This is a genomic window from Streptomyces sichuanensis, assembly GCF_020328095.1.
Classification (GTDB): Bacteria; Actinomycetota; Actinomycetes; order Streptomycetales; family Streptomycetaceae; genus Streptomyces; species Streptomyces cinnamoneus.
Genome location: NZ_JAIXMK010000001.1, coordinates 1 through 57,671, shown reverse-complemented (window position 1 = coordinate 57,671; position 57,671 = coordinate 1). Strand labels below are relative to the sequence as shown.

The window sequence follows — 57,671 nt, the reverse complement described above, 5'->3', positions numbered from 1 at the left end:
GTCCCGCCCGCCCTGGCGGAGGCGCCGCTGCCGGAGGCACTACGCCGGGTCACCGCCCGGACACTTCCGGGGGCCGTCTTCCGGCTCGACGGCGAGCCCTGCCCGTTGCCCGTGGAATGCGAGGTCGCCCTGCTGCGCCTGACCCAGGAGGCCCTCGCCAACGTCGCCCGGCACGCACGGGCCGAGCACACCGCCGTGACCCTGGCCTACCTCGACGGTCAGGTCACGCTGGACGTGTACGACGACGGCGTCGGCTTCATCCCGGGCGAGGGCCCCGCCGACGGGCGCCGCACGTTCGGCCTGCACGGCATGCGCGAACGCATCGCCGAACTCGGCGGCACCCTCACGGTCGAGTCCGCACCCGGCGAGGGCACGGCCGTCGCCGTGGCGGTCCCGCTGGGGGCCGAGGGTCCGGGAGGGGCCGGGGGCGCAGGCCGAGGCGCAGTCCCGGCGCAGGCCGACGACCGGGGACAGGCCGCGGGCCCGGCGCGAGCCGGTGTGCGCGGTGGCGGCCGGGTCGCCCCGGCGTCCGGCCCCGGCGTCCGGCGAGCGAGCCCGGCGGTCCCTGCGGCCGGGGGCCCGGGGACGGCCGCATGAGCACGAGGCCCGGCGGGAGCCCGCCCGCGGACGGCGTCATCCGTGTCCTGCTGGTCGACGACCATCCCGTCGTCCGGCGCGGGCTGCGCGCCATGGTCGACGAGCTGCCCGACGTGGAGGCGGCCGGCGAGGCCGCCGACGGCGGCGAGGCGCTGCGGCTGCTCGACGCCGGGGTCCGGCCGGACGTCGTCCTCATGGACCTGCAGATGGGCGACGGCATGCACGGCGTCGAAGCGACCCGGCGCATCACCGCCCGGCCCGGGGCACCGGCCGTGCTCATCCTCACCACCTACAGCACCGACGCCGACATCCTGGCCGCCGTCGAGGCCGGCGCCACCGGCTACCTCCTCAAGGACGCCCCGCCCGAGGAGGTCGCAGCCGCCGTCCACGCCGCCGCGCGCGGCGAGACGGTCCTGGCCCCGCCGGTGGCCGCCCGCCTCCTGGGCCGGGTGCGCTCCGGCGGGCGGCCCGCCCTGTCGCCCCGCGAGACCGAGATCCTGGGACTGGTGGCCGAGGGCCTGGCCAACCGGCAGATCTCCCGGCGCCTCTTCATCAGCGAGGCCACGGTCAAGACCCACCTCGTGCACATCTACGGCAAACTCGGCGTGGACAGCCGCACGGCGGCCGTCGCGGCGGGCCTCGCGGCGGGGCTGATCCGGGCGGTGTGACGGGCCGGCCGACGCGGGTGCAAGAATCGGCCTGACTATTTTCTAGTCCCCTAGAAAATGCCACAGCACCGATCGCTACCCCAGGGAGCACCGCACATGGCACCGGCCGTCCCCACGACGATGGACCGACCGCACTTCATCGGCATCGGCGGCGCCGGCATGTCGGGCATCGCGAAGATCCTCGCCCAGCGCGGCGCGGCCGTCGCGGGCAGCGACGCCAAGGAGTCCGCGACCGCGGGCGCCCTGCGCGAGCTCGGCGCCACCGTCCACATCGGGCACGCGGCCGGCCACCTCGCCGAGGACGCCAGCTGCGTCGTCGTCTCCAGCGCCATCCGCGCCGACAACCCCGAGCTGGCCGCCGCCGCCGAGCGCGGCATCCCCGTCGTCCACCGCTCGGACGCGCTGGCCCGCCTGATGGACGGCCTGCGCCCGATCGCGGTCGCCGGCACGCACGGCAAGACGACCACGACGTCCATGCTCGCGGTCTCCCTCGACGCCCTCGGCCTCGACCCGTCGTACGCCATCGGCGGCGACCTCGACGGCCCGGGCTCCAACGCCCGGCACGGCGGCGGCGAGATCTTCGTGGCCGAGGCGGACGAGAGCGACCGCAGCTTCCACAAGTACGCGCCCGAGGTCGCGATCATCCTCAACGTGGAGCTGGACCACCACGCCAACTACGCGTCGATGGACGAGATCTACGAGTCCTTCGAGACCTTCGTCGGCCGCATCCGCCCGGGCGGCACGCTCGTCGTCTCCGCCGACCAGGCCGGCGCCCGCGAGCTCACCGCGCGCGTCTCGGGACGCCACGACATCGAGATCGTCACCTACGGCGAGGCCGAGGACGCCGACGTGCGCGTCCTCAAGGTCACCCCGCGCGGCCTGGCCAGCGAGGTCACCGTCCTGCTGAACGGCAAGATGCTCACCTTCGCCGTCTCGGTGCCCGGCCGCCACTACGCGCTCAACGCCGTCGCCGCGCTCGCCGCGGGCGTCGCCCTCGGCATCCCGGCGCACAACCTCGCCTCCGCCCTCGGCAAGTACACCGGCGTCAAGCGCCGCCTGCAGCTCAAGGGCGAGGCGAACGGCGTGCAGGTCATCGACTCCTACGCGCACCACCCCACCGAGATGACCGCCGACCTGGAGGCCATCCGCGGCGCCGCCGCCGGCTCCCGCGTCCTCGTCGTCTTCCAGCCGCACCTCTTCAGCCGCACCCAGGAGCTGGGCACCGAGATGGGCCAGTCCCTGGCCCTGGCCGACGCCTCCGTGGTCCTGGACATCTACCCGGCCCGTGAGGACCCGATCCCCGGCATCACCAGTGCCCTGATCATCGACGCGGCCGGCAAGGCCGGCGCGGACGTGCGCGCCGAGCACGACATGGCGGCCGTCCCGGAGGTCGTCGCGGGAATGGCCCGCCCCGGCGATCTCGTTCTGACCATGGGGGCGGGCGACGTGACGGACCTCGGTCCGAAGATCCTGGCCCGCCTGGAGAACTGACACCGGCAGGAACGGAAGGAACGCGCGACATGGCGTACGAGGTCGAGAAGACGGACGAGCAGTGGCGCGCGGAGCTGACGCCGGCGGAGTACCAGGTACTCCGCCGGGCGGGCACCGAGCCCGCCTTCCGCGGCGAGTACACCGACACGAGGACCGCCGGCGTCTACGCGTGCCGGGCCTGCGGGGCGGAGCTGTTCCGGTCCACCGAGAAGTTCGCGAGCCACTGCGGCTGGCCGAGCTTCTACGACCCCAAGGACAGCTCGGCCGTCGAGCTCGTCGACGACCACTCGCACGGCATGGTCCGCACCGAGGTGCGCTGCGCGCGCTGCGGCTCGCACCTCGGCCACGTCTTCGAGGGCGAGGGTTACCCCACCCCCACGGACCAGCGGTACTGCATCAACTCGATCTCGCTGCGGCTGGAGCCGGAGGCGGACGCGGCCGGCTCCTGAGGCCACGACCGAGGCCACGGCGCTACTTCGCGGCGCCGAGGCCCTTCTTCAGGTCGTCCAGGTTCATCACCGGGTGCAGCTCCACCTCGGCCTCCATCTCCAGGAAGAGCTGCTCGCAGATCACGGGGATCTGCGAGGGGTCCTCCAGGTCGAAGACCATGAGGCAGGAGCGCCCGCCGTCGAGTGCGGTGAAGTAGGCGGCCTCCGGGTGGAGCTGCTCCACCAGCCCCTCGACGACCTTCCCCAACGAGCCCTTCCTGTAGGCGTCGTTGCCTGCGCGGGTGTCCATCCGGGCCCGCAGAAGTGTGCGCATGGCTCTCACGTCCCCGGCGCGGGCGCGCCGCACCCCGGCGCTTCGGAACCGCGCTCGCGAAGGAGCGGCCGCGCGGTCACGCCCCTTCCAGCGTCCCCCCGGCGGCGGGGGCCCGCAACCGGCCGGCGCACCGCAGGACGGCGGCCGACTCCGGTGGGAGCGTGAGGACCCCGTCCGGCCCGGGGAGGTCGACCGGCCGCCATGCGGCCAGCACTTCCGCGCAGGCCGGCGGGCCCACCGCGAGGGACGCGGGCCGGTCGCCGGTGTTGACGGCGACGAGGAGCGGGCCGCGCCGGAAGGACACCGCGCCCCCGGACGTGACCGTCAGGTCCTCGTGGACCCACTCCGGGCCGGCGAGGGCCGGCTCGGCGTGTCGCAGGGCGATCAGGCGGCGGTGCCAGGCGAGCAGGGCGGCGTGCGGCTCGCGCGCGGGTTCGCTCCAGTCGAGGCGGGAGCGGTCGTGGGTGGCCGGGTCCTGGGGGTCGGGGATCTCCTCGGCCGGCCAGCCGTGGGCGGCGAACTCCCGGCGGCGTCCGGTGCGTACGGCCTCCGCCAGCCGGGGGTCCGGGTGGTCGGTGAAGTACTGCCAGGGGGTGCGGGCGCCCCACTCCTCGCCCATGAAGAGCATCGGGGTGAAGGGCGCGCACAGCACGAGCGTCGCGGCGCAGGCCAGCAGGCCCGGGGAGAGCCGTGCCGACAGGCGGTCGCCGAGCGCGCGGTTGCCGACCTGGTCGTGGGTCTGGGCGTAGCCCAGGAGCCGGTGCGCGGGGGTGGTGCGGGGGTCGAGCGGGTGCCCGTGGGCGCGGCCGCGGAACGAGGAGTGGCCACCGTCGTGGAAGAAGCCGCCGCGCAGCGTCTTGGCGAGGGCGTGCGCGGGGTCGGCGGCGAAGTCGGCGTAGTAGCCGCCGGACTCGCCCGTCAGCAGGGTGTGCAGGGCGTGGTGGAAGTCGTCGTTCCACTGGGCGTGCAGGCCGAGGCCGCCCGCCTCGCGCGGGGTCGTGGTGACCGGGTCGTTCAGGTCGGACTCGGCGATGAGGAAGAGCGGCCGTCCCAGCCGGGCGGCGAGGGCGTCGACGGCGGCCGACAGCTCTGCGAGGAAGTGCTTGGGCCCGGTGTCGACCAGGGCGTGCACGGCGTCCAGGCGCAGCCCGTCGAGGCCGTAGTCGCGCAGCCAGGCCAGCGCACTGCCCGTCAGGTACGCCCGCACCTCGGCCGATCCGGGGGCGTCGAGGTTGACGGCCGCGCCCCAGGGCGTGTGGTGGGTGTCGGTGAAGTACGGCCCGTAGGCGGGCAGGTGGTTGCCCGACGGGCCCAGGTGATTGTGCACGACGTCGAGGACGACGCCCAGGCCCAGGCCGTGGGCCGTGTCCACGAAGCGCATCAGCCCGGCCGGTCCGCCGTAGGGCTCGTGCACGGCCCACGGCGCCACCCCGTCGTATCCCCAGCCGTGCCGTCCCGGGAACGGGCAGACGGGCATCAGCTCCACGTGCGTGATGCCCAGGGCGGCGAGGTGGGGCAGTCGTCCGGCCGCCGCGTCGAAGGTGCCCTCGGGCGTGAACGTGCCGACGTGCAGCTCGTAGAGCACCGCGCCCGGCAGCGGGCGGCCCGGCCAGTCGTGCCGCGGGGCGAGGCGGGAGAAGTCGACGACGGCGCCGGTCCCGTCCGGGCCGTCCGGCAGACGACGGGCGCGCGGGTCGGGCAGGACGGGCCCGCCGTCGAGGGAGAAGCCGTAGCGGGTGCCGTCCGCGGCGGGGGCCTCGCGACGCCACCAGCCGGCCCGGACGGGATCGCGTTCCATCGCGTGCGTACGGCCGTCCGCCCACAGGGCGACCCGTGCGGCCTCCGGTGCCCAAACCTCGAACAGCACGAGCGGCTCCTCCCGACTCCCGGAACTCCCGACTCCCGACGAAGGTCCCGGAGAACGTGCCGTGCTGTCCATGGTGCCGCCCCGCGGCCGCCTGCGGTACGGGCTCACGGCACGAGGTCGATGCGCTCCTGCGTGATGGGGTAGCCCGCCTTCGCGAACGTGGCCGCCATCGGGTGGTTGCCCTGGTCGGTCGCGGCGGTGATCCGCTCGGCGCCCTCGGCCACCAGGTCGTGGGTGCACTCGGCCAGCAGGTCGTAGGCATAGCCGCGGCCGCGGTGCTCGGGCACCACGCCGACGTAGCCGACGCAGGGCCCGGAGGGGTTACGGGCGGGCACGTGGATGCCGACGACCTCGCCCTCGGGCGTGCGGGCGAGCTTCCACCACTCGCGGGGCGAGGGCAGCCAGTCGAGGAAGCCCATGGCGTCGTCGAGGGCCGCCTCCAGGCCGTGCTCGGCGACGTTCCGGCGGTCGTGTTCGTCCAGGGTGCCCTGCATCGTGCGGCGTACGACGTCTCGTACGACGACGTCGGCGGGCTCCGGGCGGAACTCCAGCCGGCCGGGCCGCGCGGGCAGGCCGCAGGCGGGCGTCCATTCGTAGCGGTAGCGCTCGACCAGCGGCCGCAGCCCGCCGGCCGTGGCCGCCGCGATGCGGGCCTCGGCCGTGGCCCGTATCTCGGGCCGGTCGCGCCAGCCGGGCGGCGTCAGCAGGCTGAACTCCGCCCGGAACGGGGCAGTCCGCAGCAGGTGGGCCGCGGCCTCCGCCTCGCCCTCGGCGAAGTCGAACCAGTCGAGGACCTTGGGCTCGGTGTCGTCCGGAGCGCCCCACCAGGCGGCCCGGGCGACGACCCTGCCGTCGCGCAGCGCGACCCACGTCCAGTCGGGACGGTACTCGCCGCCCTCGTGGACGGGCACGTACGTGTGGCCGAAGGCGGCGCGGCCGACGACGGCGGGGACGGACAGGGACGTGAAGAGGGCGGTGTCGTGCTCGGTGAGTGCGCGGACGACCAGCTCTGTCATGGAACTCCTCGGGGAGGGACGGCTCCCGCACCGTAGGGCCGTCGCCCCGCGCGGTCCAACGGTTTTTCTCCGCCACCGGCGCAGGGCCCGCCGAGCGCTCGGTACGCGGTGGCCGGTACGCCGGTGGTGTCCCTGCGGGCCTGTGCGGGACGGAGGCTGACGGGGACTCAGCCGCGCCGCCCGCTCGCCGCGCACGCCACGGCCGTCGCACCCGCCGCGCAGCAGGCGGCCAGGACGAGCGCCCCGTACGGCACCTGTGCCGTCCCGCTGTGCGAGCCCGTCACCAGCCCGCTGACCGCCGCCCGCGCCGGGGAGCCCGCGGCCAGCAGCGCGGCGAAGGCCACCAGCACCGTGCCGGGCACCGCCCACGCCGTGCTGCGCAGCAACGGGCGGTTGCACAGCGCGCCCACGGCCGTGCCGAGCAGGGCGCAGACGACCGAGGTCACCAGGCCGGCCAGGACGGCCGGGCCCAGGGGGACGCCGACCCGGTGGTCGGCGCTGCGCGGGTCGCCGAGCGCGGCGACGACCGCCGTCGTGGCGGCGCCCAGCAGGACGGCGGCGAGCAGCCCGGTCAGCACCGCGGCCAGATGCACCCGCCACGGTCCGGCGACGGCAGCGGCGCAGTCCCGGGCGGAGGGCGGCTCGTTGGTGACGCACACCCGCACCAGCCAGGCGGTCACGGGCAGCAGGCCGGCGGCCGCCCAGCCGAAGGAGTCGAGGACCGGCTCGCCCGGCCTGACGCCGACGGCCACGAAGGCGACGTGGAGCAGGAGCGGCGGCAGCCAGCGGTGCGAGCGGAGCAGCAGCACGGCCTGGTACTGCAGCAGGGCGGTCATCGGTGGGGTCCCTTCCCGGTGGTCGCGTTCTCGGGTGTGCCCTGGTCGGTGATCAGGGTGCGGATGTGCCACGGCGGACGGGCGGTGAGGAGGGCGCTCAGCAGTGCGTCGGAGTGTGCCGCGCCGACGGTGAGCCGGAGCAGGGTGCGCCCCTCGTCGCCGGGCCCGGCGACGGTCTCCGCCGCGGGGTCGCCCGGCAGCCCCTGCGGCAGGGCGGCTCCGGGCGCGCCGTCGGCCTCGATCCGCACCCGGGGGCCGGACCACACCGTGGCCGTCGTTCCCACCTGCCGCAGCCGTCCCGCCTCCACCCGGTGGACGGCGTCCGCCGCCGCGGCCAGCCGGCGCGGGTCGTGGTCGACGAAGACGACCGTGCCCCCGGCGGCGACCCGGTCGGCGACGGCGCCGTCGAGTACCGTGCGGGAGGCCGGGTCGAGGCCGGTCCACGCCTCGTCGAGGACGAGCAGGCCGGGCGCCGCGAGCAGTCCCTGGGCGACGGCGACCTTCTGGCCGGTGCCCTTGGAGAGTTCCGCCAGGCGCGTCCGGCCGTGATGGCCGGCGCCGAACCGCTCCAGCCATTCCCCGGCCGCCCGTGCCGCGGCGGCGCGGCCCAGGCCGTGGACGCGGCCCATCGCCGTGAGGTAGCCGGCGGCCGTGAAGGGCAGTGCGGGCGGGAAGCGTTCGGGGACGTAGGCGGTGCGCGGCCGGTCCGTGACCCGCCCCGCGCTAGGCACGTCGATGCCCGCGATCAGCCGCAGCAGCGTGGATTTGCCGCTGCCGTTGGCGCCTTCGATCCGCAGCAGTCTGCCGGCCGGGACGTCGAGGTCCACGTCGCGCAGCACCCACGGGCCACCGAGTCCATAGCGGCGCCCGACCCCCACCAGTCTCATGGGCACCACGGTAGCGTGGGGGCGTGACCAGCTCTCCTGCCTCCGAGGACCCCCGCGACAGCGCCCCGCAGTTCGTCCTGCCGCTCGTCGTCCGCATGGAGCGGGCCGATCCGCCCGCCCGTACCGATGCCCTGGAGACGGCGGCCCGCGCGGTGCTCGTGCTGCTGTCCGACGAGCGGGCGACGGCGGAGGACGGTGCGTGGACGCAGGCCGTGCGGGACTGGCAGGACGCCCGCATCCGCAAGGTGGTCCGGCGGGCGCGCGGCGGCGAGTGGCGCAAGGCGTCGGGGCTGCCGGGCATCACGGTGACGGGGGCGGCCGCCGAGGTGCGGGTCTTCCCTCCCGTGCCGCTGGACGGCTGGCCCAAGGAGCTGGTCAAGCTGCAGGTCTCGGGCACGGATCTGGACGATCCCGAGCCGCCCGCGGCGCCGGATCCCGCCCGGCCGGTGCTGTGGCTGAACCCGGAGCTGGAGATGTCGGCGGGCAAGGCCATGGCGCAGGCCGGACACGGAGCGCAGCTGGCCTGGTGGGCGCTGGACGGGGAGGCGCGCACGGCGTGGCGCGAGGACGGCTTCGCGCTGTCCGTGCGGACGGCGGCGCCGCAGCGGTGGGCGGAGCTGACGACGAGCGGCCTGCCGGTGGTGCGGGACGCCGGCTTCACCGAGATCGCGCCCGGTTCGTGCACCGTGGTGGCAGATCATCCCTCGCTACGGAACTGTCACACGCGCCTGTGATACTGGCCCCAGAACATGTGTACTGGCGTCAGGGAGTCCGAAGTTGTCGAAGAAGCCTGTGTACCGTGCGACGAAGTCGCTGTACGGCGCGACGGCTCTGGGCTCCGTGTGCGTGGCGGCGGCACTCGTGGTGGGCCTGACCCGCGGGGAGACCGGCGGGGAGGGCCGCAAGGAGGCCGGCTCCGCGTCCTCCGCGCCGCGGGGCGGCGCGGCGACGGACGGGGCCGACGGCAAGAAGCCGGAGGAGGAGAAGTGGGACGGCAAGGTCCACGTCCTCGGTGACGGCTCGACGTCGTACACCGGCCCGCAGCCGAACGTGGCGAAGCCGGAGAAGCTGAAGCCGGGCGAGAAGCCCCCGCAGTTCGTCGTCTTCTCCTGGGACGGCGCGCTGGAGAACGACGACAAGCTCTTCTCCCACTTCCGCCAGGTCGCCAAGGCGAACAACGCCCAGATGACGTACTTCCTCACGGGCATCTACCTGCTGCCGAAGTCGGACCGGAAGAAGTACCTGCCCCCGCGTCACGACGCGGGCGAGGCCGCCATCGACTTCACCTCCGACGCGCACATCAAGGACACCCTTGAGCAGCTGAGCGGTGCGTGGCGGGAGGGCAACGAGATAGGCACGCACTTCAACGGCCACTTCTGCGGCAAGGGCGGGGGCGGCGAGTGGACCATGGACGAGTGGAAGAAGGAGATCGAGCAGTCCTACTCCTTCGTCCAGAACTGGAAGACGAACACCGGCTTCAAGAGCCTCGACCCGCTGCCCTTCGACTACAAGAAGGAGCTCGTGGGCGGCCGGGCCCCCTGCCTGGAGGGTCAGAAGACGCTGATACCCGCGGCGAAGGAGTTCGGCTGGCGCTACGACGCCAGCTCGCCCGGCGACTTCCAGCTGTGGCCGTCGAAGATCGACGGTGTCTGGAACTTCCCCCTGCAGCTGCTGCCGTATCCCAATACGGACCGCCAGGTGCTCTCCATGGACTTCAACTTTCTCTACAACCAGTCCGGTGACAACACCAACGGCGACCCGGCCAAGCGCCCCGAGTGGCAGAAGCTCACGCGCGAGGGCTACCTGAACGGTTTCGAGCGGGTCTACAACGGCAGCCGGGCGCCGCTGTTCATAGGCAATCACTTCGAGACCTGGAACGGCGGCATCTACATGAAGGCCATGGAGGACGTCATGAAGAGCGTCTGCCGCCGCGACGGGGTGCGCTGCGTCTCGTTCCGGCAGGTGGCCGACTGGCTGGACGCCCAGGACCCGAAGGTGCTGGCCAAGCTGCGGGCCCTGGACCCGGCGCAGGCGCCGGACTGGAAGACGTTCGTCAAGTAGAAGACGTCGTCGGGGAGCGGCCGGCGCGAAGCGGCCCGCCCGGGCCGCCCGCGGCCGCCCGGAGGTCTCCCCCGGGCGGCGTCCGGTGATCAGCTGCCCGGCCGGCCCATGTACTGCGTCCAGATGTCGGCCGGGTGCGTGCTGCCGCGCACGGAGGCGGGGGCGCCGCCCAGTCCGTCCAGCGGGAGGACCTCCTGCGAGGTGGGGTCGATGCGGAAGAGCGAGACGGCGGTGGCGGTGGTGCCGCGGTAGCCGGCGAACCAGGCGGACTTGTTGTCCGGCCCGGTGCCGGCCTTGCCCGCCGTGCCGGCCCCGGCGGCCTTCGCGGCCGAGCCGCTGCCGCGCTGGACGGCGTCGCGCAGCGCGTCGTCGACCGCGCGGGCGGCGCTCGCGGGCAGGGCACGCGTGGCGGTGGGCTTCTCGACGGGGACGGCGTCGCCGTTGCGGCTGAGGCCGGTGACGGAGTACGGCTCGGTGTGCATGCCCTTGGCCGCGAAGGTGGCGTAGCCGACGGCCATGCGGATGGGGCTGGGCGTGCTGGTGCCGAGGGAGAAGGCGGGCACCTTGCTGCCCAGGCTCTCGGCGAGCAGGCCGCAGTCGACGGCCGCCTTGCCGACCCGGTCCAGGCCCACGTCCATGCCCAGCTGCATGACCGGGGAGTTCACGGACTGCGAGACGGCCTCCTTCAGCGTGATCCTCCCCCAGGACTTGTTGCCGTCGTTCACGGCCTTCACGATCTTCCCGGAGCGGTCCCAGTACGGGCCCTCGGGCGTGCGCACGGCCACCTTGTCGTCGCCGTTGTAGACGGTGGCCGGGGTCACGGGGGTGCGTGTGGCGCCGCGTTCGCGCTGGATGCCGTCGCGCAGGGCGGCGGCGTAGACGAAGGGGGCGAAGGTGGTGCCGGCGGGGACGACGGTGGAGTTGGCGTCGTTGAAGCCCTGCTTGAGGTAGTCGGGGCCGCCGTGGAGGGCCACGATGCGGCCGTCGGTGGTGACGGAGGCGGCGGCGATGCGGACGTTCTTGTCGGCTTCCCGGCTCTCGGGGTCGAGCTTCCCCCGCGCCTGCCCGACGGCCTGGGTGAGGGCCTCGACGCGGCCCTTGTCGAAGGTCGTGCGGATCTGGTAGCCGCCGAGGTCGAAGTCGGCGTCGGAGACCTCGGTGTGGGCGCGGACGTAGGCCCGGGCGGTGTCGACGAGGTAGCCGGTCTGCCCGTTCAGCCCGGCGGGCCGGGGCGGGGCCTGGGGTTCGGGGAAGCGGGTGTAGCCGGCCCGCTCCTGCGGCGACAGCTTGCCGATGGCGACCATCCGGTCGAGGATCCACTCCCAGCGCTCGACGGCGCGCTCGTGGTTCTTGGCGCCGGCCGCCGGGTCGTACAGGGCCGCTCCCTTGAGGAGGGAGGCGAGGAAGGCGCCCTCGCTGACGTTCAGCTTCGAGACGTCCTTGCCGTAGTAGGCGTGGGCGGCGCGCTGGATGCCGTAGCTGCCGCGGCCGTACCAGCTGGTGTTGAGGTAGCCCTCCAGGATGTCGTCCTTGCTCATCCTGTTGTCGAGCTTGATGGCGATGAACATCTCGGTGAGCTTGCGGCTGAGCGTCTGCTGCTGGTTCAGGTAGGCGTTCTTCACGTACTGCTGGGTGATGGTCGAGCCGCCCTGGGTGTCGCCGCCGGTGACCATCCGGGTGACGGCGCGCATCATGCCGCTGGGCGAGACGCCGCTGTCGGAGTAGAAGGTCTCGTTCTCGGCGGCGAGGGCCGCCCAGCGCACCTTCTCGGGGACCTTGTCGAGGGCGGTGTCCTGCCGGTCGACGGGGCCCGTGCGGGCCATCTCGGAGCCGTCGGCCCAGTAGTAGACGTTGTCCTGCTGGGTGGCGAAGGCGTTGAGGTCCTCGGGTATCTCGGTGGTCGCGTAGAGGACCCCCACGGTGACGGCGAGCGCGCCGACGACGGTGCCGAGGAGTCCGAGCGCCTGGCGCCAGGACGGTATCCAGCGACGGGCTCCGGTGCGCCCGGGGCGGGGGTAGGCGGGGCGCAGCCGCTTCAGGAACGCCCGGCGGGGCGCCTCCCGCCGGCGGCGACCCTGGGCAGAGGCCGAATACTTGCTGATATATGACCCACTCTGTCCCCTTTTGCCTGCCATGCCCCGCCTCGCCCGAACGCCTGTCTCTACGTATTCCGCTCGATAATGCGGCGAGTCTGCCATAACCGGAACCTGAAGGTCCGTCAGGTCGCCGCGAGGCAGGGGATTCCTCTACACTTCTGTAGAGGTAAAGAAAAGATCAAGAGAAGGAACGCACCGAAGACATGGCAACGCCCACACCCGCCGTCGCCGTGCGCCAGGGCCGGCGCCGGGCGAGCGGAGCCCTGGAGGGCGAGGTCCTCGCCGCACTGCAGCGGGCGGGCGCACCGCTGACCCCGCGCGAGGTCCAGGCCACGCTTCCGGGCGAGCTGACCTACAGCACGGTGGTCACCATCCTCTCCCGCCTGCACGGCAAGGAGGTGCTCACCCGCACCCCCCGCGGCCGCGCCTACGCCTACGCACCCCTCACCGACGAAGCCGGCCTCGCCGCCCGCCGGATGCACAAGATCCTCGACGGCCGCACCGACCGCGAGGTCGTCCTGAGCCGCTTCGCCGACGGCCTGACGGAGGCGGACGCGGAACTCCTGCGCCACCTCCTCACCGACGGAGTCCCCCGCCCGCGGTAGGGGCCGACCGAGAGGCCGGGCCGGGCCGGGCCAAGCGGGCTCAGGCCGGCATCGCCCTAGGCGCCGAGCCAGACGCGGCGGTTGCGGGCGACGGTGTGGATGCGGTCCACCCGTTCCGGGTGGAGCACCCCGTCCAGCGTGCCGAGGTCCGCCACCTCGCGCTCCCGCAGTACCCGCACGTCCTCCAGCGGGGCCGCCACCTCGACCTCCGCGGCGCCGACCAGAACGAGCACCGGCTGCACCCGCACCAGGAAGCCGCAGCCGCGCGAGAGCACCAGCGACGACCGCGCCGCATCCCGCCGGGCCCGGCGCACGTACGGGCACGGCCGTCGCTCCCCCGCCGCACCCGCCGGCACGTCGCCGCCGACCGCGACCGTCGCCCCGCCGGCCCGCTCCGCCTCGACGCAGAAGACGCCGCCGGGGCCGATCAGCAGGTGCGGGATCACCGCCTCCCCCGGCAGCACGATGGAGTGCACCACCTCCCAGCCGCCCGCCGCCAGCCCGTCCAGCTCCGACCCGACGCACTGCTGCGCCTCCAGCGCCCGGCGCCAGTCGTCCTCCACCGGCCGCCGGCCGAGCAGCCGCGCCAGCAGCAGGCCGAAACGGCCGGTCCGCGAGGCGTCGAGCCGTGCGCGCAACGCCTCCCCCGGCCGGTTCGGCGCGAGGTCGTCGTCGGGTGGCAGGAAGAGCCTCTCGGGGTCGTAGCGCCTTCCGCCCGCGCCCCTCTTCGATTGCGGCCGCTCGCCCACGCCCATCACCCCCCACCGCCATATTGCCGCAGAAGCGCGGGAACCAACCCATTCGTCCGGCCGTTGAACCGAGCGAGGCCCCGCGGCATCCCCCCGTCCGCGGGGCCTCGCCATGCCCGGGCCCGGCCGGCCCCGCCGTCGCCGGAGCACCCGCCGGCGGCTGACGCGTTCGGGCGCTTCGGGCCCGACATCGCCCCACGGTGCTTTACTTCATGATCCGATAACCGAATTATCCCTTTTGCCGTATTGCATATTGAAGGGATAGGGCCCAGTGAGAGCAGCTGCCCTGTACGGAACCATCGGATCCCTGATCCTCACCGGACTCACCGGCCTCCCCAGCACCCCGGCCCACGCCCTCGATCCCGGCCGCGCCGAAGCGCGCGGCGTGGCCCTGGCCGCCCGGCAGGCCGCCGACAAGGGCATCGACTTCGGGACCTGCCCCGCCGTCGAGGGCCTCAACGACACCGTGGAGTGCGGCACCGTCTCGGTGCCGTTGGACTACGCGCACCCGCACGGCAAGCACATCTCCCTCACCGTCAGCCGGTCCCGCGCCGGCGGCGGCGACGCGGAGCGCCGGGGCGCGATCGTCTTCAACCCCGGCGGGCCGGGCGGCAACGGCATGTTCTACCCCCTGCTGGCCGGCCTGCCCCAGTGGCGCAACATCGCCGACGCCTACGACATCGTCGGCTACGCCCCGCGCGGCGTCGGCCGCTCCGCCCCGCTGTCCTGCGTGAACCCCGCCGCCTTCGTCAAGGGCCCGACCGACGCCCCACAGCACCCCACCGCCGCGTACAAGAAGCGGCAGCTCGCCAAGGCCCGCGCCTACGCCCGGGGCTGTGCCCGCCGGGGCGGCGCCGGGCTGCGGCACTTCACCAGCCTCAACAACGCCCGCGACCTCGACGTCCTGCGGGCCGCGCTCGGCGAGAAGAAGCTGACCTTCATGGGAGCGTCCTACGGCACCTACTTCGGCGCCCTGTACGCCTCCCTCTTCCCCACGCACGTGCGCCGCATGGTCTTCGACAGCATCGTCAACCCCGACCCCCGCAAGATCTGGTACGGCAACAACCTCGACCAGTCGGCCGCCTTCGAGCGGCGCTGGGCCGACTGGCGGCGCTGGGTGGCCCGCCACCACGCCGTCTACCACCTGGGCCGCACCCCCCAGGAGGTGCTGGCCTCGTACGAGAAGGCGAGCCGGCAGCTGCAGAAGCGGCCCGCCGGCGGCACCGTCGGCCCCGCCCAGATGCAGGGCGCCTTCCTGAAGTCCGGGTACACCGACAGCCACTGGGCACGCGACGCGCGGGCGCTCTCCGCCTACCTGCGCGGCGAGGACGGGCCGCTGATCACGCTCGCCGCACCCGACGCGGCCTCCGCCCGGGCCGCCGAGAACGAGAACGCCGTCTACACCGTCGTCGAGTGCAACGACGCCTCCTGGCCCGGGGCCTGGGAGACGTGGGACCGCGACAACTCCCGGCTCGCCAGGAAGGCACCGTTCGAGACGTGGAGCAACGCGTTCATGAACCTGCCGTGCGCCTTCTGGAAGGGCCCCCGGCAGCGGCCGCTCGACGTGCGGATCGGGCGCGGCTCCGGCCTGCCGCCCACGCTGCTGCTGGCCGCCGAGCGGGACGCGGCCACACCGTACAAGGGCGCGCTGGAGCTCCAGCGCCGGATCGCGCGCTCGGTGCTGGTCACCGAGCGCGGCGCGGGCACGCACGGCATCGGCGGCGGACCCAACGCCTGTGTGAACCGCTACCTGGAGGACTACCTGCTCGACGGCCGGCTCCCGGCGCGCCGCACCTACTGCGGCCCGCGCCCCGAGCCCCGCGCGATCGGCTGAACCGGGGCAGACTCCCAAAACTCCCGGAAACGCACTGCGCCGGCCCCGCCCGAAACGGGCGGGGCCGGCGCATGCACTGCCGGCGTCAGGAGCCCAGGGCTCAGGCGAGCCCCGCCACCAGGTCCGCCACGGCCTTACGGCGACCGGTGCTGCATCTCCCGGGGGACAACCCCCGGACCCCCGGCCGGACCGGGCGAACCGCCTGACTCAGGCGAGCCCCGCCACCAGATCCGCCACGGCCTTACGGCGACCCGTGTAGAACGGGACCTCTTCGCGCACGTGCATCCGCGCCTCGGAGGCCCGCAGGTGGCGCATGAGGTCGACGATGCGGTAGAGGTCGTTGGCCTCGAAGGCCAGGATCCACTCGTAGTCGCCCAGCGAGAACGAGGCGACCGTGTTGGCCCGGACGTCCGGGAAACCGCGCGCCATCTTGCCGTGGTCCGCGAGCATCCGGCGGCGGTCCTCGTCGGGCAGCAGGTACCAGTCGTAGGAGCGCACGAAGGGATAGACGCTCACGTAGTCGCGGGGCGTCTCGTCGGCGAGGAACGCCGGGATGTGCGACTTGTTGAACTCGGCAGGGCGGTGCAGCGCCATGTTCGACCACACCGGCTCCAGCGCACGGCCGAGCCGGGTGCGGCGGAAGAGGTTGTACGCCTCCTGGAGGGCGTCCGAGGTCTCGGAGTGCCACCAGATCATCACGTCCGCGTCGGCCCGCAGACCCGACAGGTCGTACGTGCCGCGCACCGTGACGTCCTTCTCGGCGAGCGCGGCGAAGAGCTCCTCGACCTCGTCGGCGTAGCCGGCGCGGTCCTCCGGCAGCACGTCGCGCAGCTTGAACACCGACCAGAGGGTGTAGCGGATGACCTCGTTGAGGTCCTTGGCCTTCTTGCCGGCGTTCGGCGTCTTCCCAGGGGCGTCAGTCATGTCCCTATTCTCCCCCCTGCCCCTCGGCGCCCGGAGCCAGGGTGGCCAGTAGCTCGTCGGCGGCCCGGCGGCCACTGGAAATGCAGGCCGGGATGCCCACGCCGTCGTAGGCCGCGCCGCAGACCCGCAGGCCGGACAGGCGCGAGACGTGCTCGCGGATGCGGGCGACACGGCCGAGGTGGCCCACGGGGTACTGCGGCAGCCCACGGGTCCAGCGGGTGACGCGGGTGTCCACCGGCGTGGCGCCGAGCCCCACCGCCTCGCCGAGGTCCTTCAGCGACATCGCCACCAGCTCGGCGTCCTCGCGCTGCAGGTCCCCCTCGTCGCCGAACCGCCCGATCGAGGTACGCAGGACGAAGAGGTCCGGGTCGGCGTCCGCGTTCCAGCGCCACTTGTTGCTGGAGAACGTGGACGCCTTGATCTTCCGGCCGTCGACCGGGGGCACGAGGAAGCCGCTGCCGTGCAGCAGTCCTTCGACCTCGGAGCGGCGGAAGGCCATGGTCACCAGGGCCATGGAGGCGTACTCGACGGCGGCGAGCTCGGCGGAGGCGGCGGGCGAGAGGCGGGCGAGCACCCGCCCGGCCTCGGGGGCGGGTGTGGCGAGGACGACGCCGTCGGCCTCGATCGACCAGTCCGACGACCGCACGTCCCAGCCGTGGCCCTCGGCCCACCCCAGGTCGTGCACGTGCGCATTGGGGATGATCTCCACACCGCCCGCGCGCAGGGCGTCCGCCACGGCACCGGGCAGCGTGCCGATGCCGCCCTCGATGCCCATGAAGACCGGGCCGCCGGCCGCCGGCCGGGCGGCGGCGCGCGCCTGGGCCTCGCGCACGCCCTCGATCAGCGAGCGGTGGGTGCGGGCGATCTCGAAGAGCTGCGGGACCGCCGCCCGCATCGAGATCCGGTAGGGGTCGCCCGCGTACACACCGCCGAGCAGGGGCTCCACCAGCCGGTCGACGACCTCGCGGCCCATCCGCCCGGCTACGTACGCGCCGAGGGCGACGTCGTCGCCGACCTCGGTGCGCGGCAGCTCGGCGTCCCGGGCGACGCGGGCGACGCCCTCCTCGGAGAGCACCCCGGACGCGGCCAGGGGGGAGAGGTCTCCGGGCACGCCCATCATGTGACCCGTGGGCATCGGACGCAGGCCGCCGCGCGACCAGATCCTCGCCGTGGCGGTGGCCGGGGACTGCAGCCGGTCGTCGAGGCCGACCGCGCGGGCCAGCTCGACGGCCTCCGGCCGCCGCGCGAGCATCGACTCGGCGCCCAGGTCGACGGGCACGCCCGCGATCTCCCCGGAGTGCAGCTTGCCGCCGAGGCGGGCCGAGTCCTCCATGAGGGTCACGCGTGCACCGCCCTCCAGCAGCCGGTGGGCGGCCGCCAGGCCGGAGATCCCGCCGCCGATGACCACCACGTGCCGCGAAGAGGGGTGCGCTTGGCTCATGACCCCACTGTCTCAAATCCCCACGAGGCGCCCGTCGGCACCCCATTGACAGCTCCCCGTGCCCCGCCGAGACTCGCGCGCACACGACCGTCCCACCGTCCCACCCGTCACGAACGTTTACGGAGACCCCATGAACGACCGCATCCGGGATGTGTACATCGTCGACGCCGTCCGCACCCCGGTCGGCAAGTACGGCGGCGCCCTGTCCTCCGTACGCCCCGACGACCTCGCCGCGCACGTCGTGCGCGCCCTGGTGGGCCGGGCCCCCGGGCTGGACCCGGCCCGCATCGACGACGTCGTCCTCGGCAACGCCAACGGCGCGGGCGAGGAGAACCGCAACGTCGCCCGCATGGCCGTGCTGCTCGCCGGCCTTCCCGTCACCGTGCCCGGCGCCACCGTCAACCGGCTGTGCGCCTCCGGCATGGAGGCGGTCGTGCAGGCGTACCGGGCCGTCGCGCTCGGCGACGCGTCCGTGGTGGTCGCGGGCGGGGTGGAGTCGATGAGCCGGGCGCCCTGGGTGCTGCCCAAGCCGGAACGGGCCTTCCCCGCCGCCCACCAGGAGCTGTACTCGACGACGCTCGGCTGGCGCATGACCAACCCGGCCATGCCGCCGCAGTGGACGGTCTCCCTGGGCGAGGGCGCCGAACTGATCGCCGACAAGCACGGCATCACCCGTGAGCAGCAGGACGCGTTCGCGTTCGCGAGCCATGAGAAGGCGGCGCGGGCCTGGAAGGACGGGGCCTACGAGGCCGAGGTCGTGCCGCTGCCCGGCGTGGACCTCGCGCGGGACGAGTCCATCCGCGACACCACCTCGCCGGAGGCCCTCGCCGCCCTGAAGCCCGCCTTCCGCAAGGCCGGCGGCACGGTCACGGCGGGCAACTCCTCGCCGCTCAACGACGGCGCCGCCGCGCTGCTCCTGTGCGACGAGGAGGGGCTTCGGGCCACCGGCCGCGAGCCCCTGGCCCGGGTGCGGGCGACGGCGGTCACCGGCATCGAGCCGGACCTCTACGGACTGGGACCGGTCGAGGCGGTGCGGCGGGCGCTGGCCAAGGCGGGCCGGTCCTTCGCGGACGTGACGCACTTCGAGCTGAACGAGGCGTTCGCGGCCCAGGCGCTCGGCTGCTTCGCCGAGTGGCCCGGCCTCGACCCGGACGTCGTCAACCGGCGGGGCGGCGCCATCGCCATCGGCCACCCGCTGGGCTGCTCGGGCGCCCGTCTGACGGGCTCGCTCGCCCACCAGCTCGCGGCGGCGGGCTCCGGCACGGGCCTGGCGGCGCTGTGCATCGGCGTGGGGCAGGGGCAGGCGCTGGTCCTGGAGCGCTGAGCAGGGTGACGGCCCGTCAGCCGGGCGGCGGGCGAACGGTCTTTCTCCGGGCGGCGCGCGGAACGTAACGTGACCCGCACGACCGGCGAGAGGACGGGGACGCGATGACGCAACGGCGGCTGGTGGTCATCGGGGGCGACGCCGCGGGCATGTCGGCGGCCTCCCGGGCCCGCAGGCTCCGGGGCCCGGAGCAGCTGGCGATCACGGCGTTCGAGCGCGGCGGCTTCGCCTCGTACTCGGCGTGCGGGATCCCGTACTGGGCCGGCGGGGTGGTCGACGGCCCGGACGCGCTGATCGCCCGTACCCCGGCGGAGCACCGCGAGCGCGGCATCGACCTGCGCATGCGGACCGAGGTCACCGAGATCGACCCGGACCGGCAGCGGGTACGGGCCCGGGACCTGGAGTCCGGCCGGGAGCGGTGGCACGGCTACGACGACCTGGTCGTCGCGACGGGCGCCCGGCCGCTGCGCCCGCCGCTGGAGGGCATCGACGCCCCGGGCGTGCACGGCGTGCAGACCCTCGGCGACGGGCAGATGCTCCTCGACGGCCTCCGGGGCGCCCAGGGGCGCCGGGCCGTCGTCATCGGCGCCGGCTACATCGGCGTGGAGATGGCCGAGGCGCTCACCCGGCGGGGTTACGCCGTGACGATCGTCGAACGCGCCGCGCAGCCGATGTCCACCCTCGACCCGGACATGGGCGCCCTGGTCCGCGAGGCCCTGTGCGGCATGGGCATCGAGGTGGTGACGGACGCCGCCGTCACCGGCGTGGCCACCGGGCCGGACGGGCGGGTGGCCGCGGTCGCCACGAAGGACCGGGAGTACCCGGCGGACGTGGTCGTCCTCGGTCTGGGCGTCCGGCCGGAGACCTCGCTGGCCGAGGCCGCCGGGCTGCCGCTCGGCACGTCGGGCGGGCTGCTGACGGACCTGGCGATGCGGGTGCGCGGACACGGCGACGTCTGGGCGGGCGGCGACTGCGTCGAGGTCCTCGACCTCGTCTCGGGCCGCACCCGGCACATCGCCCTGGGCACGCACGCCAACAAGCACGGCCAGGTGATCGGCACCAACGTGGGCGGGGGTTACGCGACGTTCCCGGGGGTGGTGGGAACGGCCGTCAGCAAGGTGTGCGACCTGGAGATCGCCCGCACCGGCCTGCTGGAGGAGCAGGCCACGGCGGTGGGCCTGGCCTTCCACGCCGTGACCGTCGAATCGACCAGCCGCGCCGGCTACTACCCGGGCGCCGCCCCGATGACGGTCAAGATGCTGGCCGAACGCCGCACCGGACGCCTGCTGGGCGTGCAGATCGTGGGCCGCGAGGGCGCGGCGAAGCGGGTCGACGTGGCGGCGGTGGCGCTGACCGCGCGCATGACGGTGGACCGGATGACGGCGCTGGATCTGGGCTACGCGCCGCCGTTCTCTCCCGTGTGGGACCCGGTACTGGTCGCGGCCCGCAAGGCCGCCGCGGTGGTGGCGGAGGGGTGACCTTTCCCCTCCCCGCCCTTCCCCAGCTACCGCTGGGAGGTGCCCCCATCCCGAAACCGGGGGCGGGCCCCGGCCCCCGACCGCGCTGCGCGCGGTGTCCTCAAACGCCGGACGGGCTGGATTTTCCGCCGGCCCGGGCAACGATCAAGCCCGTCCGGCGTTTGAGGACCGGGGTCCGGGGCGGAGCCCCGGTCAGCCCCCTACCGCGCCGTCCGCTCGTGCACGTACTGCACCAGGTGCGTCAACGCGTCCGGGTCCATCGCCGGCATCACACCATGCCCCAGATTGAAGACGTGCCCCTCCAGCCCCCGCGCCGCCGCAAGGACCTCGTCCGTCTTCGCCTCCACCGCCTCCCGCGGAGCGAAGAGCACCGCCGGGTCCAGGTTCCCCTGCAGTGCCTTGCCCGGCCCGACCCGCTTGGCGGCCTCGTCCAGCGGGACCCGCCAGTCGACGCCCACCACGTCCGCGCCGGCCTCGCCCATGAGGCCGAGGAGCTCGCCGGTGCCCACGCCGAAGTGGATGCGCGGCACGCCGTACTCCGCGACGGCGTCGAAGACCTTGGCCGAGGCGGGCATCACGTAGCGCCGGTACTCGGCGGGGGCGAGCGCGCCCGCCCAGGAGTCGAAGAGCTGGACGGCGGACGCCCCGGCCTCGATCTGGACGCGCAGGAAGGCGGCGGTGATGACGGACAGCCGCTCCACCAGCTCGGCCCACAGCTCCGGGTCGCCGTACATCATGGCCTTGGTGTTCTCGTACGTCCGCGACGGGCCGCCCTCGACGAGGTAGCTGGCCAGCGTGAACGGGGCCCCGGCGAAGCCGATCAGCGGCGTGGCGCCGAGTTCGGCGGTGAGCATGCCGACGGCCTCGGTGACATAGGGGACGTCGGAGGGGTCGAGGGGGCGCAGCCGCTCCAGGTCGGCGCGGGTGCGGACCGGTTGGGCGACGACCGGGCCGACGCCGGGCTTGATGTCGAGGTCGACGCCGATGGCCTTCAGCGGCACCACGATGTCGCTGAAGAAGATGGCGGCGTCGACGCCGTGGCGGCGCACCGGCTGCAGGGTGATCTCGGTGACGAGCTCGGGCCGCATGCAGGACTCCAGCATGGGGATGCCCTCACGGACCTTGCGGTACTCGGGGAGCGAGCGGCCGGCCTGGCGCATGAACCAGACGGGGGTGTGCGGGACGGGTTCGCGGCGGCAGGCCCGCAGGAACGCCGAATCGTGTACCGCTTCCTGTGCCGCGGTGCGGCCGGTCTGCTGCTGGCTGCGCTCACTCATGCCCCAAATCTTCGCACGGGCCGAACGAGTGACCCGCCCGTGTGGGTGTCCTCCGCGGAACCGCGGGTTGTTCCGCCTAGTCTTCCGGGCATGGCTGCGGCGCAGGGACACCTCTCGGACGGTCCGGACGACGCGGATGGGGAGGAGACCCCGTCCGTCTTCCGGCAGGCGGTCGCGGGGCTGCAAGGGGTACGCCTGCGGCCGGAGATCGAGCTGGACGCGACTCCGCCGCCCCAGCGGCTCGCGCCGTACTCCTACGCGCTGGAGGCGGCGGTCGTCGTGGACGACGAGGAGCTGGCGGACGGGCGGCTGATCCTGCTGCACGACCCGGCGGGGCACGAGGCGTGGGGCGGTACGTTCCGGCTGGTGACGCTGGTGCACGCGGAGCTGGAGCCGGAGATGGCGACGGACCCGCTGCTGCCGGAGGTGTGCTGGTCCTGGCTGACGGGCGCGCTGGAGGCGCGCCGGGTGCCGTACTCCGCGCCGAGCGGCACGGTGACGCGTGCGAGCTCGCACTACTTCGGCGGGCTGCGGGAGCGGGAGCCGTCGACGCGGATCGAGATCCGGGCGTCGTGGTCGCCGGCCCCGGCGAAGGGCCCGGTGGCCGCCGCGGGCGCGGCCGCGCAGGTGCCGGACACGGCGGCGCACCTGTCGGCGTGGTGCGACCTGCTGTGCCAGATCGCGGGGCTGCCGCCGGGTGGCGCACCGGAGGCGGGGATCGTGACGCTGCCGCAGCGGCGGGGGCCGCACAGCAGCCGCTGAGCCGTCGCACGGCGGGCGCACCGCTGGGGCCACCGGGGCTGACCTGCGGTGATGTGGCGTGGGAGGGCCGTTCCGGGTGTCAGGGGATGCACAAGTTGATCGGGCAATCGTCTGAATTGCCCGAATTGTTACTCATCAATTCGTGATCATTCCCTAAAGCCGGGACGTTTCATTGCCGAAGGACCTTGTGACCCTTCCCACACGGATCGCCCCGGCTTATCCCCAAGTCGGCACCGGTCCCCGCCACTCCCCCCATGGAGGCCTGGTGTCCGTTCTCCTTGAGCAACCCGCTAGCCTCGCCTACCGCCCGAACAAACCGACCGCCATGGTCGTCGTCGCGGACCCCCGGGTCCGCTCGACCGTCACGCGCCACCTGTGGGCGCTGGGCGTGCGCGACGTGATCGAGGCGTCGTCCATCGCGGAGGCCCGGCCGCGCATCGGCAGCCCGCGCGACATCTGTGTCGCCGACGTCCACCTTCCCGACGGTTCCGGCCTGACACTGCTCTCCGAGACCCGTGCCGCGGGCTGGCCCAACGGTCTGGCCCTCTCCGCCGCCGACGACATCGGCGCCGTGCGCAACGCACTGGCGGGCGGAGTCAAGGGCTACGTCGTCACCGGCACCCGTACCAACCTCGGCGTCCCCGGCCGTCCCGGAGCCGCCCCCATCGGCTCGGCCGCCGCCCGCATGCAGCGGCGCCCGCCGGGCGCCCCCGGCCACCCCGGTGGCTACCGCGAGCTGTCGGGGCGTGAGGTGGAGGTGTTGCGGCTGGTGGCGGAGGGCCAGTCCAACAAGGCCATCGGCGTCTCGATGGGACTCTCGGCACTCACCGTCAAGAGCCACCTCGCCCGCATCGCCCGCAAGCTCGGCACGGGGGACCGGGCCGGGATGGTGGCGGTGGCACTGCGCACCGGCATCATCCACTGACCGCATCCACCGACCGCGGGATTCCGCGCCGCGCCCGTCGCCGGAACGTTCCGGCGACGGGCGCTTGCCATCCACAGATACCCTTGACCAGTGACCGACGCCCAAGAGACCGCAGCAGACACGACACTGCGAACCACCGGGGGCGCCCCCCCGGACGACGTCGATTCGGCGCCGATTCCCCTGCTGGAGCCACGGGAGGGCATGCCCCCGGTCGTCGCCGACGCCGAGGCCCTGGCCTCCGTCGTCGCGGCCTTCGCCGCGGGCACCGGACCCGTCGCCGTCGACGCCGAGCGCGCCTCCGGCTACCGCTACGGCCAGCGCGCCTACCTCGTCCAGCTGCGCCGCGAGGGCGCGGGCACCGCACTGATCGACCCGGTCGGCTGCCCCGACCTGTCCGCCCTCGGCGAGGCCATCGGCGACGCCGAGTGGGTGCTGCACGCCGCCACCCAGGACCTGCCCTGCCTGCGCGAGATAGGGATGACCCCGGCCCGGCTCTTCGACACGGAGCTGGCGGGACGGCTCGCGGGCTTCGCGCGCGTCGGGCTCGGCGCCATGGTCGAGAACGTCCTGGGCTACGCCCTGGAGAAGGGCCACTCCGCCGTCGACTGGTCCACCCGCCCGCTGCCCGAGCCCTGGCTGCGCTACGCCGCGCTCGACGTGGAGCTGCTCGTCGACCTGCGCGACGCGCTGGAGGAGGAGCTGGACCGGCAGGGCAAGCTGGAGTGGGCCCGCCAGGAGTTCGACGCCATCGCCTCCGCGCCGCCCGCCCCGCCCCGCAAGGACCCCTGGCGCCGCACCTCCGGCATGCACAAGGTGCGCCGGCGCCGGCAGATGGCCGTGGTGCGCGAGCTGTGGACCGCGCGCGACCACATCGCGCAGCGCCGCGACGTCTCGCCCGGCAAGGTGCTCGGTGACGCCGCGATCGTCGAGGCCGCCCTCAGCGTCCCGCCGAACGTGCACGCGCTCGCCGCGCTCCCCGGCTTCGGGCACCGCATGAGCCGCAAGCAGCTGGAGCAGTGGATGGCCGCGGTGGACCGGGCCAAGGCGCTGCCGGACGCCGAGCTGCCGCAGCCCGGCCAGCCGCTGACCGGCCCGCCGCCGCCGCGCGCGTGGGCGGACAAGGACCCCGTGGCGGCGGCCCGCCTGTCGGCCGCCCGCACCGCGGTCTCGGAGCTGGCCGAGCGGCTGACGATGCCGCAGGAGAACCTGATCACGCCGGACACGGTGCGGAGGCTGTGCTGGGAGCCGCCGAAGCCGGCGACGCCGGAGGCCGTTGCGGAGGTCCTCTCCGCGCACGGTGCGCGGGCGTGGCAGGTGGAGCAGGTGACCCCCGTGCTGGTGAAGGCCCTCACGGAGGCATCGGCCTGACCCGAGGCCGTTTCGGGGCCCCGGTCCCGCCCTTTCACCGTTTCTTGTCCTCTTCTTGTCCTCAATCGCCGGCCGGGCTGGATTTTCCAGCCCGGCCGGCGATTGAGCACCCGGGTCCGGGGCGGAGGCCCGTGCAAGGGCGCCGCACCGCGGAATGTGACCTTCGCCGCTCCCGCCGGAGGGTCTGGGCAGCATGGTTACCCGCAAGTAGCATGACGGTGTCAGCCCGCACCGCGGCGGAGCCGTATCGGCATGCCCGCGCGCAGCGATCCGCACCTGGAGGAGAGCCAACGTGCCTCGTACCGCTAGGGACGTCGTTTTCGTCGACGGCGTCCGCACCCCGTTCGGCAAGGCGGGCCCGAAGGGCATCTACCACGAGACCCGCGCCGACGACCTGGTCGTCAAGTGCATCCGGGAGCTGCTGCGCCGCAACCCGGACCTCGACCCGGCCCGCATCGACGAGGTCGCCATCGCCGCGACCACGCAGATCGGCGACCAGGGGCTGACGCTGGGCCGTACCGCCGGCATCCTCGCGGGCCTCCCGCAGTCGGTGCCCGGTTACTCCATCGACCGCATGTGCGCCGGCGCCATGACCGCCGTGACGGCCGTCTCGGGCGGCGTCGCCCTCGGTGCGTACGACATCGCCCTCGCCGGCGGCGTCGAGCACATGGGCCGTCACCCCATGGGCGAGGGCGTCGACCCCAACCCGCGCTTCGTCTCGGAGAAGCTGGTCGACGAGTCCGCCCTGTTCATGGGCATGACCGCGGAGAACCTGCACGACCGCCTCCCGCACATCACCAAGCAGCGCGCCGACGAGTACGCGGTCCGCAGCCAGGAGAAGGCCGCCAAGGCGTACGCCGACGGCAAGATCCAGGCCGACCTGGTGCCGATCTCCATCCGCCGCACGTCCCCCGAGGGCGGCGAGACGGGCTGGGGCCTGGCCACCGCCGACGAGCCGATGCGCCCGGGCACCACGCTGGCCAACCTGGCCGGCCTGAAGACCCCCTTCCGTCCGCACGGCCGGGTCACCGCGGGCAACGCCGCCGGTCTCAACGACGGTGCCACCGCCTCCCTGATCGCGGCCGAGGACGTGGCCCGCGAGCTGGGCCTGCCGGTCAAGATGCGCCTGGTCTCCTACGCCTTCGCCGGCGTGGAGCCCGAGGTCATGGGCATCGGCCCGGTCCCGGCCACCGAGAAGGCGCTCGCCAAGGCGGGCCTGTCGATCGACGACATCGGCCTGTTCGAGATCAACGAGGCGTTCGCCGTCCAGGTGCTCTCGCTGCTGGACCACTACGGCATCGCCGACGACGACCCGCGCGTCAACCAGTACGGCGGCGCCATCGCCTTCGGTCACCCGCTGGCCTCCTCCGGCGTGCGTCTGATGACGCAGCTGGCCCGCCAGTTCGAGGAGCAGCCGCACGTCCGCTACGGCATCACCTCGATGTGCGTCGGCTTCGGCATGGGCGGCACGGTCATCTGGGAGAACCCGCACTTCGACGGAGGCAACAAGTGAGCACCACCGCTGAGCTCCTGAAGGGCGCGGCCGAGCTGTTCCCCGACGAGGTCGTCACCCAGGCGCACGTGCGCCACCTCGACCTCCCCGGCGCCGGGCGCTTCGCGCTCATCACGCTGGACAACGGCTTCGACCACACCAAGCCGACCACCTTCGGCCCGAAGTCCCTCGCGAACCTCAACACCGCGATCGACCAGGTCGAGGCCGAGGCGAAGGCCGGCGAGATCGTGGGCGCCGGCCTGACCGGCAAGCCGTTCATCTTCGCCGTCGGCGCCGACCTCAAGGGCGTCGAGCTGCTGAAGCGCCACGAGGACGCGCTGGCCATCGGCAAGGGCGGCCACGACGTCTTCAAGCGCCTGTCCTCGCTGGGCGTGCCGACCTTCGCGTACTACAACGGTGCCGCGATGGGCGGCGGCGTCGAGGTCGGTCTGCACTGCACCTACCGCACGGTCTCGGCCGCGGTCCCGGCGTTCTCCCTGCCCGAGGTCTTCCTCGGCCTGGTGCCCGGCTGGGGCGGCTGCGCGCTGCTGCCGAACCTCATCGGCGCGGACCGCGCGGTCTCGGTCATCATCGAGAACTCGCTCAACCAGAACCGTCAGCTCAAGGGCAAGCAGGTCTTCGAGCTCGGCATCGCCGACGCCCTCTTCGAGGGTGCGGACTTCCTGGAGCAGTCGCTGCTGTGGACGGCGTCCGTCCTCAAGGGCGAGACCGAGGTCGTCCGGGCCGAGATCGACCGCGGCGAGGCATGGGACCAGGCCGTCGAGCGCGGCCGTTTCATCGCCGACTCCAAGGTGCACGGCGCGGCCCCGGCCGCCTACCGCGCGCTGGACATCATCGCCGCCGCCAAGAACGGCGACCTGCGCCAGGGCTTCGACGCGGAGGACCAGGCCCTCGCGGACCTGATCATGGGCGGCGAGCTGCGCAGCGGCATCTACGCCTTCAACCTGGTGCAGAAGCGCGGCAAGCGCCCCGCGGGCGCCCCGGACAAGTCCCTCGCGCGCCCGGTCAACAAGGTCGGCGTCGTCGGTGCCGGTCTGATGGCCTCCCAGCTGGCGCTGCTGTTCGCCCGCCGCCTTGAGGTGCCGGTCGTGCTGACCGACATCGACCAGGAGCGCGTGGACAAGGGCGTGGGCTACGTCCACGGCGAGATCGACAAGCTGCTGCTCAAGGGCCGCATCAACCAGGACAAGGCCAACCGCCTCAAGGCCGCGGTGACCGGCTCGCTGGACAAGGCCGCCGCCTTCGGCGACGCGGACTTCGTCATCGAGGCCGTCTTCGAGGAGATGGGCGTCAAGCAGCAGGTGTTCGCCGAGGTCGAGGCGGTCGTGCCCGAGCACGCCATCCTCGCCACCAACACCTCCTCGCTGTCGGTCACCGAGATGGCCTCGAAGCTCAAGCACCCCGAGCGGGTCGTGGGCTTCCACTTCTTCAACCCCGTCGCGATCCTCCCGCTGCTGGAGATCGTGCGCGGCGAGCGGACCGACGAAGCCGCGCTGGCCACGGCCTTCGGCGTCGCCAAGAAGCTGAAGAAGACCGCGGTGCTGGTGAAGGACGCCCCGGCGTTCGTCGTCAACCGCATCCTGGTCCGCTTCATGGGCGAGATCCAGAACGTCATCGACGAGGGCACCCCGGTGGCCACCGCCGAGAAGGCCGTCGAGCCGCTCGGTCTGCCGATGTCCCCGCTGGTGCTCCTGGAGCTGGTCGGCCCGGCGATCGGCCTGCACGTCTCCGAGACGCTGCACGGCGCCTTCCCCGAGCGCTTCACGGTCTCCCCCAACTTGGCCGCCGTGGTCAAGGCGGGCAAGCGCGGCTTCTACGTCTACGACTCCGGGAAGCCGGAGCTGGACCCCGAGGTCGCCGCGCTCCTCGTCCAGGGCGACACCGTCCTGACGGAGGAGCAGGTCCGCGCCCGCGTCCTGGACGCGGTCGCGCAGGAGATCGGCCTGATGCTCGACGAGGGCGTCGTCGCCGAGGCCCAGGACATCGACCTGTGCCTGATCACGGGCGCCGGCTGGCCCTTCCACCTGGGTGGCATCACGCCGTACCTGGACCGTGAGGGCGTCTCCGAGCGCGTTCTCGGCCGCCGCTTCCTCGCCGAGGGCGTGGCGAGCGTTCCCGCGTAACGCACGCACGGACCGCGGGGGTCCGGAGGCTGCGGCCCCCGGACCCCCGCGGAGCCGGAAATGCCGGACGGGCTGGTTTCCTCCAGCCCGTCCGGCATTTCCGGGTTCCGGGGGTCAGGTGGCCTACCCCCGCCCCGTCCTCCACCGTTCGACCACCTCGGCCAGTGCCCGCACCGCCTTCGCGACGAGCCCGTCGTCGAACCGCACCCGCCGGCTGTGCTCCACGTGCAGGAAGGGCACCCCGACCGCATCCGCGTGGTCGCCCTGGACGTTCGTGCGGCCCTCCAGCCGGCCGCACTCCCGCTGCCACACCTCGCACACCCGCAGCCCCTCCTGCCGCAGGCCGGACGCGAGCCGCCGTGCGGAGGGCAGACCCGCGGTCCCCTTGCCGGGCGAGACGACCACGTCGTGGTCGGGCAGGCTGCCGTCGGCGAAGCCGTGCACCTGGACGGCGGGCATCCGGCGGTCGGCGAGGGCGTCGGCGACGGCGGCGAAGACCGAGTCGGAGCGGTGGGCGACGTCCGCGGCGTCCGTCTCCCCGCTCTCACCGTCGCCCACCGTGCGGTACGCGCCCGCCAGGATCAGCACGCCGCCGCGCACGTCGCGCAGCAGCCCGATGCCGAGCTGCTCGGTGCGCTGGTCGGCGGTGGGGTGGGGCACCTGCACCGACCACCGCGCGGGGCTGCGCAGGTCGACGTAGACACGGCCCCAGCCCCGGGTGGCCTCGCCGTCGACGGTGGCGTCGGCGATTTCGGCGTACTGCCCTCCGCCGGGCTGGTCGGCCAGGATCCGTACGGTGTAGCCCGCGGTGGCCAGCGTCCGCTCGGCACCGGCCCGGTCACCGTCCAGGAACAGCCGGACGCCGTCGGCGACGGCCCGCCGGTCGTGCGGGGCGGGAATCCGGTACCGACCGTCCTGATTGATGCGGTCGGTGAAGCTCGTGATCCGCCGGGCGAGGTCGACGGACGTGCCGGGGACCGGCGGCGTACCGCGGTCGCCGCCCGCGCCGCGGTCGAGCGGCCGGCTGCCCGCCGTGCCCTGCACGCCCGGCCGGGCGCAGGCCGTGGCCCCGCCGGACAACGCCAGTACCACCGCGCCGACCAGCACGGGCCTCAGGGGAGCGGCAAGGGCCGGCATGAGCTTCATGCCGGCAAAAATACCCGGCGCATCACCCTCGCCGGCACGCCCGAATCGTCCGTCTACGCTCCCGGGCGCAAAGATCGCACGCAATTGCCGGAGGGAAATGGGCGGATTGCCGCAGCAATGGATCTTGGAATAGTTTCAGTAAAGAAGCGAATTGCGATCAAGACCGCTCGACCTCTTTTGGTAATTCTTTCGATTTTCCCTAGACTTCCCACGTTTTACGCATGCGCAGTGCGGCAGACAGTTCAGCCCGGTGTCCCGGCTCGCCCCGCGCCGCCACCGAGAGGAAGACCGTTGCCCGCTCCGCGCGGCCCGCGCCGACGCAAGGCCCGCCGCCGCGCCGACATGCCCCTGCTGGGCGGCGCACGGCCGCCGATAGCGGCCCTGCTCGCGCTGCTGCTGGCGGTGGCGGGCACGACGGCGCTGCTGCTCGGCGACCGCGGCGACACGGCCGCCGACACCGCCGTCCTCACCTCGCAGCAGCACGTCGCGGAGGACGGCGCCCTGTCCCTGCGGGCGTCCCTCGACGAGAGCATCACCGACCTCGAACGCGCCGCCGCCCAGTTCAGCGGCGCCGGATCCGCCGCGCCCGACACCGTCCTGGACAGCCTCGGCAAGGTCTACAACAAGTGGCGCGGCACCGCCGTCGTCGACCCCGCGGGCGGCACGCTGCTCGCCGCGCGCGGTGAGACCATTCCCCTCGCGACCGTCCTCAAGGGCCCCGCCGGGAAGACCGGCGCCAACGGCGGCACCCCGGACGACAAGGACGGCATTCTCGGCCCGCGCCTGGTGAAGCTGCCGTCCGGCGAGACCCGGATGCTCGTCGTCACCGCGCTGCGCGGCGGCGAGGGCACCCGGCTGCTCGTCGCCTCCGGGACCCTGAACGTTCCGGGCATCTCGGCCGACGAGGACCGCTCCCTGCTGGTCGTCGACTCCGCCGGCACCGTCCTGGCCAGCGACGGCCCCTCCGTGGCCCGCAAGTCCTGGGCCCGGGAGGCCCGCAGGACCGCCGCCGCGGAGTCCGCTAAGACGCCCGGGACCGCCGGCGGCCACCCCGGCGCCAGCGGCCACCTGATGGGCGAGCGCCGCGGCGACGTACGGACGGCCGTGGGCTACGCCGCCGCCGGCCGGGCCCCCGGCGAGAGCAGTGCGGCCGGTGCCCTCGGCCTCTCGGTGATCACCTCCGTCAAGGTCACCGGCGACCCCACGGCGGTGCGCACCCAGACCTTCGGCCTGGCCGCCGCGGGCATCCTCCTCGTCCTGGCCGTGCTGGTGGTGTGGGTGCTGCTGCGCACGATCCAGCGGCCGCTGCTGCGGCTGTACCTGGAGAGCCGCAGGCTCGCGCGCGGCGACCTGGACCGGCCGGTGCGCCGCTTCAAGGGCAGGGAGGCGGCCCGGACCGGCGCCGCCCTGGAGAGCCTGCGCGGCCAGCTGCTGGGCGGCCGCCCCACCCGCGCCGGGCGGGCGCGCGGCGGCTTCGGCACCCGCTCCACGGTCGTGGTGTGCGCCCTGGTCCTGCTCGCCTGGGCGGCGCCGCTGCTGCTCTTCCTCAACCGCCCCGGCGCCAGCGTCTCCGTGCCCCGGCAGCTCGTCGACGACCAGCGCCGCCGCACCGACACCGCCTCCGACCGCGTGCGCAAGGCGCTCAACGAGGGCTGGGCGGACGTGGCCTCGGTCGCGCAGACCCTCGCCGCCGGCGCCCGTACGGACGGTGCGGCCCCGGCCGACGGCAAGGACCGGGCGACCGCCGACCGGGCCGTCCTGGAGAGGACGCTGCGCGAGCACGGCCGCTACCGCTCGGTCTACGTGATCGACGGCAAGGGAGAGGTCCTCTCCCGCGCCGGCGACTCCCCCCGCCACCCGGCCGGCACACCACCCCGCGCGGACGGCGTCGCCCAGCTCACCACCTCCGGCAAGGAACCCGCCGTCGCCGCCTACGCGGCCGTGCCCGGCGCGGGAGGCCGGGCCGTGGTCGGCGAGTACGACACACAGTTCCTGATCTCGATGGTCACCCGGCCCGGCCTCGGCCAGGTCTGGCTCGTCGACAAGGAGAACCGCATCCTCGCGGCCGACCGCAACCACGGCTTCCGGGCCTTCTCCGCCCTGCCCTCCGGCCACCTCGACGCCCTCGCGGACACCGCCCGCAAGCACGACGGGAGGACCACCGGCACCGCCACCCTGCACCGCGCGGGCGGCTCCTCCGACATCGCGGCCGCCGCGCCCTTCACCGGCGGCGGAGCGGTCCGCGACCTGGACTGGCAGGTCGTCAGCTCCCAGCCGACCTCCTGGCTGGAGCTGCCCGAGTACACCGCGCAGCGGCGCACCATGCTCGCCGGGCTGCTCGGCGTGACCGCCGCCGTGGCCTGCCTGGGCTGGCTGCACATCGTCGTCGTCCGCCCGCTGCGCGCCCTCGCCGACCGGGCCGAGGCGCTGGCCGGCGGCGACCGGAAGACCGTGCTCTTCCCCCAGCACCACGACGAGGCCGGCGCCGTCGTACGGAACCTGGAGCTGATCCGGCAGCGCCTGACGCGACCCTCCGGAAGGAACTGATCACGTGCTCTTCCTCTACACGGTCCTCGTGATCTGCTGCGCCGTCGTACTGGTCGCCGGGGTCGTCGAGCAGCGCCGTCACTTCACCAACCTGGACCTCATCCCCACCCGGGTGCTCGTCAACGGCATCCGCGGCAAGAGCTCCATCACCCGGCTGTGCGCGGGCGCGCTGCGCGGCGGCGGACTGGTCACGGTCGCCAAGACCACCGGCACCGCGGCCCGCTTCATCCACCCGGATGCCACCGAGGAGCCCGTCTACCGCAAGTTCGGCATCGCCAACGTCGTCGAGCAGATCGGCATCGTGCGGCGCGCCGCCGCCTACCGCCCGCACGCCCTGGTGATCGAGTGCATGGCCGTCATGCCGGCGCTGCAGGAGGTCAACCAGACCAAGCTGATCCGCTCCACCATCGGCGTGCTGTGCAACGTGCGCGAGGACCACCTCGCCGAGATGGGCCCGACCCTCGACGACGTGGCCCGTTCCCTGAGCCGGTCCATGCCGGTCGGCGGCATCTGCGTCACCGCCGAGCGCGACCGGCTGCACATCCTGCGCGAGGAGGCCGCCCGGCGCGACTGCCGCCTGATCGCCGTCGACCCGGAGACGGTCAGCGACGCGGAGCTGCGCGGCTTCAGCTGGTTCACCTTCAAGGAGAACGTCGCCATCGCGCTCGCCGTCGCCGAGCTGCTGGGCATCGACCGGGCGACCGCCCTGCAGGGGATGTACGACGCGCCGCCGGACCCCGGCGTGCTGTCCGTGGAGCGCTACCTCACCCCCGAGGGCATGCCCTTCCGGTTCGCCAACATCTTCGCGGCCAACGACCCGGAGTCGACGCTGATGAACGTCGAGCAGCTGCTGAGCCTCGGCGCGATCGAGCGGCCGCTGCACGTCCTGATCAACTGCCGGCCCGACCGGGTCGAGCGCAACGGCCAGATGGGCGAGCTGATCCCCCGGCTCGCCCCCGAGTCGGTCTTCCTGATCGGCCACCCGACGAAGAGCGCCGCCGATGCGATCCCCGCCGAGTGGCGCGATCGCATCGTCGACCTCGGCGGCGACCGCCGCGACGCCGCCGAGCTGGAGCGGGAGATCCTCGACCGGCTCGGCCCGGGCGCCTCGCTGATCGCCATCGGCAACATCCACGGCCAGGGCGAGCTGCTGCTGGAGCGGCTGGCGGAGCTGCCCGCGGACGAGACGCCCCCGACACAGCCGGCGCAGCCGGAGGAGCCCCCGGTGTACGTCCCCACGTACATGGACACCACAGGAGACTTCCGTTGATCCCCGCCGTCCTCACCCCGGAGATCGCCGCCATCGGGATCGCCCTGGGTCTGCTGTTCTCCCTCGTCTGCTACCTGACGACCAACCTCTCCCCCGGCGGCATGATCACCCCGGGCTGGCTGGCCCTCACCCTGGTCGAGGACCTGCAGCGGGCGGCGATGGTCGTCGGCATCACCGTGCTCACGTACCTGGGGACGCTGCTGCTGCAGCGCTACGTCATCCTCTACGGCAAGCGCCTCTTCGCGGCCGTCGTGCTGACCGGCGTGGTGCTGCAGGCGACGCTCTACGTCGTCCTCCAGCAGCAGTTCCCGCTGATGTACGCCAACCAGACCCTCGGCTTCATCGTCCCCGGCCTGATCGCCTATCAGCTGGTCCGTCAGCCGCGGGGAGCCACCCTGCTGGCCACCGGCACGGTGTCGCTCGCCAACTACGTCGTCCTGACCGCCGGCATCCTGCTCGGCTTCATGCCCACCGCCTGACCCCGCCACCACGGAGCGCAGATCCATGTCCCGGAAGCCGACGGACCGCAAGAAGCCGAGGGCCCGCAAGAGGGCCGGCGGCGCGGGCGGCCGCCGCGCGCTGCAGACGCTGGTCGTGCTCGGCCTGCTCGGCACCAGCGCCTACCTGACCGTGGAGCTGCGCGAGAAGCAGCAGGCGACGGCACCGCCGGTCGAGTCCGTGGGCGCCGGCGCCTCCGCCGGACGGGCCGTGCCGGCGGGCGAGCGCCGCTTCGAGCGGCTCTCCAACCCGGCCCGTACCGTGGTGCGCTCCGCCGACGGCGGCGTCCTGGCCACCTTCACCGACAACGCCCGCACAGCCGTGCTCACCGGCCCCAGCCGTACCTTCGCCGAGGCCAAGTACACCCCGGCGAAGGTGGTCACCGACAGCTGGGTGCGGCTGCTGCCGGAGGCGTGGAAGGAGGGCGCGGAGAAGGGCGCCTGGTTCAAGGAGTGGTTCGACAGGAGCCTGGGCAGCAAGGACCCGGACATCCTCGCCGTCTCGATGGAGTACCTGGACGGCGCGCCCGTGAAGAAGGACGCCCGGGGGCTGGCCTACGCGGGCGACGCCCAGTTCGGCCCGCTCAACCCGAGCGGCTCGGTCGCCGGCGACCTGCGCCTGGAGCAGTCGGACTTCTACGACTACCTGGGCATCCCGTACACGTTCCGCGACGGCACCGTGGAACGCCCCGAGCCGCAGCGGCTGCGCGCCATGGACTGCTCGGGCTTCGTCCGCACGGTCTTCGGCTACCGCGCCCGCTACCCGCTGCTGGGCAAGGACGCCAAGGGCGACGGGCTGCCCCGCACCGCCAACGGCATGGCCCGCCTCTCCCCCGGCGTGCCGGTGCTGGAGCTCACGGACAAGCGGCCGGCGGGCATCGACCGGCTCCAGCCGGGCGACCTCGTCTTCTTCAAGATCGACCGGCGTACCGGGGACCGCCTCGACCACGTCGGGATCTACCTGGGCCTGGACACCGACGGCAAGCCCCGCTTCGTCTCCAGCCGGGAGGAGGCCAACGGCCCCACCTTCGGCGACAAGGGCGGCACCGCCCGCCTGGACGGCAACGGCTTCTACGCGTCCGGGCTGCGCGGCGCCAAGCGGCTCTGACCGCGGGGCGCCCGCCCGGGGCGGGGCCGGCTCAGACCCGCTCCCACGCCCCCAGGGCCAGCCCGCGGGCGTCCGTGCGCTGGCGGGCGACGCGCAGGCCGCCGTCCGGGGCGATGACGGCCGCGACCACGCGGCCGGCGGCGTCGAGGGCCAGCGCGGGAGCGCCCACGCACTCCTCGCCCGTCTCGGACCAGGAGGCGTCCGCGGCGGACTCGTCCTGCGTGGCGTACGCGGCCAGGGCCGGCAGGCCCGAGGCGGAGCGCTGGGCGAGGACGGTGCACTCCTGGCCGTCCAGGGTGGTGCGCAGCACGGCGACCGGGCCGGTGCCGTCGGTGCCGAGGGAGGCCAGCGCCACGGGGGCCGGGGAGTCGGCGGCGTCGGGGGCCTCGGGGTCCGGGGCGGCGGGGTGCTGCACGTGCAGCACGCCGTCGGCGCCGGCGCGCCAGAAGTGGCTGATGCGGCCCTCGTCCGCCGGGGCGCAGGTGAAGGCGGCGGGCTGGGTCTTGGCGGCGGTGTCGGGGACCCGCTTCATGGGGCCGCCGGGCTGCTCCTGGCGCCAGCGCAGCACGCTGTCGGCGGTGGAGGCGAGGAGCTCGACGCGCCCGTCGGCGCTCACGCCCGCGGCGCCGGTGTCGAGGACGCGGCTGCCGTGCAGGTCCAGCCACGGGCCCCAGATGCCGCGCGCGTCCTGGCGGCGGCCGCTCACGCCGCGGCCGGCGTTGCGGAAGTAGATGTGCAGGCCCACGCGGTCCGCGACGGCCGTGGGGGCGCCGATCTGGTCGGCGCGCTCCCAGTCCTGGCCGTAGGGCGTGCCGATGGAGCGCCAGGTGGTCAGGGCGCGGTCCGTCTGGAACTGGGTGGCGTAGACGACGTCGGTCTCGGCCCGGCCGTCCTCGTGGGCGCGGCGGCGGACGCCGACGAGGGAGACGTATCCCTCGGCGCTGCGGGCTATCGAGAGGTACGGCTCCAGGCCGGGCACCTCGAAGCGCCGGGGTCCCGTCCACGGTCCGCCGGGGCGGGTCTCGTTCCAGCGGACGATGCCGCCCGGGGCCGCGGCGTAGGCCGTCAGCCGGCCGTCCTCGCCCCGCAGCAACCATCCGGTCGTGGTGGCCGTCCGCACTGCCATGACTCGCTGACCAGCCTCTCTGGGGCCCTGGGCCCTCCTTTGTGGGCCCTCGACAATAACACTGTGCCCGGTTCCGGATTCCGGGCGCAGTACGGCGTGCGAGGCTGTCGCCATGACGGCTGTTCTTCTTGTCGTGGATGCCGCGAATGTCGTCGGCAGCGTGCCCGACGGCTGGTGGCGCGACCGGGTGGGCGCGGCGCAGAGGCTGCGCGACGCCCTCGCCGCGTACGCGGTGGACGGGCTGCCGGCGGGGGCGCCGGGCGTACCGGCCGGGCCGCTGGAGATCGTGCTGGTGGTGGAGGGGGCGGCCCGCGGGGTGGGTGGCGTGCCGGGGGTGCGTGTCGAGGCGGCCCGGGGCAGCGGGGACGACCGGATCGTGGAGGTGGTGGCCGCCCGGGCGGCCGGGCGGCGCTGCGTGGTCGTCACGGCCGACCGGGAGCTGCGGGCACGGGTGCGGGCCCTGGGCGCCGAGGTGGCCGGTCCGCGGGCGGTGCGGCCGTAGGCCCGGGGCCTTGGGGCGGCCCCGGGCCGGTGGGTCAGATGCCGGGCGGCTCCGGGCGGCGCGGCTGCCCGGCCACCCGGCTGGAGCGGCGGCCGTAGAGGAGGTACACGACGACGCCGATGAGCATCCAGACGGCGAACCGCACCCAGGTCTCGGCGGGCAGGTTGAGCATCAGCCACAGCGAGGCGGCCACGGACAGCACGGGGACGAAGGGCACGAACGGGGTGCGGAAGGCGCGCGGCAGGTCGGGCCGGGTGCGGCGCAGGATGATGACGCCGAGCGCCACGACGACGAAGGCGAAGAGCGTGCCGATGTTGACCAGTTCGGCCAGCACGTCGATCGAGGTGAAGCCCGCGACCACGGCGACGACCACGCCGAGCAGGATCGTCGACCGGTAGGGCGTGCCGTAGCGGGGGTGGACGATGGAGAAGAAGCGCGGGAGCAGGCCGTCGCGGCTCATGGCGAAGAACACCCGGCTCTGGCCCAGCAGCAGGATCATGCAGACGGAGGTGAGGCCGACGACCGCGCCGAAGCTGATCAGCCCCGCCCAGAAGGGGTGGCCGACGACCTTGAAGGCGTCGGCGAGCGGTGCCTTCGTGGAGAGCGTGTCGTACTTCTGCATGCCGGTGACGACGATGGACACGGCCACGTAGAGCACCGTGCAGATGGCGAGCGAGCCGAGGATGCCGCGCGGGAGGTCGCGCTGGGGGTTGCGGGTCTCCTCGGCGGCGGTGGCGACGATGTCGAAGCCGATGAAGGCGAAGAAGACGACGGCGGCGGCAGAGAAAATGCCCATGATGCCGAAGTTGGAGGGGGTGAAGCCGAACATCACCTGGACGAGCGGGGCGGCGAGACCGCCCGCTTCCTCGGCTCCCTTGGCGGGCGGGATGAACGGGTGGTAGTTGGCGCCGGTGATGAAGAAGGCGCCGACGAAGATGACGATGAGGACGACGGTGACCTTCACCGCGACCACGACCGCCGTCACCCGCGAGGACAGCTTCATTCCGGCGACGAGGATGCCCGTCAGGACCAGGACCAGGGCGGCGGCGAGGATGTCGAAGCCGAAGGCGCCCTCGTGCACCCCGGACAGCTCCTTGGGCAGGTGCCAGCCGGCGTTGCCCATCAGCGACTGGATGTAGCCGGACCAGCCGACGGCCACCACCGCGCAGCCCAGTGCCAGCTCCAGGACGAGGTCCCAGCCGATGATCCAGGCGGGCAGCTCGCCGAGCGAGGCGTAGGAGAAGGTGTACGCGGACCCGGCCACCGGCACGGTGGAGGCGAACTCGGCGTAGCACAGCGCCGCGAGCCCGCAGACGATGCCGGCGAGGACGAAGGCCAGTGCCACCGAGGGGCCGGCGTTCTCCTTGGCGACCTTGCCGGTGAGGACGAAGATGCCGGTGCCGATGACGACGCCGACGCCGAAGACGGTGAGGTCGAAGGCGGAGAGGTCCTTGCGTAGCGCGTGCTCCGGCTCTTCGGTGTCCTGGATGGACTGCTCCACCGTCTTGGTCCGGAACATGCTGCTCCGGCCGCGGCCGCTCCGGACGGGATGCTCTGTGCTCATCGGCTCACCTCCACGCTGCTCGGCTCCACTCGGCCTCCCTGAACCGGTCGAGTGTGCGCGATGATCCGGGCCCTGCAGGGGCGGCGACAGCCGCCCCGTCCAGGATTCACCCGATGGAGGACAGGCGCATCCATGCCGAAGGGCCGACCGGACCACCCGGGAGGGGTGACCGGCCGGCCCTGGACGAACGGGCGTGCGCGCCGCGGTCAGTCGCGTACGGCCTCGGCGGGCTCCCCGGCCACGGCCTCCGCCGCCTCCTGGGCAGCGTCCTCGAAGCGGCCGTCCAGCTTGGCGACGAGCCCGGTGACCTGGCGGGCGATGGCGGGGGCGGTGAGCCCGATCTCGGCCATGATCTCCTTGCGGGAGGCGTGGTCGAGGAAGAGCGGCGGGATGCCGAAGTCGCGCAGCGGCAGGTCGACGCCCGCGTCGCGCAGCGCCTGCGCGACCGCCGCGCCGACGCCGCCCACGCGGCCGTTGTCCTCGACGGTGACGACGACGCGGTGCTTCGCGGCGAGGCCGGGCAGCGCCTCGTCGACGGGCTTGACCCAGCGGGGGTCGACGACGGTGGCGGAGATGCCCTGCTTGTCGAGGAGGTCGGCGACCTCCAGGCACATCGGGGCGAGCGCGCCGACGGAGACGATGAGGACGTCGGGCCGCTGCGTGCCCTCGGCGGGCTCGCGCAGGACGTCCATGCCGCCGACGCGGCCGACGGCCTCGACGGCCGGGCCGACGGTGCCCTTGGAGTAGCGCACGACGGTGGGCGCGTCCTTGACCTCGACGGCCTCGCGCAGCTGGGCGCGGACCTGGTCGGCGTCGCGCGGGGCGGCGATGCGCAGGCCGGGGACGACCTGCAGGATCGACATGTCCCACATGCCGTTGTGGGAGGCGCCGTCGTCACCGGTGACGCCCGCCCGGTCCAGGACGAAGGTCACACCGCACTTGTGCAGGGCGACGTCCATGAGGACCTGGTCGAAGGCGCGGTTGAGGAAGGTCGCGTAGACGGCGAAGACCGGGTGCAGACCGCCGGTGGCCAGGCCGGCCGCGGACGTGGCGGCGTGCTGCTCGGCGATGCCGACGTCGTAGACGCGGTCGGGGAACGCCTTGGCGAACTTGCCCAGGCCCACCGGCTGCATCATGGCCGCCGTGATGGCGACGATGTCCTGGCGCTCCTGGCCGAGCTTGACCATCTCGTCGGCGAAGACCGAGGTCCAGCTGGCGCCGCCGGAGGCGACGGGCAGGCCGGTGTCGGGGTGGATGGCGCCGATGCCGTGGAAGCGGTCGGCCTCGTTCTGCTCGGCGTGCTTGTAGCCGCGGCCCTTCTGGGTGAGGCAGTGCACGAGGACGGGGCCGCCGAAGCGCTTGGCGCGCTGGAGCGCGGACTCCAGGGCCTCGATGTCGTGGCCGTCGATGGGGCCGACGTACTTCAGGCCGAGGTCCTCGAACATGCCCTGCGGGGCGATGAAGTCCTTCAGGCCCTTCTTGGCGCCGTGCAGCGTCTCGTAGAGGGGCTTGCCGACGACCGGGGTGCGCTCCAGCAGGTCCTTGCCGCGGGCCAGGAAGCGCTCGTAGCCGTCGGTGGTGCGCAGGGTCGCCAGGTGGTTGGCGAGGCCGCCGATGGTGGGCTCGTAGGAGCGCTCGTTGTCGTTGACGACGATGACGAGCGGGCGGTCCTTGGCCACGGCGATGTTGTTGAGCGCCTCCCAGGCCATGCCGCCGGTGAGCGCGCCGTCGCCGATGACGGCGACGACGTGGTCGTCCTTGCCGAGGACCTGGTTGGCCTTGGCGAGGCCGTCGGCCCAGCCGAGGACCGTGGAGGCGTGGCTGTTCTCGATGACGTCGTGCTCGGACTCCGCCCGCGAGGGGTAGCCGGACAGGCCGCCCTTGGCGCGCAGCTTCGAGAAGTCCTGGCGGCCGGTGAGGACCTTGTGGACGTAGGACTGGTGACCCGTGTCGAAGAGGATCTTGTCCTTCGGCGAGTCGAAGACGCGGTGCAGGGCGATGGTCAGCTCGACCACGCCGAGGTTGGGCCCGAGGTGGCCGCCGGTCTTGGAGACGGCGTCGACGAGGAAGGTGCGGATCTCCGCCGCCAGCCGGTCGAGCTGCTCCGGGGTCAACCGGTCCAGGTCGCGCGGTTCCCTGATGCGGGTCAGCAGGGCCACCCGTGCCTCCTTCATCGAAGCTGTCGGCTTATAGAAGCTGCAGAAGCTTTCATAAGCTTCTAGATCCGTCGAGTCTAATCTTCCGCCCGCAGTGGCGATGAACGGGTGATGCGACCGGCATCACGCGAACGGTCCAGCGGGGACCCAAACCACCCGAAAGGGCAGGGGTGGGCCCCGGACGCACAGGTCCGGGGCCCACCCGTTCGTACGTACGAGCCCTACGCCCGTCCGGCCGTCTTCTGCGTCCGGCGGGAGACGGAGTCGATCACCACGGCGGCCAGCAGCACCGCACCGGTGATCATGTACTGGACCGCCGAGGCGATGCCCAGCAGGGCCATGCCGGAGGCGATGGACTGGATCACCAGCACGCCCAGCAGCGCCGACCAGGTCTTGCCGCGCCCGCCGAAGAGGCTGGTGCCGCCGATGACGGCCGCCGCGATGGCGTTCATCAGCAGGCTGCCGGCTCCGGAGGACTGGTTGGCGGCGTTGATCTGGGAGGCCAGGAACATGCCGCCGAGCGCCGCCATCGTGCCCGAGAGCGCGAAGACGGAGATCCGGACCGCCGCGACATTGATGCCGGCCCGGCGGGCCGCCTCGACGCTGCCGCCCAGGGCGAAGACCTTCCGCCCGTAGGACGTGCGGCGCAGCACGAAGTCCAGCGCCACGACGATCCCTATGAAGATCACCACGGCCAGCGGCAGGCCCTTGTACTCGTTGAACAGCCACGCCACCACGTAGGCGGGCACCGCCAGGGCGACCGTCCGCAGCACCAGCTCGCTCGTCGGACGGCTGGGCACGCCGGCCGCCTCGCGCCGCCTGCTCTCGCGCCAGGAGGCCAGGAAGAACCCCGTCACGGCCAGCGTGGCCAGCCCGTAGGCCGCCGCGACGTCGCTGAAGTAGTGGTTGGTCAGCCCGGCGACCAGCCCGGAGTCGTCGAGGTTGATGGTGCCGTTGGAGCCGAGCACCTGGAGCATCAGGCCGTTCCAGCCGAGCAGGCCGGCCAGGGTGACGACGAAGGCCGGCACGCCGATCCGGGCGAAGAAGAACCCGTGCAGGGCGCCGACGAGCGTGCCGGAGAGGATCGCCAGGACGAGGGCCAGCCACTCCGGCATGCCGTGGTTGACGTTGAGCACGGCGAAGGTCGCCGCGGCCAGACCGCTGACCGAGCCCACGGAGAGGTCGATCTCGCCCAGGATCAGCACGAAGACGATGCCGACCGCGATCAGGCCGGTGCCGGCGGCGGTGACGAAGAGGTTGGAGAGGTTCTCGGCACCCAGGAAGGCGGAGTCCTGCAGCTGGAAGACCAGGCCGATGACCAGCAGGCCGACGACCACGGGCAGCGAGCCCAGCTCACCGCTGCGCAGCTTGCGGCGGAACTCGCTCCAGTAGCCGGCGAAGCCCTCCTCGCGGACGAGGAGGCGGGGGTCGACGGCGGTGACCGCATCGTGGGCGGGGGCCTGGCCGTTGATTTCGGCAACCGGCTCGGGGGACGACGTGGGCAGCTCGGTGCTCATGCGCCCGCCTCCTTCTCGGGCTCGTCGGCGTGGTCGGCGCGGGCGCTCTCCGCCGCCTCGTCCGCCGTGCCGGCCGGGGCGGCCCCGGTGGCACCGGCGGCCTCCGCGGCGCGGGCGCGGCGGCGGGTGACGGCGTTGTCCGTGGCGCCCGTGATGGCGGAGATGATCTCTTCCTGGGAGGTCGTCCGCACATCGAAGGTGCCGTTGTTGCGCCCGAGGCGCAGCACGGCGACCCGGTCGGCGACGGCCTTCACGTCGGCCATGTTGTGGCTGATGAGGATGACGCCCAGGCCCCGCTCGCGCAGCCGCTCGACCAGGTCGAGGACCTGCGCGGTCTGCTCGACGCCGAGCGCGGCGGTCGGCTCGTCGAGGATGACGACCTTGGGGTCGCCGAGCAGCGAGCGGGCGATGGCGACGGTCTGCCGCTGCCCGCCGGAGAGCGAGGCGATCGGGATGCGGACGCTGGGGATGCGGATGGAGAGGGTGGAGAGCAGCTCGCGGGCGCGGCGCTCCATCTCCACCTCGTCCAGCACTCCGGCGCGCACGATCTCGCGGCCGAGGAAGAGGTTGCCGACAACGTCGAGGTTGTCGCACAGCGCGAGGTCCTGGTAAACGGTCGCGATGCCCAGTTCCTGGGCGACGTGCGGCCGGTCGACGGTGACGGGCCTGCCCTCCCACTCGACGACGCCGTCGTCGGCGGGTCCCACTCCCGCGATGGTCTTGACGAGGGTGGACTTGCCGGCGCCGTTGTCGCCGACCAGGGCGACCACCTCGCCGGGGTGGATCTCCAGCTCTACGTCGGTGAGCGCCTGGACGGCACCGAACCGCTTGGAGACTCCGCGCAACGCCAGCACGGGCGTAGCGGACACGTGAATCATCTCCTTCACCGCCTCGACGAGGCGGCAGCCTGGGGGCTTACTTCAGTCCGGCCTGGTCGCACTGCGCCTTGTACTTCTCGGTGCAGATCTCGTTCAGGGTGAAGAAGCCCTCCTTGCCGACGTACTGGCCGATGTCCGCCTTGGTCAGGGCGAAGGGCGTGACGATGACGGCGGGGATCTTCTTCTGGGTGGCGCTGTCGACGGTGGACTTGGCGACGGCGTCGGTGCCCTTGCCCTGGGCGAGGGCGACGGCCAGCCCGGCGGCGGCGTCGGCCTCGGGCTTGTACGGCTTGTAGACGCTCATGAACTGCTCGTCCGAGAGGATCCGCTGGACGGCGGAGAGCTCGGCGTCCTGGCCGGTGACCGGCGGGAGCTTGTCGAAGCCGGCGCTCTTGAGGGCGGTGATGATGCCACCGGCCATGCCGTCGTTGGCGGAGTAGACGCCGACGATCTCGTCCTTGCCCAGGGAGGAGATGGCGCCCTTCATGTTCTCGTTGGCGTTCTCCGGCTTCCACTCCTTGGTGTCGTACTCCTTGCCGACCTTGACCTTGCCGTCGAGCACGGAGTGGGCGCCGTCCTTGTACATCTTGGCGTTCGGGTCGGTGATCGCGCCGTTCATCATCACGATCTGGCCCTTGGAGGCGTTGTCGCCGAGCTCCTTGAGCAGCGACTCGCCCTGGATCTTGCCGACGCGCTCGTTGTCGACGGAGGTGTACGCCTTGACCGGGCCCTCGGCCAGGCGGTCGTAGGCGACGACGGGGATGCCCTTGTCGTTGGCCTTCTTCACCGAGCTGGCGATCGACTTCGCGTCCACCGCGTCGACGATCAGCGCGTCGACCTTCTTGGTGATCATCGTGTCGACCTGCTGCTGCTGGACCGAGGCGTCCTGCTTGGCGTTCTCGTAGAGGACGACGGCGTCCGCGCCCGCCAGTTCCTTGATCTTCTTTTCGATCAGCGGCTTGTCGAAGCGCTCGTAGCGGGCGGTCTGGTTCTCCGGCAGGAGCAGCCCGATGGTGAGCGGGCCCTTCTTGTCCTGCTTCTTCTCCCCGCCGTTGCCGGCCTCCTTGGCGCTGCCGCAGGCGGCGAGAGCGGCGGCCATCGATACGGCGGCCGTGGCAACGGCTGCACGACGCAGATGCGAGTTCATATTGCAGATACCTCCCTGACGAGGCCGCGTCGTTGCGGCCGAGGTGGCTGGAAGTCAACTCGGCCGCCAAAGAAGCGTCAAGAAGTAAATTCTTAACGAGATGGCAACGATGCCATTCGTTATCTGTTTGAACTCAAGAGGCGCGCAGGGGGCTATCGATTCAGCAGGGGCGCGTGGGCGGGCAGCGTTTCGTCGAGCAATGACGAATCGCCCATTTCACTGAGGACGAGCGCCAGGGCGCCCAGCACCTCCGCCCGGCCGCCCAGGGCGCCGGGGACGACCTCCAACTGCCGGGCGGCGCTGGGGATCGCGTACCGCGAGACCGACTCGCGGATGGGGGCGAGCACCAGCTCGCCGGAGTCCGCGAGGTCGCCGCCGAGCACGACCCGGCTGGGATTGAGCAGATTGCACAGATTGGCCACGCCACTGCCGATGTGCCGGCCGACGTCCGAAATGACCCGCCGGCAGCCCGGGTCGCCCTCCTGCGCGAGCCGCACCATGCGGGTGACGGTCAGATCCGCGCCGTGGGCCGAGTGGAGCAGCGGCAGGACGTACCGGGCGGCGGTGAACGTCTCCAGGCAGCCGCGGTTGCCGCACCGGCACACCGGCCCGGACTCGTCCAGGGTGATGTGGCCGATCTCGCCGGCAGTGCCACCCGGGCCGCGGTAGATCTCGCCGTTGATCACCAAGCCGGCGCCGACGCCGCTGGCCACCTTGATGTAGGCCAGGTCCCGGGCGCCGCGGCCGGCGCCCCAGACCAGCTCGCCGAGGGCCCCGAGGTTGGCGTCGTTGTCGACGTGCACCGGGACGTCGAGGCGGGCGGCGAGGTCGTCCCGCGGGTTGGTGCCCGCCCAGCCCGGCAGGATCGCGGTCGAGCCCAGCACGCCGGACTCCACGTCGATCGGCCCCGGCACACCGAGCCCCACCCCGACGATCTTGCGCGGGCTGATGCCCGCCGCCTTGATCAGGCTGGTGACCAGGTGCTCCGCACGGGCCAGCCCCTGGGCGGCGGAGGCGTCCACGTCCAGCGGCTCGGCCTCCTCGGCCAGCACCTGGTGGGCGAGGTTGCCGATGGCCACCCTCAGGTGGGTATGCCCGAAATCAACCCCTACGACGATGCCGGCGTCACCGGAGAGGGAGACGCTGCGGGCCCGCCGGCCCCCCGAGGAGGTGGGGGTGACCTCGACCGTTCCGCCGTCCTTGAGCTCCCGGACGATGTTGGAGACGGTGGCCGCCGACAGCCCGGTGGACCGGGCGATCTCCGCCTGCGTGAGCGACCCCGCCATGCGCACCGCGCGCACGACCCGCTCCAGGTTGGCCCGGTGCAGCGACGACTGCGACCCCGGAGTCTCCACGCCCATCCACTCCCGCCTCACCGGGGCGGCACGACCGCCGCCCCGCGGGCCGGACTGCAGCACTGGAGCCCGGCCATCCATACAACATGTGAACTCTAAGCTGAGCCGCCAGGGTTGCGTCCCGTCAAGGGCTTGACGCCGATCCCGGCCCCGGCACCGTTGCCGTACCGTGACCCACCGGCCGCGCGCGGGCTCACACCCGACCACTCATCGTACGGAGCCGCTCACCCTCCCGGACGCCGAGGGGGGACCGGATCCCGCAGGCGGGGTAGCTCGAACGGGCGAATCGGCCGGGCGGCCGGCCCGCCATCCGACCGGTCCGGGCTTGTCCGCACTCCAGCGGTTCTGCGGCATGTTCATCCGACATAACCACCGCCGGGGGTCGCTCACCGAGGTCCGCGCCCCCGTGCTTCTGCCCGATAGTTGGGGGCTTCCGCGGCAAGGACGAACGGAGACCGGAGCATGTGCGAGCACCCTCAACTGGCCACCGCCGACTGGTGGTACACACTCCGGATCCCGGCGCAGACCTGGATGATCAGCCTCGTCCGGAGCTCGCTGCGCCTGGCCCTGCAGCGGCACGGCCGGCACGACCTCGCCGACACCGCCTGCCTGCTCGCCACCGAGCTGGTGACCAACGGCGTGGTGCACGCGAAGTCCCCGGTGACGGTCTACCTCAGCTGCCGCTCCCGCACCCTGCGCGTGGACGTCCACGACACCGGCCCCCAGGCCCCGGCGCGACGCGCCGCCGGGGTCGACGACGAGTCGGGCCGGGGCCTCACCCTGATCGACAGCTGCGCCACCGCCTGGGGGGTGACCCCCGCGGCGCAGGGCCGGGGCAAGGCGGTCTGGTTCACCCTGGCGTGAGCGGGTGCCGGCCTATTTCAGGGCACCGGCCGTCAGCCCGGCCTGGACCTGCCGCTGGAAGACGATGTACGCGGCCAGGACCGGCAGCATGGCCATGACCAGCCCGGCGAAGAGCCCGGACCAGTCGCCCTTGTAGCCCTGGCTGACCGCCAGCGCGACCAGGCCCTGCGGGAGCAGCTTCTTGTCCTCGTCGCCCACGTTCAGGACCGTGGGCAGCAGGTACTGGTTCCACTGGCCGAGGAAGTTGAAGATGCCGACGCTGATCAGGCCGGGCCGGGCCATGGGCAGCATCACCTGGAAGAAGGTGCGGGTGTGCGAGGCCCCGTCGATCAGTGCGGCCTCCGCGACGGAGCTGGGCAGCGTACGGAAGAAACCGCTGAGGAAGAAGATGGTGAAGGGCAGCGAATAGGCGATGTAGACCAGGATCAGCCCGTGGTAGGTGTCGAGCAGCTGCATGTTCTTCATCACGAAGAACAGCGGCACGAGCGCGAGGATCACCGGAAAGCTCATGCCGCCGACGAAGAGGAAGTAGATGAAGCGGTTGCCGGGGAAGGTGAAGCGGGCCAGCACATAGGCCGCCATCGAGCCCAGCAGCATGGTGCCGAAGAGCGAACCGGCCACCACCACGACCGAGTTGAGGAAGTACTCGCCCATGTGCGCCTGCGACCAGGCGCGGCTCCAGGAGTCGAAGTTCAGGCTGCCGGGCAACGCCCAGGGCGAGGTGAAGATCTCCCGGTCCGTCTTGAAGGCGCTCATCACCGCCCACAGCAGCGGCAGGGTGACCATGAGGGCCCACAGCGCGAGCACGCCGTGCGAGAAGACGTTGAGGACCGTGCCCTCGCTGCCCATCCGCCCGCGCCGTGCGTCGGCGCGGGGCTCCTCGGCGGGCGGCGTCACTGCGTTGCCGTCCTCGGTGGGATCCGTCGTCACGGCCATCAGTACTCCAGTCGCTCGCGCCGGCCGAGCTTCATGACGATGCCCGCGAAGATCAGGGTGACGATGAGCAGGGCGACGCCGAGGGTGGTCGCGTATCCGGCCTGCCCGTCACGGAACGCCTTGGTGTAGAGGTAGAAGGACAGCACCTCGGTGGAGTAGTCCGGTCCGCCCGGCCCCACCGTCATGATCTGCACGACGGCGAACGAGTCGAGCGCCATGATGCCCATGTAGACCCAGCCGGTCTGGACGGTGTCCCACAGCAGCGGCAGCGTGATCCGGAAGAAGGTCTGGACGCGGTTGGCGCCGTCGAGCAGGGCGGCCTCGTAGAAGTCCCGCGGGATGGAGCTCATGCCCGCCGAGAACAGCACCACGTAGAAGCCGACGTTGCTCCAGACCATCACCGCCATGACGCACCACAGCGCGAGCCCGGGGTCGCCCAGCCATTCGGGCTGCACCGAGTCCAGGCCGATCGCGCTCAGGAAGGAGTTCAGGGCGCCGCTGTTGGGGTTGTAGGCGAACTGGAACAGCAGGGCGACGATGGCGATCGAGAGCACCTGCGGGAAGAAGTAGACGATTTTGTAGAAGCCCGATCCGCGCACGCCGGCGACCGCCGCGTTCTTCCTGCGGCGGCCGCCGACGTTGAGCATGAACGCGAAGAACAGCCCGAGACCGAGCGTGACCAGCGGCAGCACGAGCAGCAGCAGGACGTTGTGTCCCACGGACTTCCAGAACACGTCGTCGTTCCAGAGCCGCCGGTAGTTCTCGGTACCGGTCACCCGGAAGTCCGGGCTCAGACCGGTCCAGTCCGTGAAGGAGTAGTAGACGGCCTGGACGAAAGGCGAGATGACGAAGATCCCGTAGATCGCCAGGGGCAGGATCAGGAAACCCGCGATGAAGCGGTACTTACCGTGCTGCATGGCCACCGCTCACTTGTGCTTGTACTTCTTGACGGAGCCGTCCTTGGCCGTTTCGTCGGCGAATCGCTGGATCTTGGCGATGGTCTCGTCGGGCGTCATCCGGCCCGCCATCATCTCGCCGATCGCCGCGACGCCGATCTTCTCCTTCTGCAGGGCGACGTACCAGTCCTGGATGCGGGGATTGACGACGTTCTTGCCGGCCTTGGCGAGCGCTTCCTGCGAAGAGGCCAGGCCCGGCGGCAGCGTGAGGCCGTCGGTGCCGCCGTTGAAGGAGGTGAGCGAGGAGACGGACTTGATGAAGTTCTGCGAGGACTTCTTGCCGAGCATGATGCGCAGCAGCTCCATGCCGCCCTGCGGGTTCTTGGCGTTCTTCGGCACGATGAACGGCTCGCCGCCGGACGCCCACAGGGTGCCGAACGGCATCTTGTCGCTCTTGTCGAGGCTCGACGGGGCGCCGACCGCCATCCGGAAGTCCTGGGGCGTGGTCTTCTTCGACTCGTTCTCCACCCAGGAGCCGTTGGGGATGAACAGCGCCTTCCCCTCGTTCCAGGCGGTCTGCGACTCGATGTGGGTCAGGCCCGGGGTGCCCTGGAGGATGTAGCCCTTCCTGTGGAGCTCGTAGTACGCCTCGAAGGCCGCCTTGACGGCCGGCGCCTTCCAGGCGTTGGGCTCCAGGTTGTCGATGTTGTTCAGCACCTCGACCCCGCCGATCTTGGCGATGAAGGGGTAGAGGCTGAACGGCAGGTAGTACGGGTGCTTTCCCGCGTAGGTCCAGCCGGCGATGCCCTCCTTCTTCGCCGCTTCGCAGACCTTGAGCATCTCGTCCCAGGTCTCGGGGTACTGGGCGTCGAGCTTCTGCAGATTGGTCTTCGAGTACCACACGCCGTAGACGGTGTAGGCGTAGTAGAGGATCCAGGTCTCGTTGCCGTCGAACTGTCCCATTTCCACGACGCCGGGCCGCAGGGTGTCGCGTACCTTCCTGGCCGGGTCGTCGTAGGAGGGCGCGTCCAGCAGGGTGTTGAGATCGGTCAGCTGCTTCTTGCCGACGAGGGTGCCCATGTCCATTTGCTTGGCACCGGAGTTGTCGATCAGGTCGGGCGGGGTGCCGCCGTTGAAGCGGGGCTGGAGCTGGGTCTGGATCTCCTGGGTGGCCGCGTGCTTGACCTGGGCGCCCGGGAACGCCTTGCGGTATTCGGCCTCGGCGTCCTTGGCGTACTGCTGGCCGAAACCGCCGTCGAAGATGACGACGTCCAGCGGGGCGCCCTCATTGACCGCGAGGGGGTTCTTGTCGGTCTTCTTTCCCTTGTCGACCTGCTTGTCGCCGTCGCCGCCGTCACCGCTCGCGCAGGCGCTCAGTGCGCTCACCGTCGGCACGGCGATCAGTCCGAGGGCGGCAGCCCGCTTGATGAGGTCGCGTCGGCTGTATGCGCGCCGGCTGAATTCGGGGGTGGATCCCATGCTCAAGTCCTCGCCTTCTCCAGGACTCAGGCGGTGTGGCGGTCTCCCCTTGCGCATTCAGCGGAAGCCGAAGGGCCCGACACCGCGGGTCAGTTGAAGCGTGGTGCTGGGTGTGCGCCGGAGTGAAGTCCCCCGCGGCGTCGCGCTTGCCGCTGCCCCCGGGTCCGAGCGGCGGAAACGGCCGCCCCGGACGCCGACAGGTATAGTCCACTCCGATCAACTGGGCAAGATCGTAAGCGCCTTCTCCCGCCAGTCTTTCCCGAGTTGAGACCTCGCCGACACCACCGGCGGACGGCCGGCCGCACGGCACCGCGCCCCCTCGGCCCGTGGCCCCCGCGGGGCGCGACACCAACCCCGAGACCCTTGACACCACTGGTGTCGCACGAGCTACTTATCACTGCGGGACTCGGGTGACAACGTTGTCGGATTCGGTGTGCTACGTGGCTTGGTGGAGGCAGCTTCGTGGAGAGGCAAGGGAAGCGACACAGACTCGGAACCGGACGGTGGCGCAGTCGCGCCCGCCGGTGCACCCGCCCCGCGGCCCTCGCCCTGGCCACCGTACTGGTGACGACGGCTCAGGTCACGCAGGGTGCTGCCGTGTCGCCCGGGCCCGGGCGGGACGGCGGCGCCGCCGCGGCCGAGCGCTTCGCCTCCTCCTTCGAGGCCGGCGAGCCGCAGCCCGATTGGCTCAACGCCGTCGAGACCGGGCCCGACGGCCGGCGGCGGTCCGCGGGCGTCGACGGCGACGACACCAGCGGCATCCCCGGAAACGTCACCGACCGGGTCACCGCCGTCCGTGCCAGCGGGGAGCACACCGAGGCGGGCGAGGTGAAGGAGAACCTGATCGACGGCGAGAGTGCGACCAAATGGCTCGACTTCGAGCGGTCCGCCTGGCTGGAATTCGAGCTGGCCCAGCCGGTCAAGGCCGTCCGCTACGCACTGACCTCGGCGAACGACGCCCCCGGCCGCGACCCCCGGGACTGGACGCTCAAGGGCTCCGACGACGGGAAGACCTGGACGGTCCTCGACACCCGGCGGGACGAGACCTTCGAAAGGCGCCTGCAGACCCGCGAGTTCGCCTTCGCGGGCACCACCGCCCACCGGCAGTACCGCCTGGAGATAACCCGCAACGGCGGCGAGCCCGTCCTCCAGCTCGCCGAGGTGCAGCTGGCCACGGGCGGCGACGGCACGCCCCCGCCCGAGGACATGCGCAGCCACGTCGACCGGGGCCCGACCGGCTCGCCCACGGCCAAGGCACGGGTGGGCTTCACGGGCACCCGTGCGCTGCGCTACGGGGGCATGCACCAGGCCACGGGGCACGGCTATTCGTACAACAAGGTCTTCAACGTGCGCACGAGGGTCACGCCGCGGACCCTGCTGTCGTACAAGGTCTTCCCGTCCATGCCGGAGCCGGACACCCGCTACCCCGCCACCCATGTCTCCCTCGACCTCGCCTTCACCGACGGCACCTACCTCAGCGAGCTCGGCGCCGTCGACCAGCACGGGGCGCGCCTGACCCCCCAGGGCCAGGCCGCGTCCAGGACGCTGTACGTCAATCAGTGGAACAACAAGGAGTCGCACATCGGCGCCGTGGCCGCCGGCAAGACCGTCGAGCGCATCCTGATCGCCTACGACGCGCCGGTCGGTCCCGCGAAGTTCCGCGGCTGGGTGGACGACATCTCGCTCGCCCCCGCTCCGCGGGAGCGGCCGCCGGCCCACCCCGCGGACTGGGCCGTCACCACCCGCGGCACCAACTCCAGCTCGAACTTCTCCCGGGGCAACACCTTCCCCGCCACCGCCGTCCCCCATGGCTTCAACTTCTGGACCCCCGTCACCAACGCCGGCTCCACGGACTGGCTCTACCAGTACGCGGCCGCCAACAACCCCGACAACCTCACCACCCTCCAGGCGTTCGGCGCGAGCCACCAGCCGAGCCCCTGGATGGGCGACCGGCAGACCTTCCAGGTGATGCCCTCGGTCGCCGCCGGCACGCCCTCGGCCTCACGCGCGGCCCGCGCCCTCCCCTTCCGGCACTCCCGCGAGACCGCCCGGCCGCACTACTACGGCGTCACCTTCGAGAACGGCCTCCAGGCCGAGATCGTGCCCACCGACCACGCGGCGATGATGCGTTTCACCTTTCCGGGTGAGAACGCCAGCGTCATCCTTGACAACGTCAAGAACCAGGGCGGTCTGACGCTCGACCCGGCCACCCGGTCCTTCACCGCCTACTCGGACGTCCGCAGCGGCCTGTCCAAGGGCGCCGGCCGCCTCTTCGTCTACGGCGTCTTCGACGCCCCCGTCACCGCCGGTGGCAGGCTCAAGGGCGACGGCACGGGCGGCGGGCCCGGCGCCGAGGGCGTGACGGGCTACCTGCGCTTCGCCCCCCGCGCGGACCGTACGGTCACGCTGCGCCTCGCGACGTCCCTCATCGGCACCGCCCAGGCGAAGGCCAACCTGGAGCAGGAGATCCCGGCGGGTGCCTCCTTCGGCCGGGTGCACGACCGCGCCCGCGCGGCCTGGGACGCCGTCCTCGGCCGGATCGAGGTCGAGGGCGCGAGCCGCGACCAGCTCACCACCCTCTACTCCAGCCTCTACCGCCTCTACCTGTACCCCAACTCCGGGCACGAGAACACCGGCACGCCCACCCGCCCGCGCCCCCGCTACGCCAGCCCCTTCTCGCCGCCCACCGGCCCCTCCACCCCGGCCAGGACCGGGGCCCGGATCGTGGACGGCGAGGTGTACGTCAACAACGGCTTCTGGGACACGTACCGCACGGCCTGGCCCGCCTACACCCTCCTGACCCCCAAGCTGGCCGGCCGGCTGGTCGACGGCTTCGTCCAGCAGTACAAGGACGGCGGCTGGATCTCCCGCTGGTCCTCCCCCGGCTACGCCGACCTGATGACCGGCACCAGCTCGGACGTCGCCTTCGCCGACGCCCACGTCAAGGGCGTCGCCTTCGACGCCGAGGCGGCGTACGAGGCCGCGCTCAAGAACGCGACCGTGGCGCCGGACGACCCCGGCACCGGCCGCAAGGGCATGGACACCTCGGTCTTCCTCGGCTACACGAGCACCCGGATCCGCGAGGGCACGTCCTGGGCCCTGGAGGGCTACCTCAACGACTTCGGGCTGGCGAGGATGGCCCGGTCCCTGTACGAGCGGACGCACAAGCCCCGCTACCGCGAGGAGGCCGCCTACCTCCTCAACCGCGCCCGCAACTACGTCAAGCTCTTCGACTCCCGGACCGGCTTCTTCCAGGGCCGGGACGAGAGCGGCAACTGGCGGCTGTCGCCGGACGCCTACGACCCCCGCGTCTGGGGCCACGACTACACCGAGACCAACGGCTGGAACTTCGCCTTCACCGCCCCCCAGGACACCCGGGGCCTGGCCAACCTCCACGGCGGCCGCACGGGCCTGGCCAAGAAGCTCGACACCTACTTCGCCACCCCCGAGACGGGACGGCCGGAGTTCGCGGGCTCCTACGGCGGCGTCATCCACGAGATGACCGAGGCGCGCGACGTGCGCATGGGCATGTACGGCCACAGCAACCAGGTCTCGCACCACATCGCCTACCTCTACGACGCCGCCGGGCAGCCCTGGAAGACGCAGGAGAAGGTCCGCGAGGTCCTCTCCCGCCTCTACCTCGGCAGCGAGATCGGCCAGGGCTACCCGGGTGACGAGGACAACGGCGAGATGTCGGCCTGGTACGTCTTCAGTGCGCTCGGGTTCTACCCGCTGGTGATGGGCCAGGGCGAGTACGCCGTCGGCTCCCCCCTCTTCACCAGGGCCACCGTCCACCTCGAAGGCGGCCGCGACCTGGTGATCAGAGCCCCGCGCAACAGCGCCCGCAACGTCTACGTCCAGTCCGTCCGCGTCAACGGCCGCGCCTGGACCTCCACGGCCCTCCCGCACTCCCTGCTGTCCAGGGGCGGCACGCTGGAGTTCGCCATGGGCCCGGCCCCGTCGACGTGGGGCACGGACGAGAAGGCCGCCCCCACGTCCATCACCCGCGACGACAAGGTCCCCTCCCCCCTGTCGGACGTGACGACCCCCGGCGACTCGGCCCTGACGGACAACACCTCGGCCACGGACGCGCCCCTGACGACGGCCGAGCTGGCGACGCCCCACGAGGCCCGGGTGACGACGTACACCCTCACCTCCTCGGACCACACCACGGCCCCCTCCGCCTGGACCCTCCAGGGCTCCCGGGACGGCACCCACTGGACGGACGTGGACCACCGTTCGGGCGAGTCCTTCACCTGGAACCACCAGACCCGCCCCTTCGAGGTGAGGGCGGCGGGAACGTACACGCACTACCGGCTGGTGGCGGAGGGAGCGGACAGACGGCTGGCGGAGGTGGAACTGCTGGCGTGACCGGACGCCCATGAAGAAGCCCCACCGGGAGTCTCCCGGTGGGGCTTCTCGTCGCTACGGCAGGTGGTGCCAGAAGTGACCGCACTGCCCGCGGCACTCCGTCTCTCTGCGCCGGGTGTCGGCGAGCGAGAAGAGGGCGACGAGAAGACGGAAGGCGTTCACGTGCTCGTCGGCAGGCAGGCCGGCGATCTTCGCCACGCGTTCCATCAGGGGCGCGCGCTGCACCATCACGGCCGGGTTGGCTGTCGGCTTCAGGCCGGAACGGGCCACACTGGCACGGGCCTCCTCCGCCGTGGGATGTGCCTGGGAGATGCAGAGGACCACCTCCCGCAGCACGGCCTCCCGCTCGCCCTCGGGCAGCCCGGCGAACCAGGCCACTCCGTCGTCCATCCCGCGTATGCCCTGCGCGAGTTCGTTGATGATGCGTTCCGGCTCTCTCACGTGGTCCACCCCGGCCCGGTTCCTCATGGTGACGTTCACACACAGCCGTGCGGCCCGCCGGAAGGACCGGCGGGCCGCACGGAGGACAGGAGCGGACAGGCTAGGACGCCGCCGCTCCGGTCCAGTCGTTCATCGTGCTCAGGGCGTCCAGGAGATCCGCCTCGGACCGGAGGTCCCGGTGCTCCGGCGTGATCTCACCTGCCGGCACGTCGACGAAGGTGATCTCGGCGTTCCCGTCGGCCCAGACCATGATTTCGGCGATGCGCGTGTCGGCGTCCAGTTCCAGCTGGACGGCCCCCGTGCCTTCGGGCCACTCCGTGACCGTCAGCACGACACCGGCGCTGCCGAAGCCCGGGGCCTTCTCGGCGGCCCAGGACCTCACGTGCTGCAGCAGATCCGGCTCGTTCAGCACGACGGACCGGCCTCAAGGGAGATGTTCAGCGCAGCCGGCAGCTCGGGAATGGGGCGGCCGAGCTTCGCCGCGTACCGGGCGTCGTTCGAGTTGGCACTGGCCATCTTGAAGTCGGTCGGCCGGCCTCCCGGGTAGAGCGAGGACTTCGGGACGTCGAACTCCACGTAGACCGAGCCCTTGTAGGTCGGCTTGTAGGTGTTCTTGTCCGGCGGGTGCACCACGTAGGTGCGGCCGCCGGCGCCCTCCTGGACCATGCCGGTGGACACCATCTTGTCGTGCTCGTTCTGGCTCATCCAGCGCCCGACCCTTACCAGCTCGTCCTCGCCGCCCGTGTTGTGAACGAGGACGTTCACCGGGCCGACGCCCACATAGTACGTGTGGAGCGCACTGACGGAGAGGTTGAAGACCTGCAGGTTCTCGGTGCGGGCGCTGGTCGCCGTGACCTTGACCCAGGTACCGGCCGAGGTGCGCAGGAGCGCGCCCGGCTTGAGCTCGCCGGCCTTCACCCATGCCTGGGGGTTGGCCGTCCAGAACGGGTGACCCTCGGTCGCCGTGATCGTGTGGGTGGCACCGCCCTTGTCGCCGTCGGTGTCGACGGTGAGCGTGACGAGGTGCTTCTCGCCCTTGCCGGCGATGACCTTGTCGACGGGGCGGCCCTCGGTCGTGCCCGTGGCCGGGTCGGAGGCCAGGACCTTGTCACCGGTCCTGACGTTCTGGATGGCCTTGGTGGTCCCGTCGGCCATCACGACCGGGGTGTCCGCGGTGAAGCTGTTGCCGGGCAGGGCGCTCTGCGGGGCCGCGAGGCCCCGGGCTGCGAGACCCCTCGGTGCGGCGAGACCCTTGGGGAGGATCTTGCACGCCTTGCCGGCGCGGGTGCGGCCCAGCCCACCGGCGGCACGCTTGTAGATCGCTTCGAGGAGCTCGGCCCCCTTGGCGCCGTCCTTGCCGAGCTTCGCCGCAGTGGCGCCCGCACCGGCGACCGGCACCATGGCCAGGCAGGACATTCCGGCGTTGAGGTAGTCCTTCTCGGCCCCGTACCAGATGCAGTTGGCACCGTTGGCCAGCTGGCTCACGATGGGGATCTGGGTGCCGCCGACGACGTCGAGCAGGAAGTGACCGAAGTCGCCCCATGCCTTCTTCTTCGCCTCGCGGGCCGCTTCCTCCTGCTTCTTGATCTCCTCGCGCTGCTTGCGGGCCTCCTCGGCCCGTCGCTCGATCTCCTTCTGGAGCTTGGCGGCGGCGTCCGCGTAGGCGTCCTTCGCGGCCTTGTCGGCGGCGGCGGAGTCCTTGCCGGCCGCCGTGGCCGAGGCGCGGGCCTCGGTCGCCGCGGCGTAGGCGGCGTCGGCGGACGAGCGGGCGGAGGCTTCCGACGCGCTGGCGTAGGCGGCGGACCTGTCCGCATCGGCGGCGGAACGGTCGGCGGCCGCCGCGGCGTTGCGGGCGGTCTTGGCGGACTTGGCGGCGTCGGCCGCCGACGCCTCCGCCTGCTTGGCCGAGTTCAGCGCGTCGTCCGCGTAGCCCTTGGCCTTCTTCGCCGATTCCTCGGCTTCCTTGGCGTAGCCGCGGGCCTGCTCGGCCGCCTTGTTGGCGATGGCCGCGACCCGTGCGGCCTCGGCCGCGTTCTTCTGCGCGTTCGCCGAGACGATGGACGCCTCGGAGATGATGCTCTTCACCTGCGCGACGTGGGAGGCGGTCAGCTGGTCCTTGCGGGCCGCGATGTACTGCCCGGTCTGGATGAAGCCGTGCAGCACCTGCGGCGGCCCTTCGAGGGCGACCTGTGCGGCGGCCTTGACCTCGGCACCACCGGCGGTGAACAGCTGCACGGCGCGTACGCGCTCGTCCGATTCACGGGCGGTGTACTGGCCCTCGTTGAGGAACTCCAGCAGCTTCTCCGGCGAACCGTCCTTCAGCGCGGCCTGAGCCGCCTGCTGGACACCGCGCGCGGTGTCGTTGGCGACCTGGACCACGCGCACGCGGTAGTCGTTGACCGCGGCCTGGTGCTGGCCGGTGCGCAGGAAGTCACCGATCTTCGCGGCATCGCCCTTGAGGGCCTCGGTCGCCGCCTTGCGCACCGGCTCCGAGTCGGCCTCGTCCGCCAGTCGCTCGACGCGGGCGCGCTCGTCCTGCTGAGCGGCTTCCTTCCAGCCCGTCATCACGTAGTCGCGGGCGGCCTCGTCCGTGCTCGCCAGCGCGACCGCGGCGGCCGACTGGCTCCAGGGGCCACGTGACTTCATGGCCATGAGCGCCACCCGGCGCGCCTTGACGGCCACGTCCTTGACGTCCGCGCCCGGCTTCGCGGCCTCGGCCGCCAGACGGTTCTGCTCGTCGTCGAGGTCCTTGGCCTCCTTGGCGGTGCGGGCGGCCTTGGCCTTCCGCTCCTCCTCGGCCTGCTTGAGGTCCTTGGCCTGCTCGATCGCCGCTGCGGTACGGGCCTTCAGTTCCTCGGCCTCGATGCCGCGGGCGATCTCCTGGACGTCCTCGGCCTTCTTCACCGCGGCGGACGCGGCGTTCGCCGCCTCCTTCGCCTTGCCGGCGTGGGCGTTGGACTCGCTCGCCGCCTTCGTGGCGTCACCGGCGTGCTTCGCGGCCAGTTCGGCCTGGTCGGCCGCCTTGTCGGCGTGGTCGGCAGCGGAGTTGGCCGCGTCGCGCGCCTCGTACGCCGCGTTCGCTGCCTGCTTGGCCAGCGACTGTGCCGCGCCGGCGGCGCGGTTGGCCTCGCGTGCGTGGCGGTGTGCCGCTGCGGCCGCCGAGCGTGCGCGGGCCGACTGGACGCCCGCGGCGGCGGCGAAGCCACCGGCCTCGTCCGCGGCGGAAGCCGCCGCGTCCGCGTTCTCGCCGGCGTTGGCGGCCGCGGC

46 protein-coding genes (1 of these 46 running past the window's edge) are annotated in these 57,671 nt (G+C 72.6%); 22 read left to right on the top strand and 24 right to left on the bottom strand.

The features are described from left to right. From LE181_RS00230 to msrB, 4 genes are all read left to right on the top strand, one after another. Nucleotides 1-597 carry the 3' end of a sensor histidine kinase gene (locus tag LE181_RS00230; protein ID WP_225658801.1) on the top strand. The gene continues 810 nt to the left of window position 1, outside the view, so 597 of the gene's 1,407 nt are visible here — the last part of the coding sequence; the start codon falls outside the window, past its left edge; it ends in the stop codon at nt 595-597. Continuing rightward, entirely contained in the window at nt 594-1,265 is a 672-nt protein-coding gene (locus LE181_RS00225) for a response regulator (protein ID WP_225658800.1), read from the top strand. The genes LE181_RS00230 and LE181_RS00225 overlap by 4 nt, the downstream gene beginning before the upstream one ends. A gap of 96 nt (nt 1,266-1,361) precedes the next feature. Next, a complete protein-coding gene (gene murC / locus LE181_RS00220) occupies nt 1,362-2,756 on the top strand; it encodes a UDP-N-acetylmuramate--L-alanine ligase (protein ID WP_225658799.1) in 1,395 nt (464 codons plus the stop codon). Between the two features lie 29 nt (nt 2,757-2,785). Further along, the gene (msrB, locus tag LE181_RS00215) at nt 2,786-3,205 is read left to right on the top strand and encodes a peptide-methionine (R)-S-oxide reductase MsrB (RefSeq protein ID WP_225658798.1); all 420 of its coding nucleotides are present in this window, start codon (nt 2,786-2,788) and stop codon (nt 3,203-3,205) included. A 22-nt stretch (nt 3,206-3,227) separates the two neighbouring features. Here the strand turns inward: msrB and LE181_RS00210 are convergent, their stop codons facing one another. From LE181_RS00210 to LE181_RS00190, 5 genes are all read right to left on the bottom strand, one after another. Continuing rightward, entirely contained in the window at nt 3,228-3,494 is a 267-nt protein-coding gene (locus tag LE181_RS00210) for a hypothetical protein (protein ID WP_225658797.1), read from the bottom strand. A gap of 100 nt (nt 3,495-3,594) precedes the next feature. After that, entirely contained in the window at nt 3,595-5,385 is a 1,791-nt protein-coding gene (gene treZ / locus LE181_RS00205; RefSeq protein WP_225658796.1) for a malto-oligosyltrehalose trehalohydrolase, read from the bottom strand. A gap of 104 nt (nt 5,386-5,489) precedes the next feature. After that, nucleotides 5,490-6,401 carry a GNAT family N-acetyltransferase gene (locus LE181_RS00200; RefSeq protein WP_225658795.1) on the bottom strand — a complete coding sequence of 304 codons (912 nt, stop codon included), beginning with the start codon at nt 6,399-6,401 and terminating at the stop codon, nt 5,490-5,492. Between the two features lie 167 nt (nt 6,402-6,568). Beyond that, nucleotides 6,569-7,237 carry an ABC transporter gene (locus LE181_RS00195; RefSeq protein WP_225658794.1) on the bottom strand — a complete coding sequence of 223 codons (669 nt, stop codon included), beginning with the start codon at nt 7,235-7,237 and terminating at the stop codon, nt 6,569-6,571. Further along, nucleotides 7,234-8,124, bottom strand: coding sequence for an ATP-binding cassette domain-containing protein (locus LE181_RS00190; protein ID WP_225658793.1), 891 nt, complete (start codon nt 8,122-8,124; stop codon nt 7,234-7,236). The genes LE181_RS00195 and LE181_RS00190 overlap by 4 nt, the downstream gene beginning before the upstream one ends. Before the next feature lie 23 nt (nt 8,125-8,147). Between LE181_RS00190 and LE181_RS00185 the strand changes: the two genes are divergently transcribed. Further along, the gene (locus LE181_RS00185) at nt 8,148-8,858 is read left to right on the top strand and encodes an aminoacyl-tRNA hydrolase (protein WP_225658792.1); all 711 of its coding nucleotides are present in this window, start codon (nt 8,148-8,150) and stop codon (nt 8,856-8,858) included. 43 nt (nt 8,859-8,901) lie between these two features. Further along, nucleotides 8,902-10,185, top strand: coding sequence for a polysaccharide deacetylase family protein (locus LE181_RS00180; protein WP_225658791.1), 1,284 nt, complete (start codon nt 8,902-8,904; stop codon nt 10,183-10,185). Between the two features lie 89 nt (nt 10,186-10,274). Here LE181_RS00180 and LE181_RS00175 read toward each other — a convergent pair whose 3' ends face one another. After that, nucleotides 10,275-12,320 carry a transglycosylase domain-containing protein gene (locus LE181_RS00175; RefSeq protein ID WP_225658790.1) on the bottom strand — a complete coding sequence of 682 codons (2,046 nt, stop codon included), beginning with the start codon at nt 12,318-12,320 and terminating at the stop codon, nt 10,275-10,277. A gap of 164 nt (nt 12,321-12,484) precedes the next feature. Here LE181_RS00175 and LE181_RS00170 point away from each other — a divergent pair, with 164 nt between their 5' ends. After that, a complete protein-coding gene (locus tag LE181_RS00170; protein ID WP_225658789.1) occupies nt 12,485-12,886 on the top strand; it encodes a BlaI/MecI/CopY family transcriptional regulator in 402 nt (133 codons plus the stop codon). Between the two features lie 56 nt (nt 12,887-12,942). On the opposite strand, the gene LE181_RS00165 is transcribed toward LE181_RS00170, so the two are convergent. Beyond that, the gene (locus LE181_RS00165) at nt 12,943-13,635 is read right to left on the bottom strand and encodes a nuclease-related domain-containing protein (RefSeq protein ID WP_225658788.1); all 693 of its coding nucleotides are present in this window, start codon (nt 13,633-13,635) and stop codon (nt 12,943-12,945) included. A gap of 271 nt (nt 13,636-13,906) precedes the next feature. On the opposite strand from LE181_RS00165, the gene LE181_RS00160 reads away from it, so the two are divergent. After that, nucleotides 13,907-15,469: an alpha/beta hydrolase gene (locus tag LE181_RS00160; RefSeq protein WP_225658787.1), complete on the top strand. Its 1,563-nt coding sequence runs from the start codon at nt 13,907-13,909 to the stop codon at nt 15,467-15,469. Nucleotides 15,470-15,676: 207 nt separating this feature from the next. Here LE181_RS00160 and hemQ read toward each other — a convergent pair whose 3' ends face one another. Both hemQ and hemG read right to left on the bottom strand, forming a co-directional pair. Continuing rightward, nucleotides 15,677-16,393, bottom strand: coding sequence for a hydrogen peroxide-dependent heme synthase (gene hemQ / locus LE181_RS00155; RefSeq protein WP_225658786.1), 717 nt, complete (start codon nt 16,391-16,393; stop codon nt 15,677-15,679). A gap of 4 nt (nt 16,394-16,397) precedes the next feature. Continuing rightward, nucleotides 16,398-17,834: a protoporphyrinogen oxidase gene (gene hemG / locus LE181_RS00150; protein WP_225658785.1), complete on the bottom strand. Its 1,437-nt coding sequence runs from the start codon at nt 17,832-17,834 to the stop codon at nt 16,398-16,400. 130 nt (nt 17,835-17,964) lie between these two features. On the opposite strand from hemG, the gene LE181_RS00145 reads away from it, so the two are divergent. Next, the gene (locus tag LE181_RS00145; protein ID WP_225658784.1) at nt 17,965-19,158 is read left to right on the top strand and encodes a thiolase family protein; all 1,194 of its coding nucleotides are present in this window, start codon (nt 17,965-17,967) and stop codon (nt 19,156-19,158) included. Nucleotides 19,159-19,262: 104 nt separating this feature from the next. Next, a complete protein-coding gene (locus LE181_RS00140) occupies nt 19,263-20,636 on the top strand; it encodes an FAD-dependent oxidoreductase (RefSeq protein ID WP_225658783.1) in 1,374 nt (457 codons plus the stop codon). Nucleotides 20,637-20,836: 200 nt separating this feature from the next. On the opposite strand, the gene hemE is transcribed toward LE181_RS00140, so the two are convergent. Then, the gene (gene hemE, locus LE181_RS00135; RefSeq protein WP_225658782.1) at nt 20,837-21,913 is read right to left on the bottom strand and encodes a uroporphyrinogen decarboxylase; all 1,077 of its coding nucleotides are present in this window, start codon (nt 21,911-21,913) and stop codon (nt 20,837-20,839) included. Nucleotides 21,914-22,003: 90 nt separating this feature from the next. On the opposite strand from hemE, the gene LE181_RS00130 reads away from it, so the two are divergent. From LE181_RS00130 to LE181_RS00110, 5 genes are all read left to right on the top strand, one after another. Then, nucleotides 22,004-22,675, top strand: coding sequence for a DUF3000 domain-containing protein (locus LE181_RS00130; protein ID WP_225658781.1), 672 nt, complete (start codon nt 22,004-22,006; stop codon nt 22,673-22,675). A 265-nt stretch (nt 22,676-22,940) separates the two neighbouring features. After that, a complete protein-coding gene (locus LE181_RS00125) occupies nt 22,941-23,600 on the top strand; it encodes a response regulator transcription factor (protein WP_071963467.1) in 660 nt (219 codons plus the stop codon). A gap of 90 nt (nt 23,601-23,690) precedes the next feature. After that, the gene (locus tag LE181_RS00120) at nt 23,691-24,968 is read left to right on the top strand and encodes an HRDC domain-containing protein (protein WP_225658780.1); all 1,278 of its coding nucleotides are present in this window, start codon (nt 23,691-23,693) and stop codon (nt 24,966-24,968) included. Nucleotides 24,969-25,260: 292 nt separating this feature from the next. Continuing rightward, nucleotides 25,261-26,481: a thiolase family protein gene (locus LE181_RS00115; protein WP_225658779.1), complete on the top strand. Its 1,221-nt coding sequence runs from the start codon at nt 25,261-25,263 to the stop codon at nt 26,479-26,481. Then, nucleotides 26,478-28,604 (top strand): 3-hydroxyacyl-CoA dehydrogenase NAD-binding domain-containing protein, encoded by a 2,127-nt coding sequence (locus tag LE181_RS00110; RefSeq protein WP_225658778.1) that lies wholly within the window; start codon nt 26,478-26,480, stop codon nt 28,602-28,604. The genes LE181_RS00115 and LE181_RS00110 overlap by 4 nt, the downstream gene beginning before the upstream one ends. 123 nt (nt 28,605-28,727) lie before the next feature. On the opposite strand, the gene LE181_RS00105 is transcribed toward LE181_RS00110, so the two are convergent. Beyond that, entirely contained in the window at nt 28,728-29,750 is a 1,023-nt protein-coding gene (locus tag LE181_RS00105) for a hypothetical protein (RefSeq protein ID WP_225658777.1), read from the bottom strand. A gap of 291 nt (nt 29,751-30,041) precedes the next feature. Between LE181_RS00105 and LE181_RS00100 the strand changes: the two genes are divergently transcribed. The 4 genes from LE181_RS00100 to LE181_RS00085 are packed head-to-tail and all read left to right on the top strand — an operon-like array spanning nt 30,042 to nt 35,172. Next, complete coding sequence (locus tag LE181_RS00100) at nt 30,042-32,297, top strand: HAMP domain-containing protein (RefSeq protein WP_225658776.1); 2,256 nt, start codon at nt 30,042-30,044, stop codon at nt 32,295-32,297. Nucleotides 32,298-32,301: 4 nt separating this feature from the next. Beyond that, nucleotides 32,302-33,567, top strand: coding sequence for a poly-gamma-glutamate synthase PgsB (pgsB, locus tag LE181_RS00095; RefSeq protein ID WP_225658775.1), 1,266 nt, complete (start codon nt 32,302-32,304; stop codon nt 33,565-33,567). Continuing rightward, nucleotides 33,564-34,046: a poly-gamma-glutamate biosynthesis protein PgsC/CapC gene (locus tag LE181_RS00090; protein ID WP_086571348.1), complete on the top strand. Its 483-nt coding sequence runs from the start codon at nt 33,564-33,566 to the stop codon at nt 34,044-34,046. Before pgsB ends, LE181_RS00090 begins: the two co-directional genes overlap by 4 nt. A 25-nt stretch (nt 34,047-34,071) precedes the next feature. Beyond that, on the top strand, nt 34,072-35,172 hold the full coding sequence (locus tag LE181_RS00085) for a C40 family peptidase (RefSeq protein ID WP_225658774.1): 1,101 nt from the start codon (nt 34,072-34,074) through the stop codon (nt 35,170-35,172). Between the two features lie 31 nt (nt 35,173-35,203). On the opposite strand, the gene LE181_RS00080 is transcribed toward LE181_RS00085, so the two are convergent. Beyond that, nucleotides 35,204-36,298: a PLL family lectin gene (locus tag LE181_RS00080; RefSeq protein ID WP_225658773.1), complete on the bottom strand. Its 1,095-nt coding sequence runs from the start codon at nt 36,296-36,298 to the stop codon at nt 35,204-35,206. A gap of 112 nt (nt 36,299-36,410) precedes the next feature. Between LE181_RS00080 and LE181_RS00075 the strand changes: the two genes are divergently transcribed. Next, complete coding sequence (locus LE181_RS00075; RefSeq protein ID WP_225658772.1) at nt 36,411-36,800, top strand: PIN domain-containing protein; 390 nt, start codon at nt 36,411-36,413, stop codon at nt 36,798-36,800. Nucleotides 36,801-36,834: 34 nt separating this feature from the next. Here the strand turns inward: LE181_RS00075 and LE181_RS00070 are convergent, their stop codons facing one another. The 6 genes from LE181_RS00070 to LE181_RS00045 form a co-directional block, all read right to left on the bottom strand. Further along, nucleotides 36,835-38,364, bottom strand: coding sequence for an amino acid permease (locus LE181_RS00070; RefSeq protein WP_225658771.1), 1,530 nt, complete (start codon nt 38,362-38,364; stop codon nt 36,835-36,837). A gap of 206 nt (nt 38,365-38,570) precedes the next feature. Further along, a complete protein-coding gene (gene dxs / locus LE181_RS00065; protein WP_225658770.1) occupies nt 38,571-40,523 on the bottom strand; it encodes a 1-deoxy-D-xylulose-5-phosphate synthase in 1,953 nt (650 codons plus the stop codon). Between the two features lie 218 nt (nt 40,524-40,741). Next, a complete protein-coding gene (locus LE181_RS00060) occupies nt 40,742-42,037 on the bottom strand; it encodes a sugar ABC transporter permease (RefSeq protein ID WP_225658769.1) in 1,296 nt (431 codons plus the stop codon). Then, the gene (locus LE181_RS00055) at nt 42,034-42,915 is read right to left on the bottom strand and encodes an ATP-binding cassette domain-containing protein (RefSeq protein ID WP_225658768.1); all 882 of its coding nucleotides are present in this window, start codon (nt 42,913-42,915) and stop codon (nt 42,034-42,036) included. Before LE181_RS00055 ends, LE181_RS00060 begins: the two co-directional genes overlap by 4 nt. A 37-nt stretch (nt 42,916-42,952) precedes the next feature. Then, complete coding sequence (locus LE181_RS00050; protein ID WP_225658767.1) at nt 42,953-44,062, bottom strand: substrate-binding domain-containing protein; 1,110 nt, start codon at nt 44,060-44,062, stop codon at nt 42,953-42,955. A 152-nt stretch (nt 44,063-44,214) separates the two neighbouring features. After that, nucleotides 44,215-45,417 carry an ROK family transcriptional regulator gene (locus LE181_RS00045; protein ID WP_308103037.1) on the bottom strand — a complete coding sequence of 401 codons (1,203 nt, stop codon included), beginning with the start codon at nt 45,415-45,417 and terminating at the stop codon, nt 44,215-44,217. A gap of 462 nt (nt 45,418-45,879) precedes the next feature. On the opposite strand from LE181_RS00045, the gene LE181_RS00040 reads away from it, so the two are divergent. Continuing rightward, nucleotides 45,880-46,281 (top strand): ATP-binding protein, encoded by a 402-nt coding sequence (locus LE181_RS00040; RefSeq protein WP_225658766.1) that lies wholly within the window; start codon nt 45,880-45,882, stop codon nt 46,279-46,281. Nucleotides 46,282-46,293: 12 nt separating this feature from the next. Here the strand turns inward: LE181_RS00040 and LE181_RS00035 are convergent, their stop codons facing one another. The 3 genes from LE181_RS00035 to ngcE are packed head-to-tail and all read right to left on the bottom strand — an operon-like array spanning nt 46,294 to nt 49,592. Then, nucleotides 46,294-47,217, bottom strand: a complete 924-nt coding sequence (locus tag LE181_RS00035) for a carbohydrate ABC transporter permease (RefSeq protein WP_225658765.1) — start codon at nt 47,215-47,217, stop codon at nt 46,294-46,296. Next, nucleotides 47,217-48,134, bottom strand: coding sequence for a carbohydrate ABC transporter permease (locus LE181_RS00030; protein ID WP_225658764.1), 918 nt, complete (start codon nt 48,132-48,134; stop codon nt 47,217-47,219). Before LE181_RS00030 ends, LE181_RS00035 begins: the two co-directional genes overlap by 1 nt. Before the next feature lie 9 nt (nt 48,135-48,143). After that, on the bottom strand, nt 48,144-49,592 hold the full coding sequence (gene ngcE, locus LE181_RS00025) for an N-acetylglucosamine/diacetylchitobiose ABC transporter substrate-binding protein (RefSeq protein ID WP_225658763.1): 1,449 nt from the start codon (nt 49,590-49,592) through the stop codon (nt 48,144-48,146). 549 nt (nt 49,593-50,141) lie between these two features. Between ngcE and LE181_RS00020 the strand changes: the two genes are divergently transcribed. Next, nucleotides 50,142-53,963: a GH92 family glycosyl hydrolase gene (locus tag LE181_RS00020; RefSeq protein WP_263868224.1), complete on the top strand. Its 3,822-nt coding sequence runs from the start codon at nt 50,142-50,144 to the stop codon at nt 53,961-53,963. Nucleotides 53,964-54,017: 54 nt separating this feature from the next. Here LE181_RS00020 and LE181_RS00015 read toward each other — a convergent pair whose 3' ends face one another. The 3 genes from LE181_RS00015 to LE181_RS00005 form a co-directional block, all read right to left on the bottom strand. Continuing rightward, nucleotides 54,018-54,413 (bottom strand): DUF5958 family protein, encoded by a 396-nt coding sequence (locus tag LE181_RS00015; RefSeq protein ID WP_225658761.1) that lies wholly within the window; start codon nt 54,411-54,413, stop codon nt 54,018-54,020. A 91-nt stretch (nt 54,414-54,504) separates the two neighbouring features. Beyond that, nucleotides 54,505-54,816 carry an immunity protein TriTu family protein gene (locus LE181_RS00010; protein WP_225658760.1) on the bottom strand — a complete coding sequence of 104 codons (312 nt, stop codon included), beginning with the start codon at nt 54,814-54,816 and terminating at the stop codon, nt 54,505-54,507. Next, on the bottom strand, nt 54,810-57,671 hold a 2,862-nt coding region (locus LE181_RS00005; RefSeq protein WP_263868216.1), incomplete at its 5' end, for a TreTu family toxin. The genes LE181_RS00005 and LE181_RS00010, both read right to left, overlap by 7 nt.

What these genes read in the sequence shown, in the direction of transcription:
- LE181_RS00225 (WP_225658800.1), top strand. Translation starts at nt 594, where the DNA reads ATGAGCACGAGGCCCGGCGGGAGCCCGCCCGCGGACGGCGTCATCCGT.
- murC (WP_225658799.1), top strand. Translation starts at nt 1,362, where the DNA reads ATGGCACCGGCCGTCCCCACGACGATGGACCGACCGCACTTCATCGGC.
- msrB (WP_225658798.1), top strand. Translation starts at nt 2,786, where the DNA reads ATGGCGTACGAGGTCGAGAAGACGGACGAGCAGTGGCGCGCGGAGCTG.
- LE181_RS00210 (WP_225658797.1), bottom strand. Translation starts at nt 3,494, where the DNA reads ATGGACACCCGCGCAGGCAACGACGCCTACAGGAAGGGCTCGTTGGGG.
- LE181_RS00200 (WP_225658795.1), bottom strand. Translation starts at nt 6,401, where the DNA reads ATGACAGAGCTGGTCGTCCGCGCACTCACCGAGCACGACACCGCCCTC.
- LE181_RS00195 (WP_225658794.1), bottom strand. Translation starts at nt 7,237, where the DNA reads ATGACCGCCCTGCTGCAGTACCAGGCCGTGCTGCTGCTCCGCTCGCAC.
- LE181_RS00190 (WP_225658793.1), bottom strand. Translation starts at nt 8,124, where the DNA reads ATGAGACTGGTGGGGGTCGGGCGCCGCTATGGACTCGGTGGCCCGTGG.
- LE181_RS00175 (WP_225658790.1), bottom strand. Translation starts at nt 12,320, where the DNA reads ATGGCAGGCAAAAGGGGACAGAGTGGGTCATATATCAGCAAGTATTCG.
- LE181_RS00170 (WP_225658789.1), top strand. Translation starts at nt 12,485, where the DNA reads ATGGCAACGCCCACACCCGCCGTCGCCGTGCGCCAGGGCCGGCGCCGG.
- hemQ (WP_225658786.1), bottom strand. Translation starts at nt 16,393, where the DNA reads ATGACTGACGCCCCTGGGAAGACGCCGAACGCCGGCAAGAAGGCCAAG.
- hemG (WP_225658785.1), bottom strand. Translation starts at nt 17,834, where the DNA reads ATGAGCCAAGCGCACCCCTCTTCGCGGCACGTGGTGGTCATCGGCGGC.
- LE181_RS00145 (WP_225658784.1), top strand. Translation starts at nt 17,965, where the DNA reads ATGAACGACCGCATCCGGGATGTGTACATCGTCGACGCCGTCCGCACC.
- LE181_RS00140 (WP_225658783.1), top strand. Translation starts at nt 19,263, where the DNA reads ATGACGCAACGGCGGCTGGTGGTCATCGGGGGCGACGCCGCGGGCATG.
- hemE (WP_225658782.1), bottom strand. Translation starts at nt 21,913, where the DNA reads ATGAGTGAGCGCAGCCAGCAGCAGACCGGCCGCACCGCGGCACAGGAA.
- LE181_RS00130 (WP_225658781.1), top strand. Translation starts at nt 22,004, where the DNA reads ATGGCTGCGGCGCAGGGACACCTCTCGGACGGTCCGGACGACGCGGAT.
- LE181_RS00105 (WP_225658777.1), bottom strand. Translation starts at nt 29,750, where the DNA reads ATGAAGCTCATGCCGGCCCTTGCCGCTCCCCTGAGGCCCGTGCTGGTC.
- LE181_RS00085 (WP_225658774.1), top strand. Translation starts at nt 34,072, where the DNA reads ATGTCCCGGAAGCCGACGGACCGCAAGAAGCCGAGGGCCCGCAAGAGG.
- LE181_RS00080 (WP_225658773.1), bottom strand. Translation starts at nt 36,298, where the DNA reads ATGGCAGTGCGGACGGCCACCACGACCGGATGGTTGCTGCGGGGCGAG.
- LE181_RS00075 (WP_225658772.1), top strand. Translation starts at nt 36,411, where the DNA reads ATGACGGCTGTTCTTCTTGTCGTGGATGCCGCGAATGTCGTCGGCAGC.
- LE181_RS00070 (WP_225658771.1), bottom strand. Translation starts at nt 38,364, where the DNA reads ATGAGCACAGAGCATCCCGTCCGGAGCGGCCGCGGCCGGAGCAGCATG.
- LE181_RS00060 (WP_225658769.1), bottom strand. Translation starts at nt 42,037, where the DNA reads ATGAGCACCGAGCTGCCCACGTCGTCCCCCGAGCCGGTTGCCGAAATC.
- LE181_RS00055 (WP_225658768.1), bottom strand. Translation starts at nt 42,915, where the DNA reads ATGATTCACGTGTCCGCTACGCCCGTGCTGGCGTTGCGCGGAGTCTCC.
- LE181_RS00050 (WP_225658767.1), bottom strand. Translation starts at nt 44,062, where the DNA reads ATGAACTCGCATCTGCGTCGTGCAGCCGTTGCCACGGCCGCCGTATCG.
- LE181_RS00040 (WP_225658766.1), top strand. Translation starts at nt 45,880, where the DNA reads ATGTGCGAGCACCCTCAACTGGCCACCGCCGACTGGTGGTACACACTC.
- LE181_RS00035 (WP_225658765.1), bottom strand. Translation starts at nt 47,217, where the DNA reads ATGGCCGTGACGACGGATCCCACCGAGGACGGCAACGCAGTGACGCCG.
- LE181_RS00030 (WP_225658764.1), bottom strand. Translation starts at nt 48,134, where the DNA reads ATGCAGCACGGTAAGTACCGCTTCATCGCGGGTTTCCTGATCCTGCCC.
- ngcE (WP_225658763.1), bottom strand. Translation starts at nt 49,592, where the DNA reads ATGGGATCCACCCCCGAATTCAGCCGGCGCGCATACAGCCGACGCGAC.